Source organism: Verticiella sediminum, assembly GCF_007558815.1.
Classification (GTDB): domain Bacteria; phylum Pseudomonadota; class Gammaproteobacteria; order Burkholderiales; family Burkholderiaceae_B; genus Verticiella; species Verticiella sediminum.
Map to the genome: position 1 here is coordinate 1 of NZ_VLTJ01000023.1, position 56506 is coordinate 56506.

Genomic DNA, 56506 nt, shown 5'->3' on the forward strand with positions numbered 1-56506 from the left:
GCCGGCGAGACGTCTGCGCAGATCGTCGTGGTGCAGGATGTGCAGGCCGACCACGCCGGCCGGCTGACGTCGGTCGAGGCCCAGGCGGCGGGCACCACGTCGCGCATCGAGCAACTGGAAGACGTCACAGCAGACCAGGCGCAGCGGATGACGGCTGTCGAGACCGTGGCGGGCGATGCGCGCTCGCGCGTGGAGGCAGTGGAGCAGACGACGGCAGATCATGCCGAGTCGCTCAGCGAATTGGAGACCACCGCGGGCGCGCAGGGCTCGCGCATCGGCCAGCTCGAGGCCACGACGGTCACGCATGCGTCCCGCCTGGCCGAGGTCGAAACGACGGCTGGCGAGCAGGGATCAAGGATTGGCACGCTCGAGCAGACTACGACCGGCCATGCACAGCGCCTTGCCACAGTCGAGACCACCACCGATACACAGGGCGCTAAGCTCACTACACTCGAGCAGGCGAGCGTGGGCCATGCTCAGGCCATCAGCACGCTACAGGTCGATGTGGGTGACGCCCAGACGTCGATTACCACCCTGCAGGACGTCACCGACGGGCAGGCACAGCAGCTCGTTACGCTCGCTGCGACCACCGGCGCGCAGGGGAGCGCAATCAGCGCACTGCAGACCGTCTCGGGTGATACCGCGCAGGCGCTCACGGTGTTGACCGGGCGCGTGGGCGAGGCCGAGGGGTCCGTATCCACGCTCCAGACTGCATCGGCGGACCATGCCGCCCGCCTGGTGACGCTGGAGGCCTCGGGCGGCGCTGCGTCGGCCAGCATCGAACAACTGCAGGAGGTCGTTGCAGGGCAGGCGCTCCTGGTGGTCAACCTGCAGGCCTCCCTCGGCGATGCTGACGGGGCGATTAGCGAGGTCTACGACGTTCAGGCCGGACATGCGCGCACGCTGCAACGGCTGTCGGTGAGCGCCGGCGAGACGTCTGCGCAGATCGTCGTGGTGCAGGATGTGCAGGCCGACCACGCCGGCCGGTTGACGTCGGTCGAGGCCCAGGCGGCGGGCACCGCATCTGCGGTACAGACCCTGGCGGAGGCGAGCGCGAACCAGGCCAGCCGACTGTCCAGCGTCGAGACAACGACGGATGACGCGGTGGCGAGGGTACAGGGCCTGGAGCAGACCACCACTGGCCAGGCGACGGCCATCGACCTGCTCGAAGTCACGGCTGGCAACCAGGGCTCGCGCATCGTGGGCCTGGAGCAGGCCAGCGCGGGCCAGGCGCAGCGTGTGGGCACGCTCGAAACCACCGTCGAGGGCCACGGATCTGCCATCGGCAACCTCGAGCAGACCACAGCACAGCAGGCGACCCGGGTCAACAACCTGGAGACGACGAGCGGACAGCACGCTTCGAGCATCAGCGGGCTCGAGCAGACCACGGCAGGCCAGGCCCAGCGCGTTACTGCGCTGGAGACCACCACGGGCGACCATACGGCCAGCATAGAGCAGTTGCAGGCGACCGACTCCACGCACGCGCAGCAGATCGGGCAGCTCCAGGTGTCGGCCGGCGGTGCCAGCGCGGCGATCACCGATTTGCAGGATGTCACGGCGAGCACTGCCCAGCGAGTCACGACAGTCGAGGCAGAGCAGGGCGACCATGCTGCCGCAATCCAGACGCTCGAGCGCGTAGACGCCGAGCGGGCGCTGCTGATGATGCAGATGCTGGCCAGCGACGGCGAGGACGACGGCGCGATCAGCGAGCAGCGCGAGGTATCGACCACGCAGGCGCGGCGCATCGCCCAAGTTGGCGTGCGTGCCGAGGACGCGCACGTCAGAATCGGCCAGGAGGAGGCCGCCCGCATCGATGCAGACGGGGCGCAGGCCCTGCTCATTCAAGCGCTGGCGGCGTCGCTACAGCAGACCGATGCCGGCGTTGCCGCCAACGCCGGCGCGATCTCGCAACTGTCGGGGCAGGTGAGCGTTATCGACGGCGCCGTGCAGGCACAGGCCATCGAACTCACGTCGCTGCGCTCCGACCTGGCGACAGCTCAGGGCAACATCGGTGCCGCCGCGGACGCCGTGCAACTGCTACGCACCGACGTGAATAACATCGACGATAGGGTGAGCAGCCAGGCCCAGGCGATCACGCAGATCTCTGCTACGGCGACGAACGCGGGGTCTGCCGCAGCGGACGCGCAGGCTGCAGCGGACGCCGCAGCACAGGCAGCGGCCAATGCAGCGGGCATCGCCAACGGCAAAGGCAAGGTCATCATCCAGAGCGCCCAGCCCGCAGCCGCTGACCGCCTGGCCCAGAATCTCTGGATCGACACGACCGTCGGCGCCAATACCCCGAAACGCTGGAGCGGCTCGGCCTGGGTCGCCGTCACCGACAAGGCGGCTACGGACGCCGCGAATGCTGCTGCCGCTGCTCAGCAGACGGCGAACGATGCGACCAACGCGGCATCGGCGGCGCACGCGGCTGCGAATACAGCCCAAGGCGCGGCGAACCAGGCAGCCGCAGATGCAGCGGCCGCGGCCGGTATAGCGAATGGCAAAGGGAAAGTGCTGATCCAATCGGCAGCACCCGCTGTCGCTGACCGACTCCCGCAGAACCTGTGGATCGACACCACGGGCGGAGCGAACACGCCGAAACGTTGGAGTGGCAGCGCATGGGTAGCGGTGACGGACAAAGCGGCGACAGATGCGGCGGCGGCTGCGGTCGCCGCGAAAGCTGCGGCTGATGCGGCCCAGGTCGCCGCCGATGCCGCAGACGCGAAGGCCATCGCCGCGCAGGCTGACGTGCAGCAAGAAGCGACCGCGCGGGCCGCAGCAGATAGCGCGATGGCTACGCGGGTCGATGGCGTTGACGCCCGCATTGGAACGGCCGAGGGCGGCATCGCAGCTAACGCCTACGCGATCAGCGGGCTGACCGCCCGCGCGGACGATCACGACGGCGAACTGCTGGCGCAGGCGCAAAGTATCCTGGGCCTGCAGGCCAGCGTGACCAATGCCGAGGGCGAGATCGCCGCCGTACAGCAGGACATCGACGTCCTGGCAACCGAGAGCGGGCATTATGCCGCGCAGTATGTGCTGCGCGTGGAGGCCGGCGGCGTGGTGGGCGGTATGGCCATCACCGGCTCGGACAGCCAGTCGGCAGGCCCGAGGCTCGACTTCCGTATTCGCGCGGATGTGTTCTCCGTCGCCGGTACCGGTAGCGTGCCCGGCATCACGCCGTTCGCGGTGCAGACAGCATCGCAGACGGTCCACGGCGTGGTCGTGCCGGCCGGGGTCTACATGGATGCGGCCTACATTCGCAACGTCCAGGCGCTGTGGGCGCGGTTCGGCACACTCATCGCGCAGAGCATCCAGACCACCGAACTTAGCGCCAGCCAGCTCACGCTGGGGAATGGCACGGTTGGCGGCGACTTGCGTAGCCTGAATTTCGCGACGGGCTCCGCCGGCTGGCGCATACAGCGCGGCGGCGTCGCGGAGTTCAACAACATCACGGTCCGGGGTGCAGTGCACGCCAACTCGGGCGCGATCGGAGGCCTGCAGATCGCTGCAACGTACATCCAATCGCCAAATTTCAACTTCGCCCAAGGCACTGGGTACCGGATGTGGAACAACGGAACGGTCCAAGGCGGCACCTTTCAGGGCGCTCGCTTCGAGGGGTCGGACTATGTCTACGTCAAGAACGGCGGCAGCTTTGGGATTCATGACGCTGCGTCGAACACGTGGAAGGTGCTCTACGACGGGCCGACCGGGGTCTGGAATATGAACCTCGTTTTCAACCAGTACGGGTCCAGCTACATGGCCGGCTTGCGCACCACGACGCACGAAATGGAGAACCTTCCCACCGGGGTCGGGGGCAACAGAATCGTGGCCACAGGGCGCCGGTTCAATTGCTACATCGAAGGCATCGGCAACACGCAGATCGTCATTGGCGATCAAGTCACTTGATCTAAGGGGGGCGCCGCTGATGCGCATGCTCTACGACAACGCCGCGGACCGCGCGACGATCACACTGCCCAGTACCGCCCCTGGCCTGGGCGCGGCCTACCTGCAGACCGACGTGCGCAGCGAGGTCTGTCGGGTGCAGTCCGGATCGGCCACGATCACGGCGGCATGGGCTGCTGCCGAGACCATCGACACCGTGGTTCTGCCCGCCGTCCCGCTGTCGGCCGCCGCCACGGTGCGCGCGCGACTCTACGACACTGCGAATGTCGTGCTGGCCGACACCGGCGTACTGCAGGCGCATCCTGGGGGGCGAACTGCGCGCCCGGTCGACGTGGCGCTCTATCTGCCGGCGTCGGTGTCAGCGCGTCGCCTCGTCATCAACCTGGTCGACGCCGGCCGCACGTGGCTGGACCTGCCGCGGCTGATCGCCGGGGTGGCGCACCACCTGCACTACGCGCCGGGCTATGGCGCGGGTCCAGTCATCGAGGACACGGGCTCGCACCAGCGCAGCGCTGCAGGCGATCTCCGTACGGAGCTGGGCACGCTGTCGCGCACGCTACCGTTCGACCTCGAATGGGTGCATGAGGACGATCACGGCTTGGTGCTGGACATCCTCGAATGCGGCATCGGGCGGTCCATGTGGATCGATCTGGTTGACGAGCCAGGATTCTCGCCAAGCGAGCGCGCGGCAATGCGCATCTACGGCCGGCAGGACAAAGGCGGCGCGCTCCCGATGATTGCGCCGCGACTGCACCAAACACGCTTTAGTTTCTTGGGCTGGTAGCCCGCAAATGCATCGACATCCGGCCCGCCTGTGCGGGCCGCTTTCATTGGAGGAGCGCTATGGCGCTACAGCAGATTTCGCGGATCGTCAGCACGTCGGGCGATACCTGGGCCGATCTCGTGACGGGCGCCGCGACCGTCACGTCGCTGGTGTTGGCCAACAAGGGCATTACGCCGTCCAGGGTTGGTGTGCGCATTTACAAGGCCAACGCCACGTCGTCTCTCATCGTTCCAGGCGACGAGCTGGCCGGTGGTGCGTCGGCGCGTCTGCGTCTGCCGGCGGTGGTGCTCGAGGCCGGCGACAAGCTTCAGGTGCGCAGCCTAGGTGGGGTTGACTGGACCGCTTCGGGAGCGACGGTATGAGTACGCTCTTGGGTCCGGTATCCACGCTTTCGCGTTATCGCGAGGAGTCGCTATATCTTGATTTCACGCAGGAAGATCTGGACGCGCGAGTAGTGTTCTCGCGCGAGTCGGCCGCGTGGGAATTCAATGGAGACGGCATTCTGATGCGCGCCGCTCCGAATGTCTGGCCGCTTGAGCACGATCCTGCGACACGACAGCCGCTTGGAAGGCCGCACTATGGCCTGGCGCTGACGAACAAAGTTACTGCCAGGAAGCACAACCCCGTCAGCGTCGAAGGTCTCAGCAATCCAGGTGGACAAACCATAGTGTCGATCGTAGACGACACCGACGCACTGAGGGCTGCTGGTCTGCTCGAGCTGTGCACCAACGGTATGGTCTACAAGATCGACAACAGTGCCTCTTCATCGTCGATCGGCGTGACGATTTCTGGCCGAGCGGGCAATCTCAATCCGCACAGCGTCAGCGCGTTTTGGCGTGGAGCAGGACTTGCCGCGATCAGGTTGTCCGGAGTGCCTGGGCCGAACTACGAAGTCCCGTCCTCGTACGATCGGACAAAAAGGGAGTCTCTCCTGCCGACAAGTGCCGACAGTGCGACATATGCCTCTCTGGCGCCCGGAGCTGTTGTGTACTTCATCTTGCCGCAGCTCGTTGAGGGATCGCTGGCTGGACCGGTGATTCCCGGCGACACATTGGCGGCAACATCTCGGCAGCCTGATACCGCGCATATCCCGATCAGCGGCCTAATCGGTGCATCTGAGGGGGCTATGGTCATCGACGTGTACCGTAGTGCAGCCACTTCGTTGGGCCGGTACGCAACGCTATACAACGCTACATCTCCGGGTTCGAACGCCATCGAGCTCGCTGAGGCGGCAGATTCCAGCGCAATCCGGCTACTCATCGCGTCCGGCGGTGCTGCCGTGCCGGTGGCTGGAGGCGCGATGCCTTTAGGCGCCGTCCGCATCGCTGCAGGCTGGCGCATTGGCCGGGCAGCAATATCGATGAACGGCAGCGCCGTCGCTGCTATGGCGCCGGCGTCCCTGCCGCTGTTGACGCACCTGGGGATATTGAGCCGCGCTGGCATCTACCGCAGCACTGCCCGCGCCCACATGGTGGCGCTGTTTCCAAAGTGCCCGTCCGATGGTCAGTTGACCGACTTGAGCCGCCTATGATCCGCACCATCCTCCGCATTCCGGTTTCCGCGCTCGCTACGCTCGAACTGCAGCCCATGCCTGGCACGGTCGAGGCCGACGGTTATACCCTGATCACTGTGCTTGGCGATGCTCCCGACGGCCAAGTCGTCGCGCGCTACGAATGGGACGGCCGCGGCCCCCTCTACGCACTGACGCCCCTCGACGAAGCCGTGTTGCTCGCGCATCTGGTGCCAGTCCTCGAGTACGACGACGAGGGCAACGTCATCGCTGAGCATCCACCCACGCTGCACATGCCCGTCGAGATCTCCGGCTGGCCACCGTACGACACCGCCGTGCCGCCAACCGGCGGCCCCGATCCCGTTGATCCGCCGCCGGCGACGCGAGTGGGCCTCATGGCCGCCGCCACCGCTAAGCGCTGGGCGGTCATGACGGGCGGGCTGACACTGCCGGGCGGCCTGCGCGTGGGCACCGCGATCGACGATCAGAACCGGCTTACCTCGGTGGTTGCCAATGCGGCGCATGCCGGACTGACCGACGCCGACACCGTCGATTTCAAGGCTACGAGCGGGTGGATGTCGATCACCATTGGCGAGGTCAAAGCTATCGCCGGTGCGATCGGCCAGTTCGTGCAGGCCTGCTACTCGGCCGAGCGCGCGCACCATGATGCGATTGCCGGCCTGACCGAGGCCGAACTGGCCGGATACGACATTGGGGCCGGTTGGCCTCCATCGCAGGCCGCGTAGCCAGCCTATACAACCCGCATTCCACCAGCCCGCCGGCGCCGCCGAGCGGGCTTTTTCACGTCCATCAGGAGGAGGGCGACCTCATGCAACTCACCCCGAACTTCGCCCTGGTCGAGTTCACCCGTTCGGCCACCGCGGCCGCCCGCGGCATCGACAACACGCCGGGCCCGGCGCACCTGGCCAACCTACGCAGGCTCGCGGCCACGCTGGAGGAGGTGCGTGCGATCCTGCGCGTGCCCATCATCATCACGAGCGGCTACCGCTCGCTGGCCTTGAACCGGGCCGTGGACGGCAGCACCACGTCCGACCATTCCAACGGGCTCGCGGCGGATTTCGTTGCGCCCAGGTTCGGGTCCGTGCGCGATGTGTGCGAGGCGATCCGCGCCAGCCCGATTGCCTTCGACCAGCTCATCTACGAGCAGGGCCCCAGGTCTGACTGGGTGCACCTTGGTATCGGCTCGCGCATGCATCGGCAGGTGTTGTCTTGGACGCCTGGTCGCGGCTACGCCAACGGCATCGTGTCTATGCGGGGGTGATGGTGGACACCCTCGACCAAGCACTGCTCGCGCTCCTCGGCGCGGGCGGCGGGATTGCAGCGTGGCAAGCGCTGCTGATGTTGCTGGCCAAGTTGGGCGTAACACGCGCGCAGTCCGGCGCCGAGCGCAATGCGCTGGCCAACATGCAGTCTGAACTCGCGCGCGTCAACGCCGAGCGCAACAGTGCGCAGGCGCGGGCCGATGAGGCCATGCGGCTGTGGGCTGAGGCCACGTCCAGCGTGGGCCGGCTGGAGGCCAGGGTGGAGAGCCTGACGGCCACCTGCGCACGTTTGGAGCAAATCAATCAACGGCTCGAAACCGAGCTTGCCGAAATCAGGGAGGTCATGCGCCATGCCAAATCGTGATCGTGTCCGGCAGTGGGCCGGCGTTTCCATGAGGGTGGCCTATGCGCTGGCCCTCGTCCTGATGATCGCCGCCGGCGGCGCGAGTGCCGCTGCTCTGTATCTCGTGCATCGCAACGAGGCGACGATCACCGACTACCAGGCACGGCTGCGCAACCTAGCTGCAGCCAACGCCGAGATGCGGCAGTTGCTGCGGCAGGACCTACCGCCGCTGCGGGACCAGATGGTCACGCTGACCGGGCGTGTGAACGAGATCACGCTGCGCCTGGATGACATCGCCGGCAAGGCCGCCCAGACGGTCAGCACGGCGGCGACGGCTGCCGACAAGGCGGACGCTGCCGCGCGCCAGTCTGGCGCAGCCGCGCGAACCGCCGGCCAGGCAGTTCAGGCCGCCCGGCAAATGACCGCCGCGGAGCGAGCCGCCCTGAACCGCGCTCTGGAGTATGCCAACAGGGGGTTGCAATGAGGATCGCCCTGGTTTGCCTGGCCGTGGCCATATCCGCCTGCACAACCACGCCGCCCGATCGCACGTGCTCGCCGCTCCCGCTGATCGGTCCAGACACGGACCCAGTGGCGCACATGCGCCTGCTCGCCGAGATGTACGCGCAGTGCGCCAGGAGTCGGCCGTGATCGCTCTCATGGGATGGAAAGGCTACGTCGCGGCGGCCTCCGCCGGCGCGCTGGTGGGCGGCCTGGCCGCGTGCAGTGTACAGCAACTGCGCGTGCAGGCGCGCGACGCTGACCTGCGCGCCGAGCGCGCGATGATCGGGCAGCTCCGGCACGACAACGCACAGTGTTCGACCGATATCCAGGCCGCTGCCGCTGGGTGGGTAGAGTACCGCCGGCAGGCCACCGAGCGCGAGGCTCGGGCCAAGGCTGCGCAGGTGGCGGCCGAGAGCCGAGCGCGTGCCGCCGACGCGAAGGCGGCCGAGCTTGCCCGTCGGCCATCGGCCAGCGCTGACCAGTGCGCAGCGGTGGCCGACCTACTCGGCGAGTACCTGGAGGGGAAGCGATGATCCGGATTGCGATTGCGTGCGGAGCCCTGGCGCTCGCCGGGTGCGCTGCTGCGCCCACCGTGCGCACCGTCACTGTCGAGGTGCCCGTGCCGGTGCCGTGCCGCATCGAGAAGGTCGAGCGCCCTACGTGGGCCATGGACGCGCTGCCGGCAGGTGCTAGGCTGTATGAGACGGTCAGGGCTGCGCTGGTTGAGATCGAGCAGCGCCAGGGCTACGAGGCGCGGCTGGAGGCTGCGCTTTTGACCTGCAGGTAGCCGAAAAGGACTCGCTTCGCGTTCATGCCCCAAGATCTTGCAGTTCGTTGCGGATCTGACTCATTGCATCCATCGCGCGAGGATAGTCGTTCTTTGACCGCAGCGGTGTAGCGCCGCGCTTGTTGATTAGTATAAGCGGCCCGCGGGACACTAGTTTGAGCGATTCTGCTTGTTCTGGAAACACAGCGAACAGCTTCCGCTTATTACGCACGCAAAATTCCGCCTGTGTCATGGTGCCGCTACGCTCCTCGCCCTCCACTATTATCGAGCCAGCAGAAAGTCCAATTTGAATACGATTCCTGTGCACAAACTGCTCAGGCCGCGCTGGAGTGTCTATCGGATACTCTGATACCCACGCCCCGCCTTGGTCCAGTATCTGGTGTGCAAGGTGCGAATTCGTCTTTGGCGATGCCTCGCGTAGTCCGTGCGCGAGCACGGCAATCGTAGATCCATGGCCGTGTAGGGCACCTTTGTGGGCAGCCGCATCTATCCCGAGCGCAAGGCCGCTCACAACGGTCCAGGATCTTTCCGCGAAGTAACGAGCAATCCGTTCAGCTATCACTATGCCGTTCGGTGATGCCTTCCGCGTACCGACAATTGCAACGCCTGCGGGCTGCTTAAGGAGGTCACGGTTGCCTCGAAGGTACAAGACAGGCGGGGCGTCCGCAATTTCCCTTAGGTAGCGCGGATACGCGCTCGCGCAGATAGGAATTGAATAGATGCCGGCCTGACTCATTTCATCGATTAGCCCTGCGGACTTTTGGATGTCCACGAGCGAAAGCGCGGACACCTCCGGCAAGTGGGAGGACATCCAGTCGAAGGCCGCGCGTATGTCAGTCCAGCCATCGACAGGCCGCTGCAATAGTAGAGCTGCGACAGTCGAGGGAGACAATCTGGCTGCTCGCAGCGCCGCAATGCCTAGCGCTGAAGCAATTCGGTCCATTTCATTCATGCGTCTTGCCTATCGCAAGCGGATATATATCTTTCACGCCTACGTCGGAGAGAATTTTGGAGCACGCTGCGATCGAGTTACCGGTTGTTGTGACATCGTCAAGTAACAAGATGGTCTGGCCTCGCAGTAGGCTCACCGCGCTCGGTTCGCATCGGATCGACCGCAAATGTACATCAATGCTTCTGTCACCTCCGGTAGCGAGCTTCTGGATCTGAGCGGTGCGCACCAACGCTTGAGTTGACGGCACAAACCTCGCATCACGCTTGGCAAGCATGGATGCGATGGTGTGCAGCCCTGTGCACCACATGCCCTTTCCGCTTGAGGGCACTACGACGATGTGGATCGGTCCTGCGTGTGTGGACAGCGTAGAGTCGCTAATTCTTTTTACACATCTTCGAGAGAAATCTTGAACGGCGAGCGAATGATAAGTTGCCGAAGAGTCCTTGAGATCCAGGATTCTGCCGCTGTCGGCAGTGAACTTCGGATTCTTTATAGGATTGCCCTCGTCGTCGCGCGCCCAGTACGGAAAGTACTCCGTCAGGTACGCTGTCTGTCTGACTGTCGCCATCGTCCGCCACTTTGATGATTGTTTCGCTCAAATTTACACAAAATGAAACAGGCTGTCAGTGTTTTGAAGCGTCAGGTTGGCTGCTGCTTAAACTGAACGGGCGAGAGGTGCTTTGTGGCTGCACTTCAGTCGCTGCCCAGATCCGCCCTTCAAGCCGATATAGCGGCAGCTTAGCTGTCATTCACCATCAGGAAAAGGATGTTCACGGCACGGAAGAATGTGAATATGGCGCCGGTTACCAAGGCTAGCCAAAGAGGCATGAGCGCTGGGATGACCTGAGTAGGAATCTTTGTAGGGTCCACAAAAAAAAGCAGCAGGGAGAAGACACTTAGAGCCAGATTGGCGAACAGCGCTGATTTGAAAAATCCGATAACCCGATGCCACACCTCTGGGCGACTAGATAACCACTTCCGCCTGGATGATGTGGTGGTCAAGACAATCGCCTTGGCTGTTCCCAAAAAGCCCATCAATATCGAAGAAACCGTAAGGGTTGCTGAAAGCTGCGCGTCCAAACGGGCGCCGAGCGGAACGAGGTCAAAGTAATACCCGGCGGCACCGGCTGCTAGCGCCAAGACCCACGGGTAAAAGACCTCAGTTGCCTGCGCGACGTTCATTACCACGCCCATCCAAGGCAGATTCCTTCTAGGTTTTCACACATTGAAGTGGTGTCGTACCGACGACCTTGGGTGACCACGATGTTCGTTTGACTGATTGTCTTCTGCTTGGCGGCATCAAGCAAGTTCAGATCCACTAGCTTGCCTGTAGGGCCAGCCCGGGCGCTGATCATCAGTTTGTCACCCCCATTGTTTCGTCGAAGCATTGCGGGCACTAGGCGCCTCATCAAGCTCCGGCTGACCTTGTTGCCCGGGATCCTTGCATCAACTGAAAACACTAGCTCGACTCGCTCGGTCCCCTCTTCGGCCGACTCTCTTAATGTGCCGGAAATGCTGGACCCTTGGAAGAGAGCGAGATCGGCTTTGGTCAAGTCGTCAATTAGGACATCGATTCGAGTTACGTCGGAATGTTTACGGTATCGGGTGATAACGCTAGGATCCAAAACAGGCACAGCGTTGTAAGTCGCAGCACCCAGTGTGCTTCCCGCTGCTGCAACAGCTTGCTGAGTAAGGAAGTCTGCCACTTTGGTCACGCGCACGCCGGAGTGGTTGTATTGCATCACCAAGCGTTGGCAGTGCGGAAAATATAGTGCCGAAGACTGTTCCAACAATACGCTACCATGACCCAGCGGTAGGTCGCTTGACGCGACTCCTGGTGTGCCCTGGCCCGGCCAATTGCTGTCCCTTGCTCGACAGAAGGTCATCCGCCAATGTGGCGCTGGAAAATTCGGATGCGTAACCCGCGAAATCTCTTCTAGCCGTACTGTGGTTCCGCCGCATACGGCCTCTCTGTCTCTCAGAGATTTGGTCGATAGAGACCCGAGCAAGGAGTCGATGGGGGGCATGCTCCCGGTAGGGTCTGCCAGTTCGTATAGTAATACTCTGATTGCTTTGCTCATGGCCGAGGGAAGGGTGAACACGCCTTTCTGTTTAACACAATGTCACATGTGTTTAAAGACAGGATACCTCGCCCTTGATCCCCGGCAGGCGGTCGATCTCCCACAGCGGACGACGCACTTCGGGCGTTGGACAGGACTCGTAGAGTGCGCGCAGCTCAGTCCTGGTGAGCGGCGGGTAGCGGGCAACTTTCGGCATGCGTCACTCGGCAACGACCAAGCCCAATGGCTCATCGGGGCCGACCTGCGCGGCATGACAAGCGATCCAGAAATGGTTCCTGAACCGCTGGTTCTGCATGCGCCGATACGTGAGTACGACACGTCCTACGTGAGGCGCATCGAACACGACGCGGCAGCGCTCGGGCGCATTGAGCCCGGGGTGGGGGAGGAGGTGCACGCCGGCAGAGCAGTAGCCGGGAGGCATTGCGGCGAGTATGCCGTTGTCGGCGTCGCTGGGGAGCATGATAGGTTGCAAAATAACTGTATGGATATACAGTATATCCATACGCAACGCGTCCCCAATTTCAGGTTGGTAACAGGTGACCTTACGCCCCGCTGACGTCCTGCCCTACCCTCAACATTCAGCAAAATTAGAACAGGTGGTCTGAGAACCGCATGAATACGATGTCGATTTCTCGAAAACGTTCTAACGTAAACTGTACAACTCGTTGAAATTTAACAATAAAAGTGTATTTCGATGCCGGATTGTGATTCCGGTTGTCGTGGGTTCGAGTCCCATCAGCCACCCCAAAATTCCTACGTTTTAGCATTCTTTGTGGCCCTACAGGCTGGCATGCTGCAGAACTTCCTCGCCCATGAGGACGCAGCCGTTCAACTGCGCGTAGAGGAAACGCATGCGGTACTGCCCCTTGTAGACGAAGCCCCAGACTTCGAGGACGTCGAAGCGCTGCCTGGGGTTGGCAGGGTTCTCGATGCCCGGAACCTGTTTCACGTCTGCGTCGATCTCGATGCGTTCGTCGTTGCCGGCATGGAAGGCCAGGAGTTCGGCTCCCCTTTCGCGGGCGTGAGCGGCGCAGGCGTGCTCGGCCGCCGCGGCGGGCAGCGCAGGCGAGGCCAGAATGAGTGCCGCGGCAAACGGGAACGCGAATTTCATGGGCGTGAGCTGCAAAACCGTCAGCATGTCATTGCGGCTCGGGCCAAGCGGCCTGTTCAGGCCGCACCGATTCGTAGAACCGCGCCATCTGCAGCACGCCGAGGTCGTCGAAGCGGCGGGCGGCGATCTGCAGGCCGATCGGCAGCCCGCTGCGCGAGTGGCCGCAGTTGATCGAGGCGGCCGGCTGTCCCGACTGGTTGAACGCGCTGGTGAAGTGCGAATCCTTCAGGGGGTGGCTCGAGCCGCTGTTGATGGCATCGGCGGCGAAGGGCAGGCCGGGCGAGACGGGCGAGAGGACGAAGTCGAACGGCTGGGTCGCGGCGACGGTGGCGGCGTGCAGCAACTGCAAACGGCTGAAGGCGCGGAATGTGTCTTCCGGCGAGAGCTTGCCGGCAAACTCGGCGGCGGCGCGGATGTAGCGTGCCGTGAGGGCGGCGCGCTCGGGCGGCATGGCGGCGAGTTCCACCCGGCAGCGCATCGTGAAGAAATGGGTGAGGCCCAGGCGCATGTCGTCGGTGGTCCAGTCGGTCATCGGTTCGACGATGGCGCCGGCCTGTTCGAACAGCCGCGCAGCGGCTTCGACCGCTGTCCGCACTTCAGCATCGACGGCCCAGTCGGTGCGGGTATCCAGCCAGAGGCCGATGCGCAGGCCTTTCGGGCTGCGTTGCAGGGTGTCCCAGGCAATCGCCTGCGGCGGCAGGCTCATGTAGTCGCGCGCGTCGGGCTGGGACACGACTTTCATGAGCAGGGCCGCGTCGGCGACGTTGCGTGCAAGCGGCCCGATCACCCGCGCGGCCGCCGGCGGGTCGACCGGGACGCGGCCGTGGCTGGGCTTGAGGCCGAACACGCCGCAGAAACCGGCGGGGATGCGGACCGAGCCGCCGATGTCGGTACCCAGGTGCAGGGGGCCGTAGCCCGCGGCGGCGGCTGCGGCGGCGCCCGAGCTGGAGCCGCCCGGCGTGCGCGAGAAATCCCATGGGTTGCGTGTGAGCGGATGGAAGCTGGAGGGCGAGGCGCCGAGAAAGCCGAAGTCCGGCATGGTGGTCTTGGTGACGATCACGGCGCCGGCCTCGCGCAGGCGTGCGGCGGCAGGGGCGTCCGCGGGGGCGGGGGCCAGCACGGTCGCGGCGCTGCCCAGGGGGGTCGGCGTGCCGAGGGTGGCGATGTTCTCCTTCAGCGTGACGGGTACGCCGTCGAGCATGCCTTGCGGTGCGCCCGCGGCCCAGCGCGCCTCGGCGGCCTTCGCCTGGGCGAGCGCAGCCTCGGCATCGAGCGCATAGGTGGCGTGGATGTGCGGCTCCCACTGCGCGATGCGCGCCAGCACCGCCTGGGTGACCTCGACCGGCGAGAGGCTGCGGTCGCGATAGCGCTCGAGTAGCTGGGTGGCGCCGAGGGCATACAGAGGTGTGTCCATGCTCCTTTCCTTTCCTTTCCTTTTCTTTTAGTGGGGTCGATCGGGTCATGCTTGCCCGAAGGCATAGTGCTGTCCAGGCGGCCGCGAACCGCATCAGCGATTCAGCCCGCTCTCGCGGGCGGCATACTCGGCCAGCCAGGCGTCGAAGCGATCGCGCGAGGCCGCCTCGGCATCGATCATTTTCTTCAGGAGGGTGCGCAGCGTGTCGACCTCGGCCGCGCTCAGGCAATTCAAAAAACCGCGCTCCAGCTTCTTGCCCAGCGGCTCTGCCGCGAGGACGGTGCGCTCGCCGTCGTCCGTCAGGCAGAGCTCGATCTGGCGCGCGTCCACCGTACCGATCTCGCGCGCGATCAGGCCACGCCGTACGAGCGTATTGACCCGTTTCGAGGCAAGCGTCTTTTCGATGCCCACGCTGCGTACCAGTTGGCCCATGGTGATGCCCGGGTGCATCCCGATGGTCCGCAGCAAACGCAGCTCGCGCAGCGACAGCCCGATCTTGATCTCGTAGACCCGGGAGCCCCGCTGGCGGGTGCGCTCGCTGGCCACATCGAGCAGAACGTTGAGGTAGTCGTCCTTGATCCTGAGCGGCTTGCGCACGCGAGTTTCATTGAAGAAAGCAATAGTTGAAATATTCAACTTTTACTCGACGCGATGCAAGCGGAACTTCAAGCCTTGGAGGAAAGCCGCTCGGAGAGCGGCCGACGGCTCATGAGCCGATGCGCGCCCTTGCGCCGTGCCGGCAGGGGGCAGGGCACATGCCGGGCCCGGCCGCAAGGTGTTGCTTTGAAACAGCGCTTGCCTTATCCCGGATATGCGCGCACAGTGTGCAGGTTGGCCACGTTGGCTGATTCGCGTTCTGCGCGGTTATGGGTGAATGTACCCCTATTTTAGGAAATGAGTTTGAAGACGGAAACTGGTATTGTGAAGTGGTTCAACACCGAGAAGGGCTTCGGTTTCATCATGCCCGAACAAGGTGGAAAGGACCTCTTTGCGCATTATTCCGAGATCGAGGGTGATGGTCACCGTTCGCTCGAAGAGAACCAGCGAGTTTCCTTCGTGGTCACGCAAGGCCCGAAGGGATATCAGGCGTCGTCGATCAAGTTGATCTGATCGCGCGCCTGCTTGTGAAGCCGCCCTGCGGCGCTGACCTGACAGCCAATGGCTGGACGGTCGGCCGATAGGGCAGAAAGGCCGAGTCCTGTATGTACGGGGCCCGGCCTTTTGATTTTTTGAGCATGGACGAAAGCCAGTGCGCGAGCTTCGCCTCCGGACGAGGCTTGCCGGGGCAAGCTCGCCGTGGCGCTAGAACGGCAAACGCGACTCCGTCAGTGCGGGATGACGCGGTGCACGTCCTGCAGGCGAAAGCGGTAGCGCGTCACCCGGGCGGGCGAGCCCTGCCTCTGAGGTGCGTGTACGTGTTCGCTGGTATAGGTCGTCGTGCCGTTCAGCGGTACGACCATGATGACGGTGCTGACGATGGAGTTCGAATCGCGCGGCTTCAGGCTGACGAGATCGCCGATGCGGATTTCCTGGTGGTGCAAAGCTTCAGATGAAGGGCGCTGGACGAGTTGGTTTGGATAGATGTTCTTCAAAAATTACCGTGTTTTCTTATGTGAGTAGACATGGCAGTGCGAGCGTGCAATCGCGTCCGGATGGAATCGGCTGCACTGAAATCGGTGCTCTACTGGAGAGCGCCAGCTTTGGCGCTGCGCTAAGTACCCATGGCAGCGACCGGATCTTGAAATTGTAGTAATGAGTCCGGTGCCAACGGCCTGGGCAAGAACGAAATAGTAGTCTCAAAAAGCAGATACGTCAAGGCACTGGGCTGGCCGGCACATTGCCATGCGCCTGTACCGGCCGTGGCGTTCGAGATGTCGTATCCGCGCCGCAGGTATGCACGGCGGTTCGCCGGCTGGCCCACGGCAGGTAAATGATTGCTTGACTTGCGCGGTCGGAAGTCCCATAGTCCCGGGAGATCTTCAAGTGTTGCGATTGCGTTCGATCGTGTGCAATAGGCAGTTCGCCATCATTGTCCAAGTGCTTCCTTGATCTTCTCCATTTCGGGCATGGGCCCGCATTCCTCAAGGAACACTCATGGAAACAGGTATCGTCAAGTGGTTTAACGCGGACAAAGGGTTCGGCTTCATCGTGCCCGAGAATGGCGGCAAGGACTTGTTTGCGCATTTCTCCGAAATCCAAGGAGACGGCTACAAAGAGCTGCGCGAGAACCAACGCGTAAGCTACGTTGCCGGCAATGGCCCGAAGGGCCCGCAAGCGACGAAGATCACGCCGCTGTAAGCAGTCGCGCGCTGCCGTTTGGCGGCAGACAGCAAAGCCCTCTGACGAGGGCTTCGGATTGCAGACGAACCCCACATTTTTCGGAATGTGGGGTTTTGTTTTGAGGGTCAGGCCCGCTTGACCGCGTCACCGCAGAATCGGCCGCCGAACGAGCCGTGATGCGCGTATCGGCATGCATCAGGCCGTGCGGCGTATGGCGTCCGCAGACTTCAAAAGCCCCCGCCAGTCCGAAAGCCCCGTCAGTCCGCGTATTCACGCGGACTTCGTCTATTCGCCCAGCGCCCGTCGCAGATAGCGCGCCGTCACGCTTTCCCGGGCCCGTGCCACCTGTGCCGGCGTGCCTGCGGCCACGATGTTTCCGCCCGCCTCGCCGGCGCCGGGGCCGACATCGATCACCCAGTCGGCATCCGCGATCACGCGCAGGTTGTGCTCGACGACCACCACGGTGTTGCCTGCGTCGACCAGCCCGTGCAGTTGCTGCATCAGCCTGCCCACGTCGGCGGCGTGCAGGCCGGTGGTGGGCTCGTCGAGCACGTACAGGCTGCGGCCGTCCTGGCTGCGCTGCAGTTCCGTGGCCAGCTTGATGCGCTGGGCTTCGCCGCCGGACAGTTCGGTGGCGGGCTGGCCCAGGCGCAGATAGCCGAGCCCGATGTCGCGCAGCACGGCGAGCGGGCGCCGGATGGCGGGTTCTTCCGTGAAGAAGGCGAGGGCGTCGTCCACGGTCATGGCCAGCACCTCGGCGATGTTGCGTCCGTTCCAGGTGATCTCCAGGGTCTCGGCGTTGTAGCGGCTGCCATGGCAGGCCGGGCAGGGCGCATACACGCTGGGCATGAAGAGCAGTTCCACCTCGACGAAGCCTTCGCCCTCGCAGGTCTCGCAGCGGCCCTGTGCGACGTTGAACGAGAAGCGGCCCGCGTTGTAGTGCCGCTTGCGGGCCTGCGGCGTGTCGGCGTAGCGTTTGCGCACGTGGTCGAAGAGGCCGGTGTAGGTGGCCAGGTTGGAGCGCGGTGTGCGCCCGATGGGCTTCTGGTCCACGTTGACGAGGCGGCGGATGGCGTCGGCGCCGTCTGCGATGCGGCCGCCCGTGGGCGCCAGCGCCGGTCCCCAGGCGGGGAGATCCTCGTCGCTCTCGTCAGGCTCGTGCTGCTGGCCCAGGTGCGCGGTGACCAGCTCGACCAGGGCCTGGCTGACCAGGCTCGACTTGCCGGAGCCGGAGATGCCGGTGACCGCGGTGAATGCCCCCAGGGGAAAGCGCACGTCGATGCCGCGCAGGTTGTTGCGCTCGATGCCGGTCAGCGCCAGCCAGCCGGCCGGCGCGCGCGGGCGGCGGCCCGCCTGGGGCGCATCGAACAGATAGCGTGCGGTGACCGACGCGGGCACGTCGCGCAGGCCCGCGGGCGGCCCGCTGTACAGCACCGTGCCGCCGTGCTGGCCGGCGCCGGGGCCTACGTCCACCAGCCAGTCCGCGCGACGCAGCGTGTCCAGGTCGTGCTCGACCACGAAGACGGTGTTGCCGGCCGCCCGCAGCCGCTCGAGCGCGGTGTGCAGGGCGGCGCCGTCGGCCGGATGCAGGCCCGCCGAGGGCTCGTCGAGCACATAGACCACACCGAAAAGGTTGGCACGGATCTGCGTGGCCAGGCGCAGGCGCTGCAGTTCGCCCGGCGACAGTGTGGGCGTGGTGCGGTCCAGCGAGAGATAGCCCAGGCCCAGCGATTCCAGGGTGCCGATGCGCTCCACCAGGTCATGGGCCAGGCGCTGCGCGGCGATGCGCTTTTCCTCGGACAGGTCCGGGGTGCGGCGTACGTCCGGATTGCCCGCGTGGGTGGACGCGCCCGCCGCAGCCCGCTGCGCGCGGTCGCGGCGGCGCGCCGCGGCGCTGGGCGCCGGCGTGTCCGCGGGCGCGGCGAAGCGGCCCTCGGCGGCCGGACGCAGCGCCTGGGCGATGCGTGCCAGCGGCAGGTGGGCCAGCGAGCCGATGTCCAGCCCGGCGAAGGTCACGGCGAGTGCTTCGGGCTTGAGGCGGCGGCCCTGGCAGGCCGGGCAGGCCGTGCCCGTCATGTAGCGCGACACGCGCTTTTTCATCATCGCGCTCTGGGTGCTCGCGAAGGTGTGCAGCACGTAGCGCCGCGCGCTCGTGAATGTACCCATATAGCTGGGCTCGCGCTTGCCGCGCAGGGCCTCGGCGGTTTGCGCCGGGCTGAGGCCTGCATAGACAGGCACCGTGGGCTGCTCCTCGGTGTAGAGGATCCAGTCGCGGTCCTTGCGGGGCAGGTCGCGCCATGGCCGGTCGACGTCATAGCCCAGGGTGACCAGGATGTCGCGCAGGTTCTGGCCGTGCCAGGCCGGCGGCCAGGCCGCGATGGCGCGCTCGCGGATCGTGAGCGACGGGTCCGGCACCATCGTGGCCTCGGTGGCTTCGTAGACCGAGCCCAGGCCATGGCAGCGCGGGCAGGCGCCCTGCGGCGTATTGGGCGAGAAATCCTCCGCGTAGAGCATGGGCTGCCCGGCCGGGTAGGTTCCTGCACGCGAATACAGCATGCGCAGCAGGCTGGACAGCGTGGTCACGCTGCCCACGGTGGAACGCACGTTGGCGCTGCCGCGCTGCTGCTGCAGCGCCACGGCGGGCGGCAGCCCGTCGATGGCGTCCACGTCGGGCACGCCGACCTGGTCGATCAGGCGCCGGGCGTACGGCGACAGCGATTCGAGGTAGCGCCGCTGGGCCTCGGCATAGACGGTGCCGAAGGCGAGCGAGGACTTGCCCGAGCCGGAGACACCCGAAAACGCCACCAGCGCATCGCGCGGGATGTCCACGTCGACATTCTTCAGATTGTGCTCGCGCGCGCCGCGCACGCGAATGCAGGCATCGGGCTGTAGCGTCCGGGGGAGGGAGGGTTTGGCCATGCTGCGAGTATCGCCGATCGGCGCGCCGGTCGATCTGGACGCCGCGCTGGCCGAAGCCTACGCGTGTTCTTCCATGCCTAGGCGCGCCGCTTGTCCCTGAATGTGCCGCGCAGCCGCCGCCAGCCGATCACCGCGCCGCTGGCCGAGACGACGATGCCGCCCAGGCTGAGCAGGATCAGGATGGCGTCGCGCACCGGGCCGAGGCGCAGCAGCGCCGGCACGTCCCAACTGTGCAGGAAGTAGAACAGCCAGCGTCCCGCGCGTTCCGGTTGCGCCAGGCTTTGCGCGACGGCGCCGGTGCGCAGGTCGATGTAGACCCGAGTGTGCGCCGCATCGTCGAAATCCAGCGCGAGGGCGGGCAGGCCGCGCACGGTGCCGCCGTTCATGGCCTCGGGATGGCGCTGGTAGTAGTAGGCGTCGTAGGCGCCGAGCAGGGCGGTCCGCGCCGGGGGCGAGTCGAACAGGTGGCGCGCCGCGGGCTCGACCTGTACGGGCTCGAATTGCGTGGCGACACGCAGCCGGCCGCTCGCGCCCAGCACCAGCCGCGACGCGGCCTGCGCATCGTAGGCCAGCACGTAGGGCACACCGTCCAGGCGCCGCCACTGCAGTTCCACTGGCGCGAAACCGTCCTTGCGCAAGGCTTGCAGGACGACGTGCGGATCGCCCAGGCCGTCGGGCAGCGCGGCCGGGGCCTCGCCCTCGTACGCCGCCAGGTCGGGCCGAGCGTCACCCGGCGAGAACACGCCCACCGGATTCATCGACATCAGCCCGCTGAAGTTCCAGGTGCAGACGATGCCGCCGAAGACCAGGCCGACCCAGTGGTGCCAGTGCATCCAGGGTTCGCGATAGGGCGAGTGGCCGCCCGATTTGTAACGGCCGCGAAAGCGCCAGCGCCAGATGCCCACGGTCACGCCGCTGACGGCGGTGAGCGTGCCCATGGCGGAGAGCGCGATGACGATCCACGACCAGGCCGGATCGACCGACGCGGTGCGCAGCGGATAGACCCAGTGCAGCCAGGCGCCGACGTAGTTCCAGCGTTGCTGCACGAGCGGGGCGTCGAGCACGACCTGGCCGGTGGCCGACGAAATGTACAGGGTGCCGCGCCCGGCGCCTTGCCACGTCACGCGGTGCAGCGGGCGGTGCGCGTCGAGCCTGCCGGCATGGGTCCAGCGATCTTCCTGCACCGTGCCGGCGTAGTCCAGCCGGGCGCCGGGGAGATGGCTCGCGGCTTCGGCCAGCGCCTCCTCGGGTGCGACCGGGGCGGCGGGCGAGCCGGTGCGCGCATCGTAAGCGTAGCGATCCGAGGCAACGTAGTACGGCTGGCCGCGGATGGAGGTCAGGACCAGCGCGCCGCTGTCCGCGCCGATGGGCAGCGCCTGCAATGGGGCGCAGCAGCCTTGCACCGGCAGTTCGGGCAGCGCGCCCAGCCGCTCCCAGGGTGTCAGCTTGGGATAGCCGACGAACAGCATGGTGATGCCGCTCACGAACCAGAGCAGCATCAGGATGCAGCCGGCCACGCCGGTCCAGCGATGGACGAGGTAGGTCAGGCGTTTGAGTCGGGTGCGCAGGGCCATGGTCGCAGCGCCGGTCAGTAGCGGTGGTTCAGGGTCAGCTCGAAGCGCCGCCCCGGTCCGTACAGCCACTGCGTGTCGGTATAGTACGCGGTGGTGAAGTAGGCGCGGTCCAGGACGTTGTAGCCGCGCGCGGTGATCGCCGTGCCGCGGTTCAGGTCCCAGCGCAGCGCGAGATCCAGCGTGGTGTAGGACGGCAGCTCGACGGTGTTGGCGTTGTCCGCATAGCGCTTGCCCACATGGCGCAAGCCGCCCATCGCTGTCCAGCCGGGCTGGAAGTTCCAGCTCAGCCAGACGTTGGCCAGGCGTTCGGGCACATTGGGCGGCACATTGCCGCTGCGCGAGACGGCGCCGCCGCCGCTGGCTTCGATGAAGTCGTCGTAGCGGGCGCGCAAGGCGGTGGCGTTCGCCTCGATCGACCAGCCTTGGCCCAAAGCAAGGCTGGCACTGGCCTCGATGCCGCGGGAGGATTGCTCGCCGACCTGCACGCGCAGGTCCGGATCGGCGGCGTCGCGGGTGAGCAGGCCGGACTTGCGGATGCGATAGGCGGCCAGCGTCCACTCGCCGCGCCCTTGCCAGAAGGCCTGCTTCAGGCCCACTTCCACCTGCCTGCCCTTGGCCAGGTCGAAGTCCGCATTGGCGGGGCCGAGCATGAGCAGCCCGCTCACCGGGTCCGCGGCTGCGGCGTATTGCGCATACACCGAGAGGTCCGGGCCGAGGTCGTAGACCGTGCCCAGGCGCCAGCCGACGTCGGAATAGGTCTTGCGCAGCGCGCGCGTGCCGGCGATCAGATCGTCCCGGGTTACGCGGGCATGATCGTAGCGGATGCCGCCGACGACAGACCAGCGCTCGGTGAAGGCGATGCGGTCTTCCATGAACAGGGAGAACTGATGGGCCCGGTTGCGGTAGCGCGGAATGGTCGGGATGTCGCTCCGGAAGTCGCCCGGGTCGACATCGTACGGATCGACCGGGCCGGAGCTGCCGGTGTAGGTATTGTTGGTGTGCTCGAAGCGCGCGGTGTTGAGGTCGAAACCCAGCGAGAACGTGTTGCCGATGCCGCCCCAGCGCTGCGTGAGGCTCGCGTCGGTGGTCAGGCCCGTTTGCTTCTGATCGTGCGAAATCGCCGTGTTGTCCGAGCGGTCGATCAGCCCCGTACCGGGGTTGTGGACGTAGCGCTCGGCGTTGCGCCAGTCGCGCTGGCTGGCGACGTGGTAGAGGCGGCTGCGCACGCTGGTGTCGGCGTTCGGCGTCCAGACCGCGTCGAGCTGTGTCCACTGGTCCCGAAAACGCATGAAGGCGTCCTCGACGTTGTAGTTCTTCTCGCGCAGGGCGTCGCGTTGCTCGCCGTCCACCAGCGGGGTGCCGAAGTAGCGCATCGGCCGCTGGTAGCCGTAGGCGTGGCTCAGGGTGAGGTTCAGATCCGGCGTGGTGTCCCAGCGCAGTGCGCCGGAGAAGGTGGCATCGCCGTTGTTGCCGCGCTCGACCCAGCCGCCGCTGTCGTTGCCGCTCAGATCGAGCCGATACGACAGGTCCTTGCCGAGCGCGCCGCCGCTGCCCAGGCCCAGGCGGGCGGTGTTGCGGGTGCCGATGGTGGCCTGGACCTCGTTCTCGATGGCGCCGCGCGTGGGCTTCTTTGGCACGATGTCGACCACGCCGCCGATGGCCCCGTCGCCATGGATCACCGAGGCCGGGCCGCGCAGCACCTCGATGCGCTCGACCGACCAGGTGTCGAAGGGAAAAGTCACGCCCACGCCGCCGTACTGGCGCAGGCCGTCGTACAGCCGCATCACCGAGCCGCTGTCGGTAAAGCCCCGCACGGACAGTGAACTCAGCCCGTTGCCGGGGTGGCCCATGGCCGAGAAACCGGTGGCCCGGGTGAGCGCGTCGGACACGTTGGCGTCGCCGCGCTCCTCCAGTTGATCGCGGGTGATGGTTTCCACGCTGGCGGGCGTCTGCCGGGCGGTGAGGCCGAGGTTGGAGCCGACCGAGGCGGGCGCATCGAGCGTGGCGGATTGGCTGCCGGTGACGACGATCGGTGCCAGGGTCGCGGCAGGCTGGGCCAGGGCGGCGGCGGGCGCCAGGCCCAGGGCAAGCGGCAGGCTTGCGGCGCAAACGAACAGACGGCCAAGGCGGGGCGAGGCTGCGCTGGCCTCGTGGCATGCGGACATGAAAAAACTCCTCGCGGATTGTCGTGCGGCCCGCGGCGACATGGCGCGGGCCGGGAAGATCAAACGAGGAGCGAGGGCGGGGCGCGCGAGCCCAGCGGCGGGCCGGTGGCGGGCAGCGCCGGCAGCGCGCGATGCGCCGGCGGCACGACGGCGATGAGGGCGAACGCAACCCGCACGGGCTGCAGGTCGGCATCGGGCGTGAGTGTCTGCAGGGCGAGCAGACCGAAGGGACAGGCGGTGCCCAGGCCGCCATCGTCGTCGTCCGCGTCGTGGACCTTGGCGCTCGCCCAGCCGGGCAGGCTCTGACCGGAGCACAAGGACAGCACGAGCTGTCCGTCCGGGCCCTGCGCGCTCGGCATGAAGCCGGCGGGCAATGCGAATCGGCCGAGCAGCGTCAACAGGACCAGGCAGGCAACGAGCCGCCAGATCGAGGATTGCCGTAACGAGAGATGCACTTGGCAAAGATTCACGGACGGCAGTCTACGCCGCGACGCCGGGCTTGGGAACTGGGGCGAAATGTCCCAGCGGGCGTCCATGCGCCGCCGGGCGGGGCGGCGTGGCCATCTGCCGGTGCCGGCGCGATGGCTGGGCTCCGCGCAGGCACCCGAGGGCGGGCGGCCAGGGATGCCGCCCGGTGCCCGGCAACGCGTGGGTCAGCGCGGGGGCTCGCCCGCATGGGCACGCCGCAACAGCCCCCTCAACGCCTCGGCCTGAAGCGCGCGCGGATTCGGGTACTGGTTGCGCAGGGCCAGTTCGCAGACCCGATCCAGATCGCTTTCGCTCAGCCCGAGCTGGCGCAGCGAGGTCGGCGCGCCGTGCTCGCGCGCCAGCCGGTACAGGCCCAGAGGGGCGTCGTCGGCGCCGATGGCGCGCGCGATCCGCGCCATGGCTTCCGGCGCCTCGGACGCGTTGTAGGCCAGCGCGTGGGGCAGGATGACGGTGTGCGCCTCGGCATGCGGTAGATTGAAGCTGCCGCCCAGGGTGTGGCAGAGCTTGTGATGCAGGGCCATGCCGACCGCGCCCAGCGTGGCCCCGGACAGCCAGGCGCCGTACAGCGCGTCCGAGCGTGCCTGGACCGCCGCGGCATCCGTGGCTGCGCCGCGGGCAAGTGCGGGAATGGCCGAAGCCAGCGCGCGTATCCCTTCCTCGGCCATCAGGCTGGTCACCGGGTTCGCGTCCGCCGCGTACAAGGCTTCGGCGGCATGGGCCATGGCATTGAAGGCGCTGGTCACACTGAGCGCTGCGGGCAGGCCATAGGTGAGTTCGGCATCGTAGATCACCGTGCGCGGCAGCACCCGCGCAGATTGCCCGGTCGTCTTCACGCCGTCGCGCGTGATCCCGTAGACCGGCGTCATTTCCGAGCCGGCGTAGGTGCTCGGCACGGCCAGGATCGGCAGCCCGGTCTGCAGGGCGAGCGCCTTGGCGAGGCCGACGGTGGAGCCGCCCCCGAGGGCGATCAGACCGTCGGCGGCAGCCGCATCGAGCTGTGCGCGAGCGCTGGCCACGACCTCGACCGGAACGTGCATGACGGCGCCGTCGAAAACCCCGGCGACGTGGCTTGCGCCGAGGAGCGCCACCGCCTGCTCGACCCGCGCTGCCTGGCTGGGCGTGGATACCAGCAGGGCGCGCCGCATGCCGAGCGCTGCCGCTTCCTGCGCGAGCGTGGTGTAGCGGCCCGCGCCGAACACCACGCGCTGGGCGCGCTGGACGTAGGTGAAGGCTTTCATTGCGTCACGATGTTGCGTTCGCGTATGAGCGCGCCCCAACGTTCGGACTCCTCGCCGTACAGACGGTCCATGTCGGCGGGCCCGCCGGCGACCACCTCGAAGCCGCGCTCGCCCAGGCGCTTGGCCACCACCGGATCCTCCAGCGTGGCCTGGACCTTCTGCGCGAGGGTCTGCAGCACATCCGACGGGGTGGCCGCGGGCGCGATCATGCCGACCCAGGAATACACCTGCAGGCCGGGATAGTGCTCGGCAAGCGCCGGCGTGTCGGGCAGCGCGGGGCTGCGCTCGGTCGAGGTCACGGCCAGGGCGCGCAGCTTGCCGCCCTGGATGCCCGGCAGGACCAGCGGCAGGCTGGCGATCATCGAATCCACGTGGCCGCCCATCAGATCGGTGATCGCAGGGCCGCCGCCCTTGTACGGAATGTGCATGCCGCGCGTGCCGGCGGTCTGGTGGAACAGTTCTGCGGCCAGGTGATTGGAGCTGCCCGGGCCGACCGAGGCGTAGCTGACGTCGCGGCCCTGCTTGGCGGCTTCGACATAGTCCTGCAGGGTGCGATAGGGCGATTCGGCCGGCACGGCCAGCACCATGGGCGAGCGCACCATGTACGACACGCCGGTCAAGCCGCTCTGTGCGTACGGCAGCTTGGGATAGACGTGCTGCTCGGTGGCGTAGGAGTCGAACACCATGGCCACCGTATAGCCGTCCGGGTTGGCCTTGGCGACCGTGGCAGTGCCGATGGTGCCACCCGCGCCGCCGCGGTTCTCGATGATCACGGTCTGGCCGAACTTGTCGCGCAGGACGTCCTGGACCTGGCGCGCGACGTTGTCCACGGTGCCGCCCGCGGCAAAGGGAACGACGATGGCCAGCGGTTTGCCGGGATAGGCGTCGGCCAGGGCCGGCGCGTGCGCACCGATGGCGAAGGCGGCTGCTGCCGCGATCCAGGACATTTTCATGAAGTCTCCTTGTCTATTGGTTTTTGCATATGGCGCAAAGCTCGCCGGCTTGCCCTGGCGAGCCTGTCGCCTGGAAGCCGGACGTTGCCACGTCGATTGGCGATTTTTCTCAGGTCCGCCGATGCTATGCTTGCGCTATCACGAGAACAAGCAGGCGAGCCGCGAAACGCTTTTGCGACGGATGCATAGATGAACCTGAAATTTGCCGAAAGCCTGGAAGTCTTCGTCGACGTGTTCCGGGCGCGCAGTTTCTCCGAGGTTGCGCGGCGGCGCGGACTGGTGGCTTCGTCGGTGGCGCGTCAGGTGGACGCGCTCGAAGGCGAACTCGGCGTGTCGCTGTTCACGCGTTCCACCCGAGCGCTGGCGCCTACCGAGGCAGGCGAGCGGCTGTTCGAGCGCGCCGTGCGCATCCTGCACGACCTGCGCGAAGCGCGCAGCGAAGTGACTGCGATCGAGCAGGGCGTGCACGGTCTGCTGCGCCTGAGCTGTCTGCCCGCCTTCGCTCGCCGCCACGTCCTGCCGTGGCTGGGCGATTTCAACGACCGGTATCCCGGCATCCGCATCGAGCTGGATCTCACCGAGCGCATCGTCGATCCCGTCGTCGAGCGCGTCGATCTCGTCCTGCGCGTCGGCCAGCAGCCCGACAGCAGCCTGGTCGGCCAGCGGCTGGGCACGCACCGCTACCTAATGTGCGCCGCGCCGGCGTATCTGGCGCGACATGGCGAGCCGACCTGCCTGGCCGAGCTGGACGGCCACCGCCTGATCGATCGCCGGCACAGCACCAGCATGCGCGGCTGGCGCGAGCTCATCGGTACGCCACGCGCGGCCTGCGCACCGAGCTTCGTGCTCGAATGCGACGATTGCGACGCCCGGCGGCTGGCCGTGATCCAGGGCCTGGGTATTGCCTTGATGCCGAACTGGTCCGTGGGCGCCGAAGTCGCCTCGGGCACCCTGCGCGAGATCGCGCTGTCGGACGTGGCGCCATTGCCGCCGTCGGGCATCTATGCGCTGCGCGCCTTGCCGCGCGCCAGCGCGCGCATCCGCGCCTTCACCGATTACCTGGCCGCCAAGCTCGCTGCCTATGAGGCGGCGAGCGAGCCGCTGGGTGCCGCCTCGGCACCGGCATACGCACTTTCGTAGTCCGCGCAGGCACGCCACGGCGCATGCGTCGATCCCGGCACGGCACTTGCCGTCTACCTGGCTTTCAGGAGAGCGTCATGCCCGCCAAGAAATGGTCGCAGCACGTCACCGAGACCAGCGATGCCCTCGACCTGCCCGAGGGCGTGTTCACCTGGCACGACCCGCAGCGCATCGCCGCCGCGCTCAAGCGCTCGGCGCAGTCCAGCCACCGGCGCAAGGCGGAGCCCTATCGCTCGGCGATGTCCATGCTCACGTTCTACATCAACCGCGCCGGGGATCAGTTGTCCGCGGCGCAGCGCGATGTGCTCGAACGGACGAAGGATGAGCTGCGCAAGGTTTTCGGGCGCGCACCGAAGCGCTGAGCCTGGCGTTGGGGCGGCGCGGCTACCGCCTCAGAGCATCTCCTGGCGCCGATAGGCGGCGAACGCCTCGGATTTCAGGCGTTCCGCGTGCGGCCCTACCGCGTGCACGCCTTCCCAGCTCAGGTGCTGGTTGTTCAGGTACTGCCACAGAAAGGTGGCCGGCCAGGGCAGGAAGGGCGCGAGCCCCGCGGGCAGGAAGCCGGCCTCGGCCAGGGCCGGCCAGGCATGGGGGCTGTCGGCGCGCGCCAGGTCCAGTGCCAGGTAGATGGCGTCCACGTGTTGGCGGCACAGGCGTTTCAGTTCGCGGCGCAGTCGTCCGGGCGCGTCCTCGCCCCAGGCGAGCACGCGGATGTAGGCCACGTTGAGCGCGCCCTCGATCTCGATCTCGAAAGCGGAGTCCGCGAGCGCGGGCGCGGCGCGCGGTTCGATCGCCAGCGGCAAGCCGATCAGCGCGGCCGTTTCGCGCACCAGCTCGGTCGCCGCGTCGGGCACGTGCACCGCGAGCGGGGCCATCGGCTTGAGCAGCTTGCAGCAGTAATAGACACTGCCGCGCTCCTGGGACAGTTGGTCGGCGACGCTGCGGAACTGCAGCGTGGTCGGCGTGTAGCCCAGCATCAGGGCGCAGGGCTGGTAGCCCCGGTGCAGCATGGTTTTCTGGGTATACGGGTGGCAGGTCACGGCGTGCACGCAGGCCGCCGCTTCGGGGCGGCCCGGCAGCGCCGCTTCGATCGCGTCGAACAACCGGCCGAACACGCCGTTGCCCTGGGCGCGGGGCGAGACGACTGCTGCGCCGACCTCCACGATGGGGTCGTCGGCATGGCCTTTCATGAGGGCGAAATGACCGATCAATTCGCCATCCTCGGCGCTGGCCACCCAGGAGGCGAGCCGGCCGTCATGCGTGCGCGCGCGGATGCGCTCGGCAATGTACATGTCCGGGTTCACGTACGAATAGCCGTAGTTGCGGTACATCAGCCGGGCGAGATGGATGGCGTCGTTGTCGCGCAACGCGCGGATCTCGACGCGGCCTGCGTCGCGCATTTCGGGCGCGCCGCCAGGGTTCTGCCCTGGCGCGGGCGTGGCCGACGCCAGCAGGCGCCATTCCAGTTCGACGCTCTGGCCCTGGGCGCCGGGCGGCAGCACGCGGATCTCGTCGGCCATGTTGTGCATCAGGTAGGCCGACAGGCCGCCCGAATCCTGCGCGCTGCTGTCCGGTTCGGCCGGCGAGAAGAGGGGCACGAGGTCCAGGTCGTAGGGCAGCCCGTAGTCGGTGATGCGCAGTTGCAGCGCCGCCGGCAGGACGGCGACCTGAATGTCGAGCACGCCCGCGCCCGGCGTGGCCGAGGTGAGCGGGTCGTCGCCGTGGGTCAGGCGCAGGATGGTCAGGATGGCCTCCTCCACCGCCAGCCGCATGCGCGTTTGCGCCGCATCGTGGAAACCGCAGGCCGCGGCCTGCAGGCAGAGCATGGATTGCACGAGGCCGATGGCCTGGTGCTGCGCGGGTACCGACAGGCGCACCCAGGGCAACCCCGGGGCGTCGGAAGACGTGATGGACATGGCGTTCGATCGGAAAGCGACAGTGGACGTTCAGCGGTGCCTGAGATCGACGACGCGCAGCAGCTTGCCCGTGCGCGGGTTGCTGGCGAGTTCGTCGGTCCGCACCCATTCGACGTGAAGCGGATGCACGATTCCCTCGGCGACCAGGTCTGCGTACATGTGGCGCTCGGCGTACAGCGCCTCGCGCACCTGCCGCGCCTCTTCCTCGCCCAGCGCCTGCGGCGCTTCGACGGCCAGGCGCAGGCGGCAGCAGTCGCGCTGCTCGAAGTGCTCGGCCTGGATCTGGAAGGACGACACGCGCAGCACCGGCAGGCGCTGCGCCAGGCCGTCGAGCACGGCGCGCACGTCCTCGACGTACAGCGTCATCGGCCCGATGCGCGCGCCTTCGCCGGTGCGCCCGAGCAGTCGGAAGCGGCGATACGGCGTGCCCGGTGGATCGACCCACTCGCCCCGATCGCCGATCGGATAGCGGATGATCGGCATGAGCCGGCGTTCGAGATTGGTCACTACCAGCCGTCCGGCGACGCCGGCGGCGTCGATCGCGGTGTCGCTGTCGTCCTCCAGGATCTCCAGCACGGTGGACGCGTCGAAGCTGTGATGCAGACCCGGCGTGTCGCCGGCGGCCCAGCCGAGTTCGCCATAGTCCACGCCGGCAATGCCGATGGAGCGCACCTTGCAGCCCGGGAACACTTCCTGGATCGCCGCGATCTGGTCGGGAAACATGGGCTCGCCGCCGTACAGGAAGGTCTCCAGGCGCAGGCGGCGGCGGTCCTGGGCGCTCAAGCCGCCGAGCAGCGACATCAACGTGGTCGGCACGCCGGCCAGGGTGCTGAGATCGAACTGGCGCCACGCGGCCAGGATCTCGTCGGGGTCGGCGCCGCCGATCGGATAGCACACGCCCACGCCCGCGGCCTCGATGCTGCGCGTGATGAACAGAAACGACGCGTACAGCCGGCCCGCGTAGAACAGGTTGCCGATGGGCTCGCCCGGACGCAGGCCGGCGCGCCGCATACCATCGCCGAAGGCCTGGGTGAAGGCACGGAACTCGGCATGGGTGAACACCGAGTACTTCGGCTGCCCGGTGGTGCCGCCGCTCTTGAAGGTGATGCCCTCGGTGAGCGGGTGGGTGAAGACGCGGTTGCCCTGCACGCTGTTGGCTTCCCAGAAGCGGGCATGGTCGAGGACGGGATAGGCCCGCAACCGGGTCTCGCCCTCGGGCACCCCTGCGTAGAATTCGCGATAGAAGGGAGAGTGCGCGCGCACGTGCGGCAGCAGCGCGGCGAGCGCGTCGGAAGCAGCGGGGGTGGTACTCATGTTCGGGGTCGCCTTCAGTGGTCGGAGGCCGCGCGGTGGTCGATGACGTGGCGCAGCTTGCCGCTCGCCTTCACGCGCAGGAATTCCTCTTCTGCGCGGGTCTCGATCCGTACCTGGGTGGGCAGGGCGTAGTGACGGGCGACGCCGAGTTCCTCGTAGTGCGTCATGAGGTACTCGGCGACGTCGGCGGCGGGCGCGGCGAGCGAAGCGTCGACCCACAGGCGCACCAGCGTCGTCGCCCCCGCGCTGTCCACGTGCACCTGCAAGGGGCCGGCGTAGCCGAAGCCCGCATCGAGCAACTGCACGAAGCGGCCGTAGTTCAGCAGGGGACTGCCGGCCTTGAAGACGTCGCCCAGCCGGCCCGTCAGCTCGAAGCGCGGGTCGCGCCGGCCGCAGGGGCAATCGCCCGCCACCCAGCGGCCCGTGTCGCCGATCTCGTAGCGCTCGATGCGCGGCGAGCTGCGCGCCCGGGACGAGAGCAGCAGACGGCCGATCTGCGTGTCGGCGACGGGCGCGTCTTCCTCGAGCGCGACGATCTCCAGGTGCTGCAGGCCGGAGAACAGGTGATGCACGCTGCCCTCGCAGTGCTCGCACTGGTAGCCCATGGGGCCGGCGTCGTTGGAGCCATAGGCCACGGAGCGCACCAGGGGCACGCCGCAGTCCTGCGTCAGGAATGCGCGCTGCGCGCTCGACAGCGCCTCGCCGCCGTAGAACACCTTGTCGATACAACCGGCGGCCTTGAGGCGTTCGCCCTGGGCCACGAAGAGCCCGAGCAGATGCGGTGTCATGCCGAGCAGCACGTTGACGCGGTGCTCGATGATCTGATCGGCGATGAGTTCGTATTCCTGCACCATGGCCATGGGCAACTGCTCGACGCCCAGGTTCTCGAGAATGGTCCAGAAGCTGATGAAGCTGCCGTACAGATAACCGGCGGCGAAGAGGTTCATCACGCGGTCGGCCGCGGGGTCCAGGCCGGCGGCCACCAGCCCGTGGCTGGTCTCGAGCATCTGGCGCGCGTAATCGGGCCAGCGAAAGCGCGAGTAGGCGACCTGACCGCTGGAGCCGCCGCTGCGCACGAGCAGGCCGGTGGGAGCGGTGTCGTCCTGGCCCAGGGCCTGGAAACCCGCCTTGGTCAGAATCGGCGTGCCCGGCGCCGGCGCCAGCATGGGCGCGGGCTCGAACTGGGCAAAGGAGCCCACGTCGGCCAGGCTGCCCGGGCCGTCCACCGAGACGCGGCGCGTCAGGTGCTGCAGGGCGTACACGCCATCGTGCGGAGCCCCGGTGTAGCTGTCGATCATCTCGCCGGGGCGCGTGATGCGGGTGACACCGGCCGCGAGCAACTGGCGCGCGAGCGCCGGGAAGCTCGCGCGGGTGGCGGCCAGGCCGCAGGTCTGCAGCCAGGGGCGCATGGGCCGCAGCACGGCGCCGATGGCGGCCCGCTGCACGGGCTTGATCCACAGCGTGCGGTACAGCGGCGAGGGGCGCAGGCCGGGGCGCTGGTCGAGCAGCAGCCGCCATTGGCCGGCGGCGTCGGCGATCACCCGCGTCAGGCCCAGCGCCTGTTCGGCTTCGGTCACGCTCACCACCGTCGTGATCTCGGCCTGCTCGGCCATGTCCGGCTCGCGGCGCGGCAGCGTGGGCGAGATGCGCGCGAGGGCCTGGGCCAGGCCTTCGGCGATGGTGTCCAGGCGTTCGCCCTCGGCTTCGACGAGCAGGGTCTGCGGGCTGGAGCAGGCCTGCTGGTCCAGGCGGCAGATGTCGCGGGCAATGGCCTCGAGCACGCCGGCATCGTCCAGGCAGTCCTCGGCCAGATAAGCGAAGGACACCTTGTGTCCCCAGGCGAGCACGCGCGCGTTGGCCGGGGCCAGCCGGCGCACGGCGGTGATCGCGGCCTCGCCGCCCCAGGCCGAGATGACATCCGCCTGCGCGAAAAGGCGAGCCAGGGTGTCCTGGTCCTGGGAGGGCACGTGCACGACCGCCATGTATTCGGCCAGGCCCGCGCCGACCGCCCGCTCGGCCAGCAGGCCGGCGAAGATCGCGGTGAAGGCCGTGTCGCGCGCGCCGACCTTGACCACGTTCAGATTGCCGCCGAGCAGGCTCTCGACGAGCCCGAGCGCACCCACCGTAAGCACGTTCGACGGCATGACGTGCACCACCGACCCCAGGGGCTGCCAGGCCTCGTACTGGCGGCCCGGGTAGCGGCGTTCGAGCACGCCGGGACGCACGGAACCCAGCTCGCTGCGCAGCTTCTCTTCGAGCACGTCGCGGCGCAGCGGGGCCGCGAGCGCCTGCATCATTTCGCGCGCCTCGTCCTCGGCGAGCGCCAGGCGGGCCTGGCGCAGCAGCGCATCGCACCCGGCGCCGCCAGCGGCGATCTCGTGCGCCAGCGCGTCGCAGGCGCCCAGCAGGGCGTCGAGCGGAAAGGGGCGGGCCAAGACGCGGTCCAGATGCAGCGGCAGCGCCGCGAGCGCGTCGTGCAGGCCGGCGTCGGACAACCATTCACCGAACCAGAAATGCGGCGTGTCGGCGTTGTGCGCAGGGCTCAACGGGATGCTCCTCGTAGGGTGGGGGGCGCGGGCACGCGCCTCATGCGGCGCGCAGCAGTTCGGCCGCGGCGGCGGCGCAGCTCTTGTTGCTGGACGTGCCAGCGCGGCCCAGCACCTCGAACCAGGGCGTGGCCGCGCCGCACTCGCAACTGCCGGGTGGGTGCAGCACGGCGAGATCGCCCATCACCACGCTGTGCGCCGGCACCGAGGTGATGTAGGGCGACAGGAACGACAGAAAGCCCGGCTCGCCGTAGCCCAGCGGCGCGAGCGTGCGCACGTCGCGGATCAGCACTTCCGACCAGACGGGCACGTGCAGGTGCTGGCACGCGCAGCCTACGTAGGGGATGCAGTGCTCGACCGCGCCGAAGGTCTCCACGATGTGCTCCGGGCCGACGCCCAGCCATTGGCCGATCTGCGCCTGCAGGGCCGCGCGCGAAATGGCCTTGTCGGCGTGGCCTTTCCAGCCGCCGCCGAAGATCACCCAGCTACCCGCCGGCAGGCGCAGCGGCGGCATGCCCATCTGCGCCATGCGCTCCAGGGCGAAATGCAGGAAGGCGGGAAAGCCGATGATGCGGGTCGGCTGGCCGCTGGCGGCAAAGCGGCTCAGCGCCTGTACCGCGCCGAAGGCGTCGAACTCGTGGCGTCCTTCACCGATGCAGCGCAGCGTCCAGAACGCCTCGGCCACGGGGGCGTAGCGCATCAGGTACTGGTTGGTGTTGGAAGTGCCGACCTTGAAGCCGGCATAGGGTTCGTAGGCATTGACCAGATAGTTCGCGGCGCCATCGCTGGGCACGCCGCGATGGCGCATGGCGTCATCCACCATGCGGCGCGCCGTGTCCATGGTGAACGCATCGAAGAACATCTGGGACTTCTGGCCGGTGGTGCCCGACGAGGTGAGGTGCGTGGCGATGGCCTCGTCCGGCACCGACTTCGCCTCGTGGTATTTGAAGAAATTGGCGTGCACGGAGGGCAGGTCGGCCAGGTCGGCCAGGCTGCGCACGCGCTCGAGATCAGTGCCGTGCTGCGTGAGCAGGCCGGCATACCAGCGGTTGCGCTCGGCATGCCAGCGCGAGAGCGCCACCATGGCCCGTACGAACTGCCCCTCGTCGCGCGCCGCGGCGGGGTCGGTCTGTGCGCAGAAGGCCCGCACGCACTCGAGTTCCGGCGCGCTCGAGGCCTCGAGCCACTGCATGTCGGTCACCATACGCAACTCACCGTGAAATTTGCTGTCGTTTTGCATCGCATTGTTTCACGAGCATGCGGCATCGACAACCCACCGGGGGTGGCCACCCTCGGCATCGCGCGCCTGCGGCGGGCGTTATGCTAGTGCCGCCGGCACGCAGCCGGTGCATCCGGGAGACGGGCCCATCATGGCCGTACAAAGCGTTCGCGTGCTCATCGTGGAAGACAACGTAGCGTTGTCCGCCAACATCGCGGAGTTTCTCGCCGACAAGGACTTCGTGCTGGATTTCGCCGCCGATGGGCTGACGGCGCTGCACCTGCTCGCGCGCAACACCTACGATGTGATCGTCATGGACGTGATGCTGCCCGGGCCGTCCGGCTTCGCCGTGTGCCGGCGCGTGCGCGAGGATCTGGCCTGCCGCACGCCGATCATCCTGATGACGGCCAAGGACCAGTTGGAGGACAAGGAGCGCGGGTTCGCGGGCGGCGCCGACGACTATCTGGTCAAGCCGTTCCACCTGCGCGAGCTGGAGATGCGCATCGATGCGCTGTACCGGCGCAGCCGGCCGGCCGAAGCCGTGCTGCAGCGCGGCGCGGTGAGTTTCGAGCCCGGTACGCTCAAGCTGCGCGTCGGTGCCGACAAGGAGGTCCAGCTCTCGGGCATGGCGGCCGAGCTCATCGAGCTGCTGGTGCGCGCACACCCGGCCTTCGTCTCGCACGAGGAACTCAGCCACGCGCTCTGGGGCGAGCGCATCGTGGAGCCGCATACGCTGCGCACGCACGTCTACATGCTGCGCAAGCTGCTGCAGGACAAGGTGGGCGACCCGCTGGTCAAGACGGTCCATGGCCGCGGCTACCGGCTCGACGTTCCGGGCGAGCCCTGAGCATGGCGCAGTCGATCGAACGGCGCATACGCCGCACGGTGCTGGGCGCGGTGCTGCTCGCGCTCCTGGTCACGGTGATGAGCGTGCTGATCGCCAACGAGAAACTGGAGCAGGCGATCCTGGCGTTGGATATACAGGCCGAGCGCGACTTCCTGCTGGAGCTGGCCGAGGCCGACAAGCCGCTGGTGTGGAACACCGCGACGCTGCAGGCGTTCTACGTGCCCGCGGCCCTGGTCGGCGAGACCGAGATACCCGCGCTGTTCCAGCGCTATCCGTTTCCCTTCGCGGGCGAGGTCGAGCAGGGCGACACCACGCTGATCGTGACCGCCTCCGAGGCCGAGGGCGGCCGGCTGTATCTGGCCAAGGACATTTCCATCTTCGAGTACCAGGAAGCGGTGTTCCATCGTTTCCTGCTGGCGCTGTGCGTAGGCATGATCGCGCTGGCGGGGCTGCTCGCGCACATCACCGGCCGGCGCCTGGCGGCGCCGCTGACCCGGCTCACGCGCGACATCGAGGGCACTCTGCCCGCGCCCGCCATGCCGCGCGTGTCCGAGCAGTCGGGCGACCAGGAGCTGCGCGCCATCGCGTGCTCGTTCAATCGTTTCCTGGAGGAGCTGGAATCCTACGTGCGCCGCGAGAAGTCGCTGCTCGGCATGGCCAGCCACGAGCTGCGTACGCCGCTGGCGGTGATCGGCGGCGCGCTGGACGTGATCGAACAGCGCAATGCGCTCTCGCCGGCCGACGCGCGCGCCCTGTCCCGCATCCGGCGCGCCGCGGACGAGATGGGCGCCAACGTGGAGGCGATCCTCACGCTGACGCGGCGCGCGGCCGCGGCGCCTGCCTGGGAGCCGCTGGACCTGGGGCGTCTGGTGGCCGGCGTGCTCGCCGATCTGGCGCCTACGATCGGCGAGGCGCCGCGCCTGTCGCTGCAGGTGGACGAGCCCGTGTGCGTGCGCGCCGACCCCATGCTGGTGCGCATGCTGGTGCGCAACCTCGTGCACAACGCCCTGCAGCACACGACGAGCCGCGTGCAGGTGCGGGTCGACGCGTCGTGGCTGGAAGTGATCGACGAGGGCAGCGGCCTGCCGCGCGCCTACCGCGACTTTCTCGTGGGCGCGGGCGAGGCCGAGGATCTCGCCAACCTGCCGGGCCTGGGGCTGTTCATCGTCACCCTGATCGCCGAACGCCTGGGCTGGCCGCTGAGCGCGCCGCAGACCGAGACCGGCGGCACCGTGCTGCGCCTGACGTTCGCGCCGGAGCGCGCGGCGGCGTGACGCGGGCGGCGGTTCAGCCCGCGCGCAGCGCCGGGCCGGCCGGCTGTGCCGGGGCCTGGCCGGGCGCCGCGATGCGCAGGTGCGGCAGCGTGTACAGCCGCTGCCGGTACATGGTGTCGGCCCACAGCGCATGCGCCAGCGCCTCGCGCACCAGGGCCGCGTCCGGGTCGAGCGGCGTATAGCCGTCGGGCGCGGCGTAGCGGAACTGGACGGCGGGCTGGTGCGGTTCGAGCACCGTCAGGGTGTCTGCCTTGAGGTAGCCGTAGGCCTCGCCATACTGCATCAGCGCGCGTCCGCCGGCGTCGTCGCGGGTGAGATCGTGGCCGATCATCGGGTGCTCGCAGTCGACCCCGATCAGCGAGAGCAGCGTCACCGGCAGGTCGATCTGGCTGATGAGGCGGGTATCGCGCCGCGGCGCGATGCTGCCGCCCAGGATCAGGGCGGGAATATGGAAGTGGCGCAGCGGCACGCGCTCGCAGCCGCCCACGCGGGCATCGTGATCGGCGGCCACCAGGAATACCGTGTCGTCCCAGTAGCGGCAGGCGCGGGCCTGCTCGAAGAAGCGTCCGAGCGCCCAGTCGGCGTAGCGCACGGTGTTCTCCACCGTGGCCGGCGCGCCCTCGGGCCGGATGCGCCCGGCCGGATATTCCCAGGGCGTGTGGTTGCTCACGGAGAAGGCGAGGGTGAAGCTCGGCCGCTCGTCGTCGCGCGAGAGCAGCTCGTGCAGACGGGCGAACATGTCCTCGTCGCTCGCGCCCCAGGTCCCGACGAAGGCCGGGTTCTCGAAGGTTTTCAGGTCGTACAGTTCGTCGAAGCCGTTGCCCAGGAAGAAGCCCCGCATGTTGTCGAAGTGGGCCTCGCCGCCGTAGACGAAGCGGTTGACGTAGCCTTGCTCGCGCAGGGCCTGGGCCAGGGTGAAGAAGCGGCTCTGCGCGTTGGGCAGGCGCAGCACGGCCTCGGAGATCGACGGCGGAAAACCGGCGACCAGGGCTTCCAGCCCGCGCACCGAGCGCGTGCCGGTGGCATAGGCGTTGACGAAATCCCAGCCCTGCTCGGCCAGGGCGTCCAGCTCCGGCGTGAGCGCGCGCCCGCCCAGGTGCGCCACAAACTGCGCGCCCAGGCTCTCCTCGACGATGATGACGAGATTGCGCGGGCGCACGGCCGGGCGGCCGCCGCCGTGCCGATGCAGCGTCGGAATCGCCGCGTCCGGGGCGGGCGGCGGCAGGCCGGCCGCGCGCGCGACCTCCTGCTGCACGACGTCGGCCGGCAGATCGCCATAGGCGTCGGCGCTCGAACGCTCGTTCTTCAGGCAGTAGGCGGCGTACATCACGCTGTAGAGGGAATTCAGCGCCAGGGCGTTGACCAGCGCGTCGCCGCAGAAGGCCACCGTCGACGGGTTGATCGGCCGGTGGCGCAAGGTGCCGCGGATCGCCAGGAACGACGCCAGGACGGCGAGCAGGCTCAGGCCGGCCTTGGCCCACCAGGCGTCCGGCAGCGCCCGCCATTGCGGTTCGGCGAACAGCCAGTGGCCCAGCAGCGCGAACACCGCCACGCCGGCGATGGCGCCCAGCGCGCTCGCCCGGTAGCCGCGCCAGAGCATGGTCAGGACTTCGCGCGGGTGCTGCAGGTAGGCGATGTACAGGCGGTTGGGGCGGGTGTCGTATTCGTCGACGAACTGCGGCGTGGACACTTCGAGCAGCACGATCAGCAGCCAGGCGAACTGCAGCCAGACCGCATTGATGGCGATGGCGAGCGGTGCGTCGCCGAGCCAGGGCGCCAGCGTGAGCGGTACGGCCGCCGCCAGGGCCACGAGATGGGCGTCGATCCTGAGACCGCCCAGCAGCAAGGGCCACAGTCCGCGCACCGCGCGCACGCGCTGGCGCTGCCAGCCGATGAGGGCCAGGCGCGAGGCGCTGAGCAGGAGGAAGCTGGCAAGCAGGAAAGTCAGGGTCTGCGAATACATGGATGCCGGTCGTACTGAGGATGGATCGCATGTCGCCGGGTGCGTGCATGGCAGGGCAGCGCCCCGGGGGCGACCGGCCGATCGTAGGTGGCGGGGCGTCAAGCGGGCATCATGGATTTGTCAAATTTCCGTCAAATCGGCACGGCTGGCCCCGGGGCGGGCGGCGGGCGTGGCGGATCGGCATCGAAAGCCGCCGATGCGCGTGCGCGATGCGCGCAAGGTCTGCTACAAGGTGGCCTGCCCTTGCTTTTGCCTGCTGCCGAATCCGGTCCCGCTCATGGTGTCCCCGTTCAAAAGTGTTTCCGGCCTGCGACGGATACGCTGCGCCGCCGTCTACTCGGCGCGCGGCTTCGGCGCGGCCTTTCGCCACGAGGCCGCGTTCCGCCAGGAGTTGGCGGTCATCGTCGTGCTCGTGCCTTGCGCCTTCGTGCTGGGCGAGGGCGCCGTGCAGATCCTGCTGCTGCTGGGTTCGCTGGCAGCGGTGCTCGCGGTCGAACTTCTGAACTCGGCCGTCGAGGCGCTGGCCGATGCGCTGTCGCTGGAGCATCACCCGCTGCTCGGGCGGGCCAAGGATCTGGGCAGCGCGGCGGTCATGCTCGCCATCGGCTGGGCCGCCTTGGTCTGGCTGACCTTTCTCGTCCTGTACCTGCGCCGTTGAACCGTGCGCCGCTGGCCGCCGTCAGCGCACGCTGCGCTCCAGAGCGAGTCCGGCGCTGCGCCGCAGCGTGTCCGCAAAGCCCCCGCGCACGCGCGAGTGGGGCCGCGCGCTGGTGTAGACGCGCGGCCGCGCGCTCCAGGCGATGGGGATGCCCGCCGCCGCCATGCGGTCGACGAGATGCTGGTCCTCGCTGCACCGCAACGGGGCGAAACCGCCGACCTGGTGGTACGCGGCGGTGGCCATGCCGAGGTTGGCGCCGTGCACGTGCCGGTGGCCGTCGCGATCCTGGTAGCGGGCGGTAAAGGCCGCGCGTGCAGCGGCTGCGCTCGCGCCCAAGGGCGTCCAGTCGGCCACGGCGATCGTGCCGCACACGACGGGCGCGCGCAGCGCGAGCTGGCAGACCAGCCAGTCCGGGGCCACGCGGCTGTCGGCATCCGTACAGGCGAGCCAGCGCGCGCCGAGCGCAAGCAGCCGGGCCGCCCCCACGGCACGCGCGACGCCGACGTTGCGCGCGTGGATGGCCAGCGCCTGCACCGGCCACTCGCGCGCGATGCGTGCGCTGGCGTCGCGGCAGTAATCGAGCACGAGCACGATGTGCACCGATTCGGCGACCAGCCCGGGATGGCGGGCCGCGGCCATGACGGATTGCAGGCAGGCCGCCAGATGGGCCTGTTCGTTGTGGACCGGGATGCAGACGCCGATCATGCGCTGGCCTTGCGCCTCCAGACGTCCAGGCGGAACGTCGGCTCGGCATGGCTCACCAGGTTGACCAGGCCGGGAACCTGCGCGAAGGCTGCATGCACCTGCGCTGTGTCCAGCGTGCGATCGTCGAAATTGGGCAGCCAGTGGCAGAGCACCAGGTCGCCGCCGGCGGCGAGCGAGGCGAGGCAGCATTCGCGCAGCCGCGCCAGCGCGGGCGCGTCCAGGTAATACGCGAGCTCGGATACGACGATCAGATCGAACGGCCCCTCGGGCGCCTCGGGCCAGTGCTGCGGCACGTGGCCGACGCGGAATTCGAGGTCGGGGTCGTCGGGCGAGGCGGCGAGCCGACGGCAGCGTGCGATGGCCTGCGCCGAACAGTCCATCGCGAGCAGCCGGCCGCAGCGCGCGGCCAGCGCGCGGGTGGTCACGCCGTTGCCGCAGCCGGGCTCGAAGGCATTGGCATAGCTCTCGCGGGGCAGGCTGGCGAGCAGGATGTCGCGCTTGCGCCGTTCGTACCAGGAGTGTTCCGCCTGCCACGGGTCCGGGTTGTCGCGATAGAGCGCATCGAAGTGCCCGCAGCGCTTGGCGATGTTGTCGTCGGTCATGTGAACATCACCTCGAAGGGCCGGGCCAGGCGCTCCAGGGCATGCGGCGGCACGATGGCATCGCGGCCGGTGGTGGGATCGGGAAGAAGCTGGGTCCGGTAGGCCTGCACCGCCTGCAGCTTGACCTGCAGGTCGGACGGCGACAGCGCGAGGGCGACCGCGCGCGTCCAGTCGAGCGCAGGGTCTTGCGGGCGCGCCCAGTGCCACGCCCAGACCGGCGCCTCCCACAGCGTCGCGCCCCGGCTCGCGCAGGCGGCGGCGCAGGCCCTGGCAGTCGCCTCGTGGTCGGGGTGGCCGTCCAGGCGCCATGTGGTGACGACCAGATCGTCGGGCCGCACCAGGGCCTTCAGCATGCGACCCAGGTCGTCCTCGTGGCGCGCACAGCCGCCGTCCAGCCAGCCGAGCCGGCAGATGGCGGTATCGATGCCCAGGTGCGCCAGGGCCCGGCGCGACTCCGCCAGGCGTTCGGCCGCCAATTCGGCGGGCGACCACAGCGTCGAGCCGCGGTGGCTGGCCTGGCCGTCCGTGACCGCCACCACGCGGACTTCCCTGTCGGCCGCGCGGGCGGCGCGCATGAGGCCGCCCGCGCCCAGGACTTCGTCGTCGGGATGGGGCGCGACGACGAGCAGGCGCGGATGCCGCGCGAAGCAGGCGGGCGCGTCGAGCGGCGGCACGGGGTGCCTGGAGAACCAGGCGCGCCAGGCGGATTCGCCGGTGCCGCGGCCGCGGATGCGGCGGCGCTCGGCGCCCGGGGCCGCGTCGGTCATAGCTGCCATGGGTCAACCTCCTGGGCGGCAATGTGCTGCCCGAGCCGGGCGAGGTCGCGTTCGGCATGGCTTTGCCGGATGTATATCGGCAGATCGGCGAAACGCTGCGCGAGCGCACCGTCCTTGCACAGGGGACCGGCGCCCAGCGCCCTGGGCGCACCGAGCAGCACTTGCTCGGCCGCGGATTCGACGGCGAGCCGCGCGCGCATGACCTGCACCGCGCAGGGGTCGGCGGGCCGGGCGTCGATGGCCTGCGCAGCGTCGCGCAGGAGCGCGCCGGCCTGGGCCAGCGCCACGTCCAGCATGCCCAGGCGCGCCTCGGCGTGGGGGTCGTCGCGGCGGCCGACGGCTGCGCGCAGCGCGCCGGCGATGGCGCAGGCGCCGCCGTACCAGCATGCCGCCACGCCCGCGGCGCCGTGGGTGAACCCCGGTCGCCGGACATAGGCATGGGGCTGGCCGACCTGCACGCCGCCCGCCTGGGTGAAGCGCACGTCGACGCTGCGCGTGCGCGCCATGCCCACTGCCTGCCAGCCGCCCCCGGTGATGCGCACGCCGGGCTGATCGAGCTCGACGAGCGCCAGCACCGGCTCGCCGGCCGGGTTCCAGCCGCTCACCAGGGCGTGCGTCATCCACTCGGCGCCCGAGCACCAGGCTTTGCGCCCGTCCAGCACGACCTCGGCGCCGCTGCCGGTGTGCCGGCCCGCCGGCGCCACGTCCAGGCGGGCGTCCGGTGGTTCGGCGCACCACGTGGCGCAGCGCCCATGCGCGGGCAATCGTGCGGTGGCGTCGAGTTCGGCCAGGATGGCGAGCGCGTCCGCATGGCCTTCGACCAGCTTGGCCAGCGCGAGATCGGCCGCGCCGCAGTCGGCCAGGGCGCGCCAGCGCTCGAGAGTTGCCCCGCTGCCGGGAAGTGGCCAGGGCCGCTCGCGCTGGCGGTCCACCCAGTGCGCGAACGCCTGCCCAAGAGACGGCGGTGCCTCGCAAGGCGTGGTCTGCAGGGACGCGATCGAGAACGGGTGGCGAGGTGCGACGCTAGGCATGGCCGCGGCGTTTCAGGGATGAGGTGATCCCGGAAAGCAAGCCCCGTGCCCCGCCCCTGGCCGAGTCCTGGCAACGAGCCGGCGCGGGGCCGCCGGATCAGGGTGTGTTGCGCGGCCGATGCCCGAGGCATGGCCGCGCGCCGCGCGCCGCCTTGGCGCGCCGGGCCGTCACTCGATGCCGTACTTGCCGGGGGCGATCACGCCGTTGGGGTCCAGCGCGTGCTTGATCGCCGCGCATGCCGCGTTGAACTCGGGCATGCGCTGCTCGGCGTGAAACGACTGATAGAGCGTGGGCGCGCGGCCGACGAAGACGCCGTTCGACGCGAACAAGGTGGCCATCTGCCGATAGCAGGCGTCGGCGCGCGCGCATTCGTCGGCATTCTCCCGGTTGAATAGGATCGAGTGCACCCCGCGCGCGAAGCGGGGCCCGCACACGTTGGACAGCAGGTATTCCAGCCCGTGATCGGTGCAGATCCGGCGCGCCGCGCGCTGGAATTCTGCGGCCACGCTGCCCACCATCGGCGTGCCGGCCGACAGCCAGGCCACGCCGCCGCCCGGACGCCAGCCCAGCATCTTCAGCTCGCTGTCGGTGGGCACGCCGGTATTGGCGTTGATCGCGATGTGCAGCGGCGCGATCTCCTGCGCTTCGTCCAGGGAGATGTGCCGTCCTTTGCCCGACGCGGTGAAATGGCGCACGACGCGCTCCACCGAGGGCGCGACCGCGGCCTTGCTGGCGCCGTAGAAGGCGCCCGAAACCGTCCACGCGCCCAGGCCGTAGCGCTCGCGCAGCGCGGCCCGCCCCGCGTCCGACAGCGTGCGGGTGCCGCCCGTCCGGGCATATTCCGGATTGGAGGTCGCGGACGACAGCAGGTAGAGATCGTTGGTGGCCCGGATCAGCGTCGGCACGAAGTTGCTCTGCTTGAGCGGGCGGATGAGTTCGATCACCTCGCCCAGGTCGTCGTCGTCCGGAAAGGTGAAGAAGAAGGGCTCGATGTGGGGCGGGCGCGGCATCAGCCACATTCCCATGCGGGTCACGATGCCGAAGTTCGATTGCGAGAACAGGCCGTCCAGGAAGGGCCCGAAGCTGTACTTGGAGACGTGCCAGTTCGGATGCGCGTCGCCCGCCAGGCTGCCGTCGCCGGTACGGATCACGTCGCCGTTGCCCAGCACCACCTCGACTCCGCAGCTCATGCCGAAATGGTCGGCGTAGGCGCCGCTGCCGCCGCCCTTGTCCAGCGCGTTGGCCAGAACGCTGCCCTGCGAGGGCCCGGCCGTGGGCGACATCATGAGCCGGCTGCCGCGCTCGAGCAGGGTATCGTGCAGCGCGCGAAAGCTCACGCCCGGCTCCAGGACGCAATAGCCCAGCGTTTCGTCGATCTCCAGGATGCGGTTCATCCGGCGGCCCAGATCGACCACCACCTGGCCCGGGCGCACGGGCGAACGTGTACCCAGGCCGATGTTCTGCCCGTTGCTGATGGGAAAGAGGGCTACGCCGTGTTCGTTGGCCAGGCGGACCAGCGTCTGCACCGCGGCCGTCGAGTCCGGATAGGCCACGGCGCCGGGCCGCGTGTCCGGCGCCGGCAGCGTGTGTTCGCCGTAGCGATCGAGTACGTCGTCGACGAGCGTGATGGAAGCTTCGCCCAGCAGCTCGGTGACGGCGGCGACGTAGCGCGTGATGGAGTCGGAAGATGGCATGGAGTTCACCAGAAGGAATCGCCGGCGTCGGCGGTGACATTGGCGGTTTCGGGCACGGCAGGAGCCTCCTCGGCGACGACGGCGCGAGGCACGTAGTGTTCGAGGCCGCGCGGAGCCGGGCCGCCCGTGGCCCAGTCCAGGAGTTGAACCGTGTGCGCGACGGGCACATCGGTGTAGCGTGACATCTGGACCAGGCAGCCCATATTGCCGGCGGCGATGACGTCGGGCGAGGCGTTCGCCGCGTGCATGGCCTTGCGGCGGCCCAGGCGCTCGGAGATCTCGGGCTGCAGGATGTTGTAGGTGCCGGCCGAGCCGCAGCACAGATGGGCTTCGGCGATATCGCGCACCTGCAGCCCGGCGTCGCGCAGGGCCTGGCGCGGCGGGCGCTTGAGCCGCAGGCCGTGGTTGAGCGAGCACGCGTCGTGATAGGAGACGATCAGGCCGGCCGCCGCTCCCGTCGGCGCCAGCGCCAGTTCCTGCGCGAACTGCGTCACGTCGCGGGTGGCGTGCTTGACTCGCGCCCCGGCCTCCCGGCGTTCGGGATGGTCCGACAATACCTCGTCGTAGTGCTGCATGACCGACATGCATCCGGACGTCGTCGCGAGCACGGCGTCGATGCGGCCTTCGGCCAGCGCGGCGTCCAGGGTACGCACCAGCTTGAGCATGTGCCGCACGGCCGGCTTGCGGCGTCCCATGTGCAGGTCCAGCGCGCCGCAGCACAGCCCGGCCGGCGTCGGCTGGACGTGGATGCCGGCGCGCGCAAGCAGGCGCAGCGCGGCGTCGTTGATCTCCGCGCCCAGCACCGACTGCGCGCAGCCGCTCAACAGGGCAACCCGGCGTTGGGGCGGGGCGTCATTGCGCACGGGCGGGGCCGCGCTGCGCCCCTTCAGCGCGGCCAGCCCGGGTGCCCGAGCCAGGCCGGCGAGCGCGCCGAGCGGGCCGGGCATGCGCGCCGCGACGCCCGGCAGCCGCGTGGCCAGCGCCACCGCCGGACGCAGCAGCGCCGGCGTGGTCAGCGTGCGCGCGACCAGGGAGCGCAAGGCGCGCTGCGGGAGCGGACGCACGCCGCTGGCCTCGATGTGCTGGCGGGCGCCGTCGATGATCTCGCGATACGAGACGCCGGCCGCGCAGGTCGTCTCGCAGGACAGGCAGGACAGGCAACGGTCCAGGTGCTTGACTGCCAGCGCGGAGGGCGGGCCGTCGTGAGCCAGCATCTCCTTGGCCAGCGCAATGCGCCCGCGCGGCGAGTCGTGTTCGTCGCCATCGAGAACGTAAGTGGGACAGACGGCGGTGCAAAAGCCGAAATGCGCGCACTTGTCGACTTCGGCCCGGACGTGATCGATGCGGTGGATCGCAATGGTGTTCTTCATGCTGGACATGCCGCGTTCGCCGTCATGGTTCGACGGCACGAGGCCATTGTGTCAGTCCGAAGAAACGCCAGCGCCGCTCAAAGCGTCAGGCGAATATGCTCACGGCGTCACGGCGCAGAATGCGCGCTAGCCGGGCGCCGTGCGGCCTGCCCGGAGCACGTGGCTCGGCGGCGCGCCATAGCGTTCGCTGAAGCGCCGTGCGAAATGCGAGAGATTGTTGAAGCCGCTGGCAAAGGCCGCGTCGCCCACGCTGCCCGCGCTTCCCGATTCGAGCAGGGCGTGCGCGAGCTTCAGGCGCCCGTCCACCACGTAGGATTCGAAGGACGTGTCGGCATGCCGTCCAAAGAGGCGGTGCAGGGTGCGGACCGACATGCCGCATGCGGCGGCCACGCGGGCCGGCGAGAGCTCGCAGTCGGACAGGTGCATGTCCACATAGCGGCGCATCGTGTCGAACGACATCTCGGTGACCTGGCGCCGAGCGCCGGCGTGCGCCGCGAAGCTCGCGCTCAGGGTCTCGACGACGGTGCGCAGCAGCATGTCGACGGTCGAATCCTCCAAGCCATGGCGAGGGTCGGTCAGCACCTGCACGCTGGCCGCCAGCACGGGCGCCAGGCTGGCTTGCGCGGGGAGCACGACGGGATTGTCCAGTTGCCTGAGCGCCGGCGCCCGCGCCGACAGCAGGCTGCGCGGCAGCAGCACCAGACGGCGCGCGGTGTCTTGCGGGAAATCGATCCGGAAGGCGCGCCCGGCGTCGATCAGCGCGAGCGAGCCCGGTGTGAGCTCCACCGAGCCATGGCCTTGCGAGATATGGGCGCCGCCCTCGGTCTGCAGGCTGAGCATGAGGTGGTCGCCGTTCTGGCGGCGCGCCTGCGTGTGCGAGTGCCGGATGCGATGCGCCGTACAGGAGAAGTTCACCATGCGCACGTCGGCGCGGGCGCGACTGTACATGGCGCCGGAAAAATCCTGCGTGGAGTCGGTGTCGAAGTCGGACTCAATGACGCCGTGGCGGACGGCATCGTGCCAGAACTCCACTGACCTGCCCGCCCCGTGCTCGCGGGTGCACCAGTGCTGCCACATAGCGTTCATTGCCATATCCGGATAGTGACGCTGCCAGCGTGCTCGATTGGCACTGAGAGTCGAGATAACTATAGCAAAGGCCCCCACAATTCACTAGCGCGGCAACGCCCAGCCATGCCGGCATTTCCTTCCCACGGGCAACCGCATTCAGGAGCATCACATGCAACGACGCCAGTTTCTGGCTGGCGCAGCGCTCGCGCTCGCGCACAGCCTCGTCCTCGCACAGCCGGCCTATCCGGACAAGCCCGTGCGCGTGATCGTGGGCTTTGCCCCCGGCGGCGGGACCGACGTCGTCGCGCGCCTTTTGGCGGAACAATTGCAGGGCCAGCTCGGCCAGCCCTTCGTCGTGGACAACCGCCCCGGCGCGAGCGGCGCCATTGCCATCGGCGCGGTCAAGCGCGCCGAGGCGGATGGCTATACGCTGCTTGCCGGCCCGAGCAGCGGAATGGTGGTCAATCCGGCCCTCTACAGCAATCTGGACTACGACTCGGTGAAGGATTTCGCGCCGATTGCCCTCGTCGGCGACATTCCGATGGTGCTGGCGGTCAAGCCCGAACTGCCGGTGAGTTCCGTTGCCGAATTGATCGCACATGCCAAGAACAGCAAGCAGCCGCTGTTCGCGGCATCCGGCGCCACCTCGTTCCAACTGGCCACGGAGATCTTCGCCAGCCGCGCCGGAATGGACGTGGACGTAGTGAGCTACCGGGGCAATTCGCAGGCGGTGACCGCCGTGCTGTCCAACGAGGTGGACTTCGCCCTGATCGATGCGGCAGCCGTGCTGGCTCAGGTGAAGGCGGGCGCCCTGCGGGCCCTGGCCGTGACCAGCGCGGAGCGCTTCGGCAGTCTTCCCGAGCTGCCCACGGTGGCCGAAGCCGGCGTGCCGGACTTCACCATGAGTTTCTGGCAAGCGCTGTTCGCGCCGGCCGGCACGCCGCCGAGCGTCGTCGAGACGCTGCAGAACGCCACGGCCAGGGCCATCGAGAACCCGGTGGTCGCGCAACGGCTGCGCGCCATGGGCGTCGAGCCGATCGGCGGCACGGCGGCCCGACTGGCGGATGTCATGCAGCGCGAGATACCCATGTATGCACAGGCGGCCAAGGCGGCGAACATCCAGCTCGAGTGATGGACAGCCTGTTGTGTCGTTCCCTTAGACATTGAAGACGATCATGGAACCTTCCGCACACGTTGACACTTTCTGCCGCGACCATCTGCCGGCGCCCGAGGATTGGCCGGCGCTGTTGACCGAGTGCCCGGACACCCAGTGCGGTTCGCGCCTGAACTGCGCGTCGGCGCTGCTCGACGACTGGGTGGCGCGCGGCCAGGGCGAGCGCATCGCGCTGCGCTGGCGCGGCGAGGACGGGCCGATGCGCATGAGCTACGCCGAGCTTGCGGCCCTCACGAATCGCATCGCCCACGTCCTTCTCGACGACATGGGATTGGTGCCGGGAAACCGGGTGCTGCTGCGCGGGCCGAACAATCCGATGATGGCGGCGGTATGGCTGGCCGCGGTCAAGGCCGGCTTGGTCACCGTGCCGACCATGCCGCTGCTGCGCGCCAAGGAACTGAAGCAGATCGTGGACAAGGCGCAGGTGCGGGCGGCGCTTTGCGACGCACGGCTCGCCGAGGATATGCACGCCTGCGCCGATCCGGACAGTGCATACCACTGCCCGGGATTGGCGCAGGTCGTCCTGTTCAATTCGGCGCAGCCGGATTCGCTGGACGGCTTGGCGAAGGGCAAGCCGTCGACGTTCACGGCCTGCGACACGGCGGTAGACGACGTCTGCCTGATCGCCTTCACCAGCGGCACCACGGGTCAGCCCAAGGGTTGCATGCATTTCCATCGCGACGTGCTCGCCATGTGCGACCTGTTCCCGAGGCATGTCCTGAAGCCGAGCGCCGCCGACATTTTCTGCGGGACGCCGCCGCTCGCCTTCACCTTCGGGCTGGGCGGGCTGCTGTGTTTTCCGCTGCGTGCGGGCGCGAGCGTGGTGCTCTCGGAACGCCTCACGCCGGAGGGCCTGCTGGCCGAGATCCAGGACTTCGGTGCGAGCATCGTATTCACCGCACCCACCTTCTATCGGCAGATGGCTGCGCTGGTGGGGAATTACGAACTCGGTTCGCTGCGCAAGACCGTGTCGGCCGGCGAGGCGCTGCCGGACACCACGCGCCAGCTCTGGAAGGCAGCCACCGGCATCGAGATGATCGACGGTATCGGTGGAACCGAGATGATCCACATCTTCATCTCCAGCCCGCCGGAGCAGGTGCGCCCCGGCACGATCGGCCAGGTGGTGCCAGGCTACGTCGCGCAGGTCGTGGATGCGGACATGCAGCCGGTGCCGGACGGCACCCCCGGCCGGTTGGCGATCAAGGGGCCCACGGGCTGCCGCTACCTCGCGGACGAGCGCCAGCGCCGGTTCGTGGTCCAGGGCTGGAACCTGCCCGGGGATACCTTCGTGCGCGATGCGGACGGCTATTTCCGCTACGTCGCGCGCAACGACGACATGATCGTATCGGCCGGCTACAACATCGGCGCGCCCGAGGTCGAGGAAGCCCTCATGCAGCATCCGGCGGTGGCCGAGTGCGGCGTGACGGGGGCGCCGGATCCGGCCCGCGGGCAGATCGTGCAGGCTTACGTAGTGCTCAAGCCGGGCCATGTGCCGAACGAGGAGACCGCGAGCCGTCTGCAGGATTTCGTCAAGCAGACGATCGCACCGTACAAGTATCCACGTCGGATACTGTTCGTACCGGCGCTCACGCGCACGGAAACCGGCAAGCTTCAGCGGCAGGCGCTCGGCTCGCTGGCGCCCTGCCTGGTATCACCCGCTGCCGATGGCGGCGGTACGGCGCCCCGCTGAAGCGCCGCGCGGTGCGACAAAGCGTCGCGTCCCGGCAGGCGCAGCGGCGTGGCAGCGCTCACCAGACCTGGACGCGCTGTGCTTGCGGCCGGGCCATGGGCTGCCCGGGGGCGCAGGCGAAGGCTGCGGCGTAGGCCGGCAGGTTGGCCGGGGGATTGTTGGCGCGGAACGCGCCGGGGGCATGCGGATCGGTCTGCAGCCTCACCCGCAGGGCCGGCTCGCGCACGCGTTCGCGCCAGTTGCGGACCCAGGCAAGGAACACGCGCTGTTGCGGCAGAAAGCCGTCGACCTCGCCGCGCGGGTAGCGTCCCTGGGCCACGCCCGCGGCGAGCGCATCGCTGGCGGCGGCGAGCCCGCCCAGGTCGGCGATGTTCTCGCCCAGCGTCAGGCGGCCGTTCATGCGCAGCGCCGGCTCGGCGGGCAAGGGGACGTAGGCCTCGGCCTGCTGAACCAGCAGCGCGCCGCGCTCGGCGAAGCGCGCGGCGTCCGCGGGTTTCCACCAGTCGACCAGGCGGCCGGTCTCGTCGTACTGGCTGCCATGGTCGTCGATGGCGTGGGTCATTTCATGCCCGGCGACGGCACCCAGCCCGCCGAAGTTCAGAGCGGCGTCCGCCCCCGGATCGAAGATCGGCGCCTGCAGGATCGCGGCGGTGAAGGTCATGGCGTTGCGTGAAGCGTCGTACTGGGCGTTCACGGTCTGCGGGTTGATGTCCCAGCGGTCGCGCTGCACGGGTTGGCCGAGCCGGGCCAGCGCCAGCATGCGCCCGTGGGCCAGCGCGGCGCTCACGTTGGCGTAGTAGCCCGAGGGCCGGATGCCGGCCTGCGACCAGTCGTCCCATGGCGTCGGATAGCCGATGTTCAGGTGCATGGTGGCGATCTTGCGCAGCGCGGTGGCGCGCGTGTCCTCGCTCATCCAGTCGACCCGCTCGACACGCCGCAGCAGCGCTGCGCGCACGTCCTCGACGATGGCCTGCGCCGCCGTGCGGTGGGCTTCGTCGAAGTGGCGCTCGACATACAGCTCGCCCAGCGATTGGCCCATCGTCGCGTTGATCGTGTCGAGCACCTGGCGCCAGCGCGGTGGGGCTTCGGGAATGCCTTGCAGCGTGGTGTCGTAGAACGCCGACGCCGCCTGCCGCCAGGCGCTGCCCAGGTAGCGCGCGGCGCGATCGAGCAGGCGCCAGCGCAGCCAGGTGCGCCAGTCCTCGATGGGGGTGGTGGCCAGCAGCGCGTCCAGCCCGGCGAAATAGGGCGCCGGGGCGATCGAGAGGTCGCCCGCGTCGGCCACGCCCAGGGTGCGCAGGAGGCGCGGCCAGTCGAAGGCCGGCATCTCGGCCATGGCCTGCTCCAACGTGACGCGGCGGAACTGGTTGCGCGGCTGGGCCGCTTCTTCCGGCGACGGGGCACGGGCCGCCAGGCCGGTTTCCACGCGCAGGACGGTCGCCGCCCGTGCGCGCGCTTCGGCCGCGTCCGCGCCGGACAGCGCGAACAGGCTCGCGATGTAGTCCAGGTAGGCCGCGCGCAAGGCCGCGCTGTCCGGGTCGGTGTAATCGGCCGGTGTGGGCAGCCCGAGGTCGGCGGGGTAGAGGCCGAGCACCTGTTCCTGAGGCGCATCCTGCGCGGGTTCCACCGCCATGGCGAACATCTCGTCCTGTCCGGCGGCGGCCCGCCGACCCACGTAGGCCGCGAGATCGCCGGGCCCCGCAATGGCCTCGACCTGCGCCAGGGCGTCCGCCAGCGGCGCCATGCCCTCGGCCTCGATGGCCTGGATGTCCATGCCGCTGCGATAGAACCAGCCGACCCGGCGCCATGCCGAGGCCGCCTCGGCCTGGTCGGCCCTGGCCTCGGCCTGCTGCGCGAGTTCGCGCTGCGCGGCCAGGCCGGCGTCCGCCATGATCGACAGTGTGCTCACCGAGGCGCGCTCGGGCGGAATGCTGGTGTCCTGCAACCAGTGGCGGTTGACGTAGGCGTTCGCGTCGACGCAGGGGTCCGCGGTGCGATCGAACTGCGCGACGTCGAGGTTGGTGCCGGCGTCAGGGCGCGGATCGTCGCCGGCGCAGGCCGAGGTCAGGCAGGCGACGGCGAGGGCGAGCGCGGAAAGCAGGACGGGCTGGGGCATGGCTGGGCGTCTGCGGGAGGGAGTGTTTCAGATCGAAAGCCGTTTCGATGACCGGATGTTACTTCGCCGGCAGGCTTCGCAGAAGCCTGCCCAATACATACGGCGTATCGCGCGATGTGAACAAAGTATTTTTCCTCGTTCTCCATGCTGCTTAGGATGGCTGCTCTCGATGCAAGGAGTGCATGAATGAGCGGGCCATTGAGCGGCGTGCGCGTCGTCGACATGACAACGGTGCTGATGGGGCCCTACGCCACCCAGTTGCTGGGCGATCTGGGGGCGGACATCATCAAGGTGGAACCGCCGGCGGGCGACACTGTGCGCACGATCGGGCCGGCCCGCAACGCCGGCATGTCGGCGATCTTCCTGAACTGCAACCGCAACAAGCGCAGCGTCGTCCTGGATCTGAAGCTGGACGATGGGCGCGATGCCCTGCTCAAGCTCGTCGCGCGGGCGGATGTGCTGATCTACAACGTGCGGCCGCAGGCGATGCGCCGTCTCGGCCTGGACTACGAGGACGTGGCCGCCGTCAATCCGTCGCTGCTCTACGTGGGTGTGTACGGCTACGGCCAGCAAGGCCCTTATGCAGACAAGCCGGCGTATGACGACCTGATCCAGGGCGCCGTCGGGCTGCCCATGCTGGGTGCGCTGGCCGGTGCCGACGAGCCGCGCTACGTTCCCAACGCCATGGTGGACCGGATCGTCGGCATCCACGCGGCCAACGCCGTGTCGGCCGCACTGTTCGAGCGTTCGCGCTCCGGCGCGGGGCAGCGCATCGACGTTCCCATGTTCGAGACCATGGCCGCCTTCGTCCTCGGAGACCACCTGAACGGGCAGACCTTCGACCCGCCGCTCGCGCCGGCCGGCTATGCGCGCCTGCTCAACGAGTATCGGCGGCCCTACGCCACGCAGGACGGCCACGTCTGCGTGCTCATGTACAACGACAAGCAATGGCGCCGGTTCTTCGCTTTGGTGGGACAAGCAGCGTTGCTGGAGAACGATGCGCGCTTCTCCACCATCGCCAGCCGCACCGAGAACATCCGCGAGCTCTATCGCCTGGTCGCCGACATCATGCGCACCCGCACCACGGCTGCCTGGATCGAGGCGCTGGAGGCGGCGGACATCCCGGTGATGCCCATGCATACGCTCGAGTCGCTGCTCGAGGACCGGCATCTCGCCGCCGTCGACTTCTTCACCGTTGCCGAACACCCCTCGGAAGGCCGGCTGCGCCAGATGGCGCCCGTCGCGCAGTGGTCGCGCACGTCGCCTGGCGTCTTTCGCCAGGCGCCGCGCCTGGGCGAGCACGGGCTCGAGGTACTGCGCGAGGCGGGCTTGTCCGATGCGCAGATCGCAGCACTGGAGAAGTCCGGGGCGACCCGGCTCGAAACCGGCCCTTGACCACGGGCCAAAGCGCAAGCCCTGGCCATCAGGGCGGGGCTTGCCAAGCAGATCCGTTTCGGCGCCGCAGGCGCCCTCAGCCAGCGCGGGCTTCCGTCCTCAGGCGGGAGCGGCTCGCACGATGCGCGGCACACGCGCGCGAGGAGACAACGAGCATGAACCCATTGACCACGGCGCAGCAGGAGATCCGCGACGCCATCCTGCGGCTGTGCGAGCCCTTCGATGCCGAGTACTGGCTGCAGAAGGATCGTGTGGGCGGCTTTCCCTACGACTTTCACGAAGCGCTCGCCCGGGCGGGCTGGCTGGGCATCGCCATCCCCGAGGCGTACGGCGGCTCGGGCCTGGGGATCGCCGAGGCGGCGGTCATGATGCAGGCGATCGCCGAGTCGGGTGCCGGCATGAGCGGCGCATCCGCCATCCACATGAACATCTTCGGCCTGAATCCGGTGCTCGAATTCGGCACGCACGAACAGAAGGCGCGGATGCTGCCGCCGCTCATCGCCGGACGCGAGCGCGCCTGCTTTGCGGTGACCGAGCCCGATACCGGCCTGAACACGACACAGCTCAAGCTGCGCGCGGAGCGTACCGACGACGGCTACGTCCTGAGCGGCGCCAAGACCTTCATCTCGACCGCGAGCAGCGTGGAGAAGATGCTGGTCCTCGCGCGCACCACGCCGCTCGAGGCCGTGCGCCGCAAGACCGAGGGCCTCACCTTGTTCTACACCGATCTCGACCGGCGTCACGTCGAGACTCGCGAGATCGACAAGATGGGGCGCAAGGCTGTCGACACCAATCAAGTGTTCATCGACAGCCTGCCGGTGCCCGTGGCCGACCGCATCGGCGAGGAAGGCCGGGGATTCCACTACATCCTGCAGGGCATGAACGCCGAACGCATTCTGGTGGCCGCCGAGGCCATCGGGCTGGGGCGCGCGGCACTGCAGCGCGCCGCCCGATATGCCAGGGAGCGCGTGGTGTTCGATCGCCCCATCGGCAAGAACCAGGCGATCCAGCATCCGCTGGCCGAGTGCTGGATGGAACTGGAGGCGGCCAACCTGATGATGCTCGCGGCGGCCGCGGCGTTCGATCGCGGCGAGAACTGCGGTGCGCAGGCCAACGCGGCCAAGTATCTTGCCGCCGAAGCCTGCCACAAGACCTGCGAAGTCGCGGTGATGACGCACGGCGGCTATGGCTACGCCAGGCAATACCATGTCGAGCGGTATCTGCGCGAATCCTATGTGCCGCGCATCGCCCCCATCAGCCCCCAGCTCATTCTCTGCTTCATCGCGGAGAAGGTGCTCGAGCTGCCCAAGTCATATTGAGATGAAGGCCCACCCCCTACGTGCCGACGCGCGCCCCCCTCAACGGGGCGGCACTGGCGGACCGGCACAGCCGGTTCCGCGGTGCCCTGGATCGCGTCGCCGCAGTGTCATGCATCGGGGTGGCGCGCAGCGCCATGGATCACTGAGGAGAAGATGCGGATGTCGCAGCAACTGCTGTTGAGCGGCGGTTTTCATTACGAGGATCTCGCCCTGGGCGCTTGGTTCGTTTCGCGTGCGCGCACGATCACCGAAACCGACCTGGTGAACTTCGTCAACCTGAGCTGGCTCAACGAAGAACTGTTCACCGACGCGCACGATCGCGAGCGTATGGCGATCCCGGGCCGTGTCGTGCCCGGCGCCCTGGTCTACGCCTGCGCGGAAGGGTTGGTGACGCCGGCCATGATGGGTACCGGATTGGCCTTTCTGAATGCCACGCTGGACGTGTCGGCGCCGACGCTGGTGGGCGACACGATCCGTGTGCGCTGCGAGGTGATCGAGCGCCGGCTGACCTCGCGCGCGGACCGGGGGCTGGTGCGCACCCGCAACGCCGTCCTGAACCAGCGCGACGAAACCCTGATGACGTACACGCCGCTGCGCATGATGCGGCTGCGCACTGCGGGGGGCGCCTGAATGGAGGACTTCCTCAAGCTCGAGCGCGAGGGCGCGATCGCACTCGTCACGATGAACCGGCCCCACACGCGCAACGCGCTTTCGGATGAGGACGTGGCCGAGGCGTTCGAGCGCTGCTGCGCCACGCTGAATGCCGATCTTTCCGTGCGCGTGGCCGTGCTCACCGGCGCCGGTGCGGCTTTCTCCTCGGGCGGCAACCTGAAGACGCTCGCGGGGTCGGTCGGTGCCGGCCTGGGCGAGCCGGTCCTCAGCCGCCACGCGTATCGCGACGGCATCCAGCGCATCCCGCGGGTGCTCTGCAACCTGGAGGTGCCCACGATCGCGGCGGTGAACGGCGCGGCCTATGGCGCGGGCAACGATCTGGCCTGCATGTGCGACATCCGGATCTGCAGCGAAGACGCGGTGTTCGCCGAGAGTTTCGTGCGCCTGGGCCTGACGCCGGGCGATGGCGGCGCATGGCTGCTGCCCCGGGCAATCGGCTTGTCGCGGGCCTGCGAGATGTCCTTCACCGGCGAGCCGATCGACGCGCAGCAGGCCTATGCCTGGGGGCTGGTGTCCCGGGTCGTTCCCGCGGGGGAGCTGATGCCGGCGGCGCTCGAGCTGGCGCGGCGCATCGCGGTCAACCCCGGCCCCGCGCTGCGCATGACCAAGCGCCTCATCCGGGAGGGCATGCATACGCGGCTGGATTCGTTGCTCGAAATGTCGGCGGCGATGCAGGCGCTGGCGCATCACACAGCGGAACACGGCGCGGCGCTGGAGGCCGCGCTGCATCGATTGTCGCGCTGACCAAGCTCCCGCCTTCGGGCGAGAGCGATTCACCGGGCGACAGCCCATGACAACGAGGAGACAACCATGCAAATGCAAAGGCGACGACTGCTCGCCGGCCTTTCCGCGGCCGGCCTTCTGGCCGCACCCTTGTGCCGGGCTATGGCGGCGCAGGCCGATTGGCCCCGCCAACCGCTGCGGCTCGTGCTGCCCTTCGCGGCGGGCGGGCCGACCGATGTCGTCGCCCGCGCGCTCGCGCTACGGGCCGGCGAGGTGCTGGGCCAGCAGATCCTGGTGGAGAATCGCACCGGCGCGAGCGGGAACATCGCCACCGAGTACGTGGCGCGCGCGGCGCCGGACGGGTACACGGCGCTCTATCACTCGTCGGGGCTGGCCATCACCCCCGCGCTGTACCAGCGCCTGAACTTCGACCCGCTCGAGGACTTCACGCCTGTGGGGCAGGTGGCGACCATACCCGCGGTGCTGATGGTCAACCCGACGCTGCCGGTACGCACGATCCAGGAGTTCGTCGAGCATCTTCGCGCGAACCCGAACGGGCTGAGCTACGGCACGGGCGGTGTGGGCAACATCACGCACCTGGCCGTCGCGCTGTTCCTGCAGGCCAACGAACTCGAGGCCGTGCACGTGCCCTACAAGGGCACCGCCCCCGCCATGACGGACCTCATCGGCGGACGCACGCAGTTCATGCTGGACGCTGTGAGTTCCGCGCTGCCGTATATACAGGACGATCGCGTGCGCGCGCTGGCGCTCACCAGCCAGGAGCCGATGCCCGAGCTGCCCGGCGTGCCGACCTTCGATGGCTCGGTGATGCCGGGGTTCGTCGCGCCCACCTGGCATGCCGTCATGCTGCCGGCCGGCACGCCCGACGCCGTCGTCGCGCGCTGGGGCGAGGCGCTGGCCGCGGCGGCCGAGGATCCGGCGCTGGTGTCGCAGTTCGCGGCCCAGGGCGTGGCCCTGCAAGCGCCCTCATCCCAGCAGTTCG

At 68.3% G+C, this 56506-nt stretch carries 51 protein-coding genes (1 of these 51 cut by a window edge); 24 read left to right on the top strand and 27 right to left on the bottom strand.

What is annotated here, in order from left to right; translation table 11 throughout:
* Positions 1–27: 27 nt before the first annotated feature.
* The 10 genes from FOZ76_RS27495 (at position 28) to FOZ76_RS11710 (ending at position 9114) form a co-directional block, all read left to right on the top strand.
* On the top strand, positions 28–3909 hold the full coding sequence (locus tag FOZ76_RS27495) for a coiled-coil domain-containing protein (RefSeq protein ID WP_211366214.1): 3882 nt from the start codon (positions 28–30) through the stop codon (positions 3907–3909).
* 19 nt (positions 3910–3928) lie between these two features.
* Positions 3929–4690: a hypothetical protein gene (locus FOZ76_RS11670; protein WP_143948441.1), complete on the top strand. Its 762-nt coding sequence runs from the start codon at positions 3929–3931 to the stop codon at positions 4688–4690.
* A 59-nt stretch (positions 4691–4749) separates the two neighbouring features.
* Positions 4750–5052, top strand: a complete 303-nt coding sequence (locus FOZ76_RS11675; RefSeq protein ID WP_143948442.1) for a hypothetical protein — start codon at positions 4750–4752, stop codon at positions 5050–5052.
* Complete coding sequence (locus FOZ76_RS11680; protein ID WP_143948443.1) at positions 5049–6221, top strand: hypothetical protein; 1173 nt, start codon at positions 5049–5051, stop codon at positions 6219–6221. Before FOZ76_RS11675 ends, FOZ76_RS11680 begins: the two co-directional genes overlap by 4 nt.
* On the top strand, positions 6218–6946 hold the full coding sequence (locus tag FOZ76_RS11685) for a DUF4376 domain-containing protein (protein ID WP_143948444.1): 729 nt from the start codon (positions 6218–6220) through the stop codon (positions 6944–6946). The genes FOZ76_RS11680 and FOZ76_RS11685 overlap by 4 nt, the downstream gene beginning before the upstream one ends.
* 83 nt (positions 6947–7029) lie before the next feature.
* Positions 7030–7482, top strand: a complete 453-nt coding sequence (locus FOZ76_RS11690) for a D-Ala-D-Ala carboxypeptidase family metallohydrolase (protein WP_143948445.1) — start codon at positions 7030–7032, stop codon at positions 7480–7482.
* Positions 7482–7847 (top strand): hypothetical protein, encoded by a 366-nt coding sequence (locus tag FOZ76_RS11695; RefSeq protein WP_143948446.1) that lies wholly within the window; start codon positions 7482–7484, stop codon positions 7845–7847. Before FOZ76_RS11690 ends, FOZ76_RS11695 begins: the two co-directional genes overlap by 1 nt.
* A 28-nt stretch (positions 7848–7875) precedes the next feature.
* Positions 7876–8310, top strand: a complete 435-nt coding sequence (locus FOZ76_RS11700; RefSeq protein WP_143948447.1) for a hypothetical protein — start codon at positions 7876–7878, stop codon at positions 8308–8310.
* Between the two features lie 160 nt (positions 8311–8470).
* Entirely contained in the window at positions 8471–8860 is a 390-nt protein-coding gene (locus FOZ76_RS11705) for a hypothetical protein (protein ID WP_143948448.1), read from the top strand.
* On the top strand, positions 8857–9114 hold the full coding sequence (locus FOZ76_RS11710) for a hypothetical protein (protein WP_143948449.1): 258 nt from the start codon (positions 8857–8859) through the stop codon (positions 9112–9114). The genes FOZ76_RS11705 and FOZ76_RS11710 overlap by 4 nt, the downstream gene beginning before the upstream one ends.
* A 22-nt stretch (positions 9115–9136) precedes the next feature.
* Here the strand turns inward: FOZ76_RS11710 and FOZ76_RS11715 are convergent, their stop codons facing one another.
* The 7 genes from FOZ76_RS11715 to FOZ76_RS11745 form a co-directional block, all read right to left on the bottom strand.
* A complete protein-coding gene (locus FOZ76_RS11715) occupies positions 9137–10066 on the bottom strand; it encodes a DNA-processing protein DprA (RefSeq protein WP_143948450.1) in 930 nt (309 codons plus the stop codon).
* A 738-nt stretch (positions 10067–10804) separates the two neighbouring features.
* On the bottom strand, positions 10805–11248 hold the full coding sequence (locus FOZ76_RS11720) for a hypothetical protein (RefSeq protein WP_143948451.1): 444 nt from the start codon (positions 11246–11248) through the stop codon (positions 10805–10807).
* On the bottom strand, positions 11248–12147 hold the full coding sequence (locus FOZ76_RS28285; protein ID WP_342781875.1) for a DUF6731 family protein: 900 nt from the start codon (positions 12145–12147) through the stop codon (positions 11248–11250). The genes FOZ76_RS11720 and FOZ76_RS28285 overlap by 1 nt, the downstream gene beginning before the upstream one ends.
* Positions 12148–12346: 199 nt before the next feature.
* The gene (locus tag FOZ76_RS11730; RefSeq protein WP_143948453.1) at positions 12347–12649 is read right to left on the bottom strand and encodes a hypothetical protein; all 303 of its coding nucleotides are present in this window, start codon (positions 12647–12649) and stop codon (positions 12347–12349) included.
* A 276-nt stretch (positions 12650–12925) separates the two neighbouring features.
* Positions 12926–13285, bottom strand: coding sequence for a hypothetical protein (locus FOZ76_RS11735; RefSeq protein ID WP_170235406.1), 360 nt, complete (start codon positions 13283–13285; stop codon positions 12926–12928).
* 1 nt (position 13286) lies between these two features.
* The gene (locus FOZ76_RS11740) at positions 13287–14672 is read right to left on the bottom strand and encodes an amidase (protein ID WP_143948455.1); all 1386 of its coding nucleotides are present in this window, start codon (positions 14670–14672) and stop codon (positions 13287–13289) included.
* 93 nt (positions 14673–14765) lie between these two features.
* Positions 14766–15269: a MarR family winged helix-turn-helix transcriptional regulator gene (locus FOZ76_RS11745; protein WP_143948456.1), complete on the bottom strand. Its 504-nt coding sequence runs from the start codon at positions 15267–15269 to the stop codon at positions 14766–14768.
* A 297-nt stretch (positions 15270–15566) separates the two neighbouring features.
* On the opposite strand from FOZ76_RS11745, the gene FOZ76_RS11750 reads away from it, so the two are divergent.
* Entirely contained in the window at positions 15567–15782 is a 216-nt protein-coding gene (locus tag FOZ76_RS11750; RefSeq protein WP_143948457.1) for a cold-shock protein, read from the top strand.
* A 215-nt stretch (positions 15783–15997) separates the two neighbouring features.
* Here FOZ76_RS11750 and FOZ76_RS11755 read toward each other — a convergent pair whose 3' ends face one another.
* Positions 15998–16264 carry a hypothetical protein gene (locus FOZ76_RS11755; protein ID WP_143948458.1) on the bottom strand — a complete coding sequence of 89 codons (267 nt, stop codon included), beginning with the start codon at positions 16262–16264 and terminating at the stop codon, positions 15998–16000.
* Positions 16265–16766: 502 nt separating this feature from the next.
* Between FOZ76_RS11755 and FOZ76_RS11760 the strand changes: the two genes are divergently transcribed.
* Entirely contained in the window at positions 16767–16970 is a 204-nt protein-coding gene (locus tag FOZ76_RS11760) for a cold-shock protein (RefSeq protein ID WP_143948459.1), read from the top strand.
* A gap of 267 nt (positions 16971–17237) precedes the next feature.
* Here the strand turns inward: FOZ76_RS11760 and FOZ76_RS11765 are convergent, their stop codons facing one another.
* The 6 genes from FOZ76_RS11765 to FOZ76_RS11790 form a co-directional block, all read right to left on the bottom strand.
* Positions 17238–19871 carry an excinuclease ABC subunit UvrA gene (locus FOZ76_RS11765; protein WP_143948460.1) on the bottom strand — a complete coding sequence of 878 codons (2634 nt, stop codon included), beginning with the start codon at positions 19869–19871 and terminating at the stop codon, positions 17238–17240.
* A 77-nt stretch (positions 19872–19948) separates the two neighbouring features.
* A complete protein-coding gene (locus FOZ76_RS11770; protein WP_143948461.1) occupies positions 19949–21445 on the bottom strand; it encodes a PepSY domain-containing protein in 1497 nt (498 codons plus the stop codon).
* A 14-nt stretch (positions 21446–21459) separates the two neighbouring features.
* Entirely contained in the window at positions 21460–23610 is a 2151-nt protein-coding gene (locus tag FOZ76_RS11775) for a TonB-dependent receptor (protein WP_143948462.1), read from the bottom strand.
* Positions 23611–23669: 59 nt separating this feature from the next.
* The gene (locus FOZ76_RS11780; RefSeq protein WP_170235407.1) at positions 23670–24080 is read right to left on the bottom strand and encodes a DUF2946 family protein; all 411 of its coding nucleotides are present in this window, start codon (positions 24078–24080) and stop codon (positions 23670–23672) included.
* Between the two features lie 183 nt (positions 24081–24263).
* A complete protein-coding gene (locus tag FOZ76_RS11785; protein WP_143948464.1) occupies positions 24264–25337 on the bottom strand; it encodes a maleylacetate reductase in 1074 nt (357 codons plus the stop codon).
* Complete coding sequence (locus FOZ76_RS11790) at positions 25334–26290, bottom strand: tripartite tricarboxylate transporter substrate binding protein (RefSeq protein ID WP_143948465.1); 957 nt, start codon at positions 26288–26290, stop codon at positions 25334–25336. Before FOZ76_RS11790 ends, FOZ76_RS11785 begins: the two co-directional genes overlap by 4 nt.
* A 189-nt stretch (positions 26291–26479) precedes the next feature.
* On the opposite strand from FOZ76_RS11790, the gene FOZ76_RS11795 reads away from it, so the two are divergent.
* The gene (locus tag FOZ76_RS11795) at positions 26480–27430 is read left to right on the top strand and encodes a LysR family transcriptional regulator (RefSeq protein ID WP_143948466.1); all 951 of its coding nucleotides are present in this window, start codon (positions 26480–26482) and stop codon (positions 27428–27430) included.
* 77 nt (positions 27431–27507) lie between these two features.
* Positions 27508–27792: a DUF3175 domain-containing protein gene (locus tag FOZ76_RS11800; protein ID WP_143948467.1), complete on the top strand. Its 285-nt coding sequence runs from the start codon at positions 27508–27510 to the stop codon at positions 27790–27792.
* A gap of 30 nt (positions 27793–27822) precedes the next feature.
* Here FOZ76_RS11800 and FOZ76_RS11805 read toward each other — a convergent pair whose 3' ends face one another.
* From FOZ76_RS11805 to FOZ76_RS11820, 4 genes are read right to left on the bottom strand one after another with little or no spacing between them, the layout of a single operon-like run.
* A complete protein-coding gene (locus tag FOZ76_RS11805; protein WP_143948468.1) occupies positions 27823–29346 on the bottom strand; it encodes a GNAT family N-acetyltransferase in 1524 nt (507 codons plus the stop codon).
* Between the two features lie 30 nt (positions 29347–29376).
* Positions 29377–30660 carry a phenylacetate--CoA ligase family protein gene (locus FOZ76_RS11810; protein WP_143948469.1) on the bottom strand — a complete coding sequence of 428 codons (1284 nt, stop codon included), beginning with the start codon at positions 30658–30660 and terminating at the stop codon, positions 29377–29379.
* Positions 30661–30674: 14 nt separating this feature from the next.
* The gene (locus FOZ76_RS11815; protein ID WP_143948470.1) at positions 30675–33206 is read right to left on the bottom strand and encodes an acyl-CoA reductase; all 2532 of its coding nucleotides are present in this window, start codon (positions 33204–33206) and stop codon (positions 30675–30677) included.
* Between the two features lie 40 nt (positions 33207–33246).
* Complete coding sequence (locus FOZ76_RS11820) at positions 33247–34410, bottom strand: LuxE/PaaK family acyltransferase (protein ID WP_170235408.1); 1164 nt, start codon at positions 34408–34410, stop codon at positions 33247–33249.
* 166 nt (positions 34411–34576) lie between these two features.
* Between FOZ76_RS11820 and FOZ76_RS11825 the strand changes: the two genes are divergently transcribed.
* Positions 34577–35272 (top strand): response regulator transcription factor, encoded by a 696-nt coding sequence (locus tag FOZ76_RS11825; RefSeq protein ID WP_143948472.1) that lies wholly within the window; start codon positions 34577–34579, stop codon positions 35270–35272.
* Between the two features lie 2 nt (positions 35273–35274).
* Positions 35275–36546 (top strand): sensor histidine kinase, encoded by a 1272-nt coding sequence (locus tag FOZ76_RS11830; RefSeq protein ID WP_143948473.1) that lies wholly within the window; start codon positions 35275–35277, stop codon positions 36544–36546.
* A gap of 13 nt (positions 36547–36559) precedes the next feature.
* On the opposite strand, the gene FOZ76_RS11835 is transcribed toward FOZ76_RS11830, so the two are convergent.
* Positions 36560–38509, bottom strand: coding sequence for an LTA synthase family protein (locus tag FOZ76_RS11835; protein ID WP_143948474.1), 1950 nt, complete (start codon positions 38507–38509; stop codon positions 36560–36562).
* Positions 38510–38786: 277 nt separating this feature from the next.
* On the opposite strand from FOZ76_RS11835, the gene FOZ76_RS11840 reads away from it, so the two are divergent.
* A complete protein-coding gene (locus FOZ76_RS11840) occupies positions 38787–39167 on the top strand; it encodes a diacylglycerol kinase (RefSeq protein ID WP_143948502.1) in 381 nt (126 codons plus the stop codon).
* 21 nt (positions 39168–39188) lie between these two features.
* On the opposite strand, the gene FOZ76_RS11845 is transcribed toward FOZ76_RS11840, so the two are convergent.
* The 7 genes from FOZ76_RS11845 to FOZ76_RS11880 form a co-directional block, all read right to left on the bottom strand.
* A complete protein-coding gene (locus tag FOZ76_RS11845; RefSeq protein WP_143948475.1) occupies positions 39189–39872 on the bottom strand; it encodes a glycosyltransferase family 2 protein in 684 nt (227 codons plus the stop codon).
* Positions 39869–40474 (bottom strand): class I SAM-dependent methyltransferase, encoded by a 606-nt coding sequence (locus tag FOZ76_RS11850; protein WP_143948476.1) that lies wholly within the window; start codon positions 40472–40474, stop codon positions 39869–39871. Before FOZ76_RS11850 ends, FOZ76_RS11845 begins: the two co-directional genes overlap by 4 nt.
* Complete coding sequence (locus FOZ76_RS11855; RefSeq protein WP_246129458.1) at positions 40471–41250, bottom strand: PIG-L deacetylase family protein; 780 nt, start codon at positions 41248–41250, stop codon at positions 40471–40473. Before FOZ76_RS11855 ends, FOZ76_RS11850 begins: the two co-directional genes overlap by 4 nt.
* Entirely contained in the window at positions 41238–42281 is a 1044-nt protein-coding gene (locus tag FOZ76_RS11860) for an acyl-CoA dehydrogenase family protein (protein ID WP_170235409.1), read from the bottom strand. Before FOZ76_RS11860 ends, FOZ76_RS11855 begins: the two co-directional genes overlap by 13 nt.
* Positions 42282–42449: 168 nt before the next feature.
* Positions 42450–43976 (bottom strand): FAD-binding oxidoreductase, encoded by a 1527-nt coding sequence (locus FOZ76_RS11870; protein WP_143948479.1) that lies wholly within the window; start codon positions 43974–43976, stop codon positions 42450–42452.
* Between the two features lie 5 nt (positions 43977–43981).
* Positions 43982–45355: a heterodisulfide reductase-related iron-sulfur binding cluster gene (locus FOZ76_RS11875; protein WP_246129460.1), complete on the bottom strand. Its 1374-nt coding sequence runs from the start codon at positions 45353–45355 to the stop codon at positions 43982–43984.
* Between the two features lie 117 nt (positions 45356–45472).
* On the bottom strand, positions 45473–46432 hold the full coding sequence (locus tag FOZ76_RS11880; protein ID WP_143948480.1) for a helix-turn-helix domain-containing protein: 960 nt from the start codon (positions 46430–46432) through the stop codon (positions 45473–45475).
* Positions 46433–46583: 151 nt separating this feature from the next.
* Between FOZ76_RS11880 and FOZ76_RS11885 the strand changes: the two genes are divergently transcribed.
* Complete coding sequence (locus tag FOZ76_RS11885; RefSeq protein ID WP_143948481.1) at positions 46584–47546, top strand: Bug family tripartite tricarboxylate transporter substrate binding protein; 963 nt, start codon at positions 46584–46586, stop codon at positions 47544–47546.
* Between the two features lie 43 nt (positions 47547–47589).
* A complete protein-coding gene (locus FOZ76_RS11890) occupies positions 47590–49278 on the top strand; it encodes an AMP-binding protein (protein WP_143948482.1) in 1689 nt (562 codons plus the stop codon).
* A 58-nt stretch (positions 49279–49336) separates the two neighbouring features.
* On the opposite strand, the gene FOZ76_RS11895 is transcribed toward FOZ76_RS11890, so the two are convergent.
* Positions 49337–51394 carry a M13 family metallopeptidase gene (locus FOZ76_RS11895; protein WP_143948483.1) on the bottom strand — a complete coding sequence of 686 codons (2058 nt, stop codon included), beginning with the start codon at positions 51392–51394 and terminating at the stop codon, positions 49337–49339.
* 186 nt (positions 51395–51580) lie between these two features.
* Between FOZ76_RS11895 and FOZ76_RS11900 the strand changes: the two genes are divergently transcribed.
* The 5 genes from FOZ76_RS11900 to FOZ76_RS11920 form a co-directional block, all read left to right on the top strand.
* Positions 51581–52789, top strand: coding sequence for a CaiB/BaiF CoA transferase family protein (locus tag FOZ76_RS11900; RefSeq protein ID WP_143948484.1), 1209 nt, complete (start codon positions 51581–51583; stop codon positions 52787–52789).
* A 155-nt stretch (positions 52790–52944) separates the two neighbouring features.
* Positions 52945–54108, top strand: coding sequence for an acyl-CoA dehydrogenase family protein (locus FOZ76_RS11905; RefSeq protein ID WP_143948485.1), 1164 nt, complete (start codon positions 52945–52947; stop codon positions 54106–54108).
* A 159-nt stretch (positions 54109–54267) separates the two neighbouring features.
* Positions 54268–54738 carry a hotdog family protein gene (locus FOZ76_RS11910; RefSeq protein WP_143948486.1) on the top strand — a complete coding sequence of 157 codons (471 nt, stop codon included), beginning with the start codon at positions 54268–54270 and terminating at the stop codon, positions 54736–54738.
* Positions 54739–55524, top strand: a complete 786-nt coding sequence (locus FOZ76_RS11915; protein ID WP_143948487.1) for a crotonase/enoyl-CoA hydratase family protein — start codon at positions 54739–54741, stop codon at positions 55522–55524.
* 66 nt (positions 55525–55590) lie between these two features.
* Positions 55591–56506, top strand: the 5' portion of a protein-coding gene (locus FOZ76_RS11920) for a Bug family tripartite tricarboxylate transporter substrate binding protein (RefSeq protein ID WP_143948488.1). Its footprint extends 71 nt past the window's final position; the window shows 916 of its 987 coding nt (coding positions 1–916); it begins with the start codon at positions 55591–55593; its stop codon lies beyond the right edge, outside the window.

Coding starts and splice junctions, on each gene's coding strand:
- FOZ76_RS11670 (WP_143948441.1), top strand. CDS start 3,929: ATGCGCATGCTCTACGACAACGCCGCGGACCGCGCGACGATCACACTG.
- FOZ76_RS11675 (WP_143948442.1), top strand. CDS start 4,750: ATGGCGCTACAGCAGATTTCGCGGATCGTCAGCACGTCGGGCGATACC.
- FOZ76_RS11680 (WP_143948443.1), top strand. CDS start 5,049: ATGAGTACGCTCTTGGGTCCGGTATCCACGCTTTCGCGTTATCGCGAG.
- FOZ76_RS11685 (WP_143948444.1), top strand. CDS start 6,218: ATGATCCGCACCATCCTCCGCATTCCGGTTTCCGCGCTCGCTACGCTC.
- FOZ76_RS11690 (WP_143948445.1), top strand. CDS start 7,030: ATGCAACTCACCCCGAACTTCGCCCTGGTCGAGTTCACCCGTTCGGCC.
- FOZ76_RS11695 (WP_143948446.1), top strand. CDS start 7,482: ATGGTGGACACCCTCGACCAAGCACTGCTCGCGCTCCTCGGCGCGGGC.
- FOZ76_RS11700 (WP_143948447.1), top strand. CDS start 7,876: ATGAGGGTGGCCTATGCGCTGGCCCTCGTCCTGATGATCGCCGCCGGC.
- FOZ76_RS11710 (WP_143948449.1), top strand. CDS start 8,857: ATGATCCGGATTGCGATTGCGTGCGGAGCCCTGGCGCTCGCCGGGTGC.
- FOZ76_RS11715 (WP_143948450.1), bottom strand. CDS start 10,066: ATGAATGAAATGGACCGAATTGCTTCAGCGCTAGGCATTGCGGCGCTG.
- FOZ76_RS11720 (WP_143948451.1), bottom strand. CDS start 11,248: ATGAACGTCGCGCAGGCAACTGAGGTCTTTTACCCGTGGGTCTTGGCG.
- FOZ76_RS28285 (WP_342781875.1), bottom strand. CDS start 12,147: ATGAGCAAAGCAATCAGAGTATTACTATACGAACTGGCAGACCCTACC.
- FOZ76_RS11730 (WP_143948453.1), bottom strand. CDS start 12,649: ATGGATATACTGTATATCCATACAGTTATTTTGCAACCTATCATGCTC.
- FOZ76_RS11735 (WP_170235406.1), bottom strand. CDS start 13,285: ATGCTGACGGTTTTGCAGCTCACGCCCATGAAATTCGCGTTCCCGTTT.
- FOZ76_RS11740 (WP_143948455.1), bottom strand. CDS start 14,672: ATGGACACACCTCTGTATGCCCTCGGCGCCACCCAGCTACTCGAGCGC.
- FOZ76_RS11750 (WP_143948457.1), top strand. CDS start 15,567: ATGAGTTTGAAGACGGAAACTGGTATTGTGAAGTGGTTCAACACCGAG.
- FOZ76_RS11760 (WP_143948459.1), top strand. CDS start 16,767: ATGGAAACAGGTATCGTCAAGTGGTTTAACGCGGACAAAGGGTTCGGC.
- FOZ76_RS11765 (WP_143948460.1), bottom strand. CDS start 19,871: ATGGCCAAACCCTCCCTCCCCCGGACGCTACAGCCCGATGCCTGCATT.
- FOZ76_RS11770 (WP_143948461.1), bottom strand. CDS start 21,445: ATGGCCCTGCGCACCCGACTCAAACGCCTGACCTACCTCGTCCATCGC.
- FOZ76_RS11775 (WP_143948462.1), bottom strand. CDS start 23,610: ATGTCCGCATGCCACGAGGCCAGCGCAGCCTCGCCCCGCCTTGGCCGT.
- FOZ76_RS11785 (WP_143948464.1), bottom strand. CDS start 25,337: ATGAAAGCCTTCACCTACGTCCAGCGCGCCCAGCGCGTGGTGTTCGGC.
- FOZ76_RS11790 (WP_143948465.1), bottom strand. CDS start 26,290: ATGAAAATGTCCTGGATCGCGGCAGCAGCCGCCTTCGCCATCGGTGCG.
- FOZ76_RS11795 (WP_143948466.1), top strand. CDS start 26,480: ATGAACCTGAAATTTGCCGAAAGCCTGGAAGTCTTCGTCGACGTGTTC.
- FOZ76_RS11800 (WP_143948467.1), top strand. CDS start 27,508: ATGCCCGCCAAGAAATGGTCGCAGCACGTCACCGAGACCAGCGATGCC.
- FOZ76_RS11805 (WP_143948468.1), bottom strand. CDS start 29,346: ATGTCCATCACGTCTTCCGACGCCCCGGGGTTGCCCTGGGTGCGCCTG.
- FOZ76_RS11810 (WP_143948469.1), bottom strand. CDS start 30,660: ATGAGTACCACCCCCGCTGCTTCCGACGCGCTCGCCGCGCTGCTGCCG.
- FOZ76_RS11820 (WP_170235408.1), bottom strand. CDS start 34,410: ATGGTGACCGACATGCAGTGGCTCGAGGCCTCGAGCGCGCCGGAACTC.
- FOZ76_RS11825 (WP_143948472.1), top strand. CDS start 34,577: ATGGCCGTACAAAGCGTTCGCGTGCTCATCGTGGAAGACAACGTAGCG.
- FOZ76_RS11830 (WP_143948473.1), top strand. CDS start 35,275: ATGGCGCAGTCGATCGAACGGCGCATACGCCGCACGGTGCTGGGCGCG.
- FOZ76_RS11835 (WP_143948474.1), bottom strand. CDS start 38,509: ATGTATTCGCAGACCCTGACTTTCCTGCTTGCCAGCTTCCTCCTGCTC.
- FOZ76_RS11840 (WP_143948502.1), top strand. CDS start 38,787: ATGGTGTCCCCGTTCAAAAGTGTTTCCGGCCTGCGACGGATACGCTGC.
- FOZ76_RS11845 (WP_143948475.1), bottom strand. CDS start 39,872: ATGATCGGCGTCTGCATCCCGGTCCACAACGAACAGGCCCATCTGGCG.
- FOZ76_RS11850 (WP_143948476.1), bottom strand. CDS start 40,474: ATGACCGACGACAACATCGCCAAGCGCTGCGGGCACTTCGATGCGCTC.
- FOZ76_RS11855 (WP_246129458.1), bottom strand. CDS start 41,250: ATGGCAGCTATGACCGACGCGGCCCCGGGCGCCGAGCGCCGCCGCATC.
- FOZ76_RS11860 (WP_170235409.1), bottom strand. CDS start 42,281: ATGCCTAGCGTCGCACCTCGCCACCCGTTCTCGATCGCGTCCCTGCAG.
- FOZ76_RS11870 (WP_143948479.1), bottom strand. CDS start 43,976: ATGCCATCTTCCGACTCCATCACGCGCTACGTCGCCGCCGTCACCGAG.
- FOZ76_RS11875 (WP_246129460.1), bottom strand. CDS start 45,355: ATGTCCAGCATGAAGAACACCATTGCGATCCACCGCATCGATCACGTC.
- FOZ76_RS11880 (WP_143948480.1), bottom strand. CDS start 46,432: ATGAACGCTATGTGGCAGCACTGGTGCACCCGCGAGCACGGGGCGGGC.
- FOZ76_RS11885 (WP_143948481.1), top strand. CDS start 46,584: ATGCAACGACGCCAGTTTCTGGCTGGCGCAGCGCTCGCGCTCGCGCAC.
- FOZ76_RS11890 (WP_143948482.1), top strand. CDS start 47,590: ATGGAACCTTCCGCACACGTTGACACTTTCTGCCGCGACCATCTGCCG.
- FOZ76_RS11895 (WP_143948483.1), bottom strand. CDS start 51,394: ATGCCCCAGCCCGTCCTGCTTTCCGCGCTCGCCCTCGCCGTCGCCTGC.
- FOZ76_RS11900 (WP_143948484.1), top strand. CDS start 51,581: ATGAGCGGGCCATTGAGCGGCGTGCGCGTCGTCGACATGACAACGGTG.
- FOZ76_RS11905 (WP_143948485.1), top strand. CDS start 52,945: ATGAACCCATTGACCACGGCGCAGCAGGAGATCCGCGACGCCATCCTG.
- FOZ76_RS11910 (WP_143948486.1), top strand. CDS start 54,268: ATGTCGCAGCAACTGCTGTTGAGCGGCGGTTTTCATTACGAGGATCTC.
- FOZ76_RS11915 (WP_143948487.1), top strand. CDS start 54,739: ATGGAGGACTTCCTCAAGCTCGAGCGCGAGGGCGCGATCGCACTCGTC.